Annotated in this window: 54 protein-coding genes, 1 pseudogene and 1 riboswitch (1 of these 56 only partly in view); of the genes and pseudogenes, 31 read left to right on the forward strand and 24 right to left on the reverse strand. The window is 72.3% G+C overall.

The annotated features are described in order from the left end of the window. Positions 1-92: 92 nt before the first annotated feature. The 5 genes from ACZ4Z2_RS30540 to ACZ4Z2_RS30560 all read right to left on the reverse strand — a co-directional run bounded on the left by ACZ4Z2_RS30540 (position 93) and on the right by ACZ4Z2_RS30560 (position 5,089). A complete protein-coding gene (locus ACZ4Z2_RS30540; protein WP_468080396.1) occupies positions 93-962 on the reverse strand; it encodes a phosphatidylinositol-specific phospholipase C/glycerophosphodiester phosphodiesterase family protein in 870 nt (289 codons plus the stop codon). A 182-nt stretch (positions 963-1,144) separates the two neighbouring features. Continuing rightward, complete coding sequence (locus tag ACZ4Z2_RS30545) at positions 1,145-2,230, reverse strand: acyl-CoA dehydrogenase family protein (protein ID WP_468080397.1); 1,086 nt, start codon at positions 2,228-2,230, stop codon at positions 1,145-1,147. Beyond that, the gene (locus ACZ4Z2_RS30550; RefSeq protein WP_468080399.1) at positions 2,227-3,411 is read right to left on the reverse strand and encodes an acyl-CoA dehydrogenase family protein; all 1,185 of its coding nucleotides are present in this window, start codon (positions 3,409-3,411) and stop codon (positions 2,227-2,229) included. Before ACZ4Z2_RS30550 ends, ACZ4Z2_RS30545 begins: the two co-directional genes overlap by 4 nt. Next, complete coding sequence (locus tag ACZ4Z2_RS30555) at positions 3,408-4,385, reverse strand: NADPH:quinone oxidoreductase family protein (RefSeq protein ID WP_468080401.1); 978 nt, start codon at positions 4,383-4,385, stop codon at positions 3,408-3,410. The genes ACZ4Z2_RS30550 and ACZ4Z2_RS30555 overlap by 4 nt, the downstream gene beginning before the upstream one ends. 104 nt (positions 4,386-4,489) lie before the next feature. Further along, positions 4,490-5,089: a helix-turn-helix domain-containing protein gene (locus ACZ4Z2_RS30560; protein ID WP_468080402.1), complete on the reverse strand. Its 600-nt coding sequence runs from the start codon at positions 5,087-5,089 to the stop codon at positions 4,490-4,492. Positions 5,090-5,166: 77 nt separating this feature from the next. Between ACZ4Z2_RS30560 and ACZ4Z2_RS30565 the strand changes: the two genes are divergently transcribed. From ACZ4Z2_RS30565 to ACZ4Z2_RS30585, 5 genes are all read left to right on the forward strand, one after another. Then, the gene (locus ACZ4Z2_RS30565) at positions 5,167-6,111 is read left to right on the forward strand and encodes an NAD(P)/FAD-dependent oxidoreductase (RefSeq protein WP_468080403.1); all 945 of its coding nucleotides are present in this window, start codon (positions 5,167-5,169) and stop codon (positions 6,109-6,111) included. A 157-nt stretch (positions 6,112-6,268) separates the two neighbouring features. Then, positions 6,269-7,810 (forward strand): ATP-dependent DNA ligase, encoded by a 1,542-nt coding sequence (locus tag ACZ4Z2_RS30570; protein WP_468080404.1) that lies wholly within the window; start codon positions 6,269-6,271, stop codon positions 7,808-7,810. Next, on the forward strand, positions 7,807-8,274 hold the full coding sequence (locus ACZ4Z2_RS30575) for an NUDIX hydrolase (protein ID WP_468080405.1): 468 nt from the start codon (positions 7,807-7,809) through the stop codon (positions 8,272-8,274). Before ACZ4Z2_RS30570 ends, ACZ4Z2_RS30575 begins: the two co-directional genes overlap by 4 nt. 65 nt (positions 8,275-8,339) lie before the next feature. Beyond that, positions 8,340-9,725: an NADP-dependent succinic semialdehyde dehydrogenase gene (locus tag ACZ4Z2_RS30580; protein WP_468080407.1), complete on the forward strand. Its 1,386-nt coding sequence runs from the start codon at positions 8,340-8,342 to the stop codon at positions 9,723-9,725. Positions 9,726-9,750: 25 nt separating this feature from the next. After that, complete coding sequence (locus tag ACZ4Z2_RS30585) at positions 9,751-9,990, forward strand: DUF6213 family protein (RefSeq protein ID WP_468080409.1); 240 nt, start codon at positions 9,751-9,753, stop codon at positions 9,988-9,990. 22 nt (positions 9,991-10,012) lie between these two features. Here the strand turns inward: ACZ4Z2_RS30585 and ACZ4Z2_RS30590 are convergent, their stop codons facing one another. Then, entirely contained in the window at positions 10,013-10,675 is a 663-nt protein-coding gene (locus tag ACZ4Z2_RS30590) for a thiaminase II/PqqC family protein (protein WP_468080410.1), read from the reverse strand. 232 nt (positions 10,676-10,907) lie between these two features. On the opposite strand from ACZ4Z2_RS30590, the gene ACZ4Z2_RS30595 reads away from it, so the two are divergent. Beyond that, complete coding sequence (locus tag ACZ4Z2_RS30595) at positions 10,908-12,122, forward strand: cytochrome P450 (protein WP_468080412.1); 1,215 nt, start codon at positions 10,908-10,910, stop codon at positions 12,120-12,122. Positions 12,123-12,137: 15 nt separating this feature from the next. On the opposite strand, the gene ACZ4Z2_RS30600 is transcribed toward ACZ4Z2_RS30595, so the two are convergent. Next, positions 12,138-13,364 carry an acyl-CoA dehydrogenase family protein gene (locus ACZ4Z2_RS30600; RefSeq protein ID WP_468080414.1) on the reverse strand — a complete coding sequence of 409 codons (1,227 nt, stop codon included), beginning with the start codon at positions 13,362-13,364 and terminating at the stop codon, positions 12,138-12,140. Between the two features lie 167 nt (positions 13,365-13,531). Here ACZ4Z2_RS30600 and ACZ4Z2_RS30605 point away from each other — a divergent pair, with 167 nt between their 5' ends. Then, positions 13,532-14,179: a TetR/AcrR family transcriptional regulator gene (locus ACZ4Z2_RS30605; protein WP_055715411.1), complete on the forward strand. Its 648-nt coding sequence runs from the start codon at positions 13,532-13,534 to the stop codon at positions 14,177-14,179. 171 nt (positions 14,180-14,350) lie between these two features. Here the strand turns inward: ACZ4Z2_RS30605 and def are convergent, their stop codons facing one another. Beyond that, positions 14,351-14,890, reverse strand: a complete 540-nt coding sequence (gene def / locus ACZ4Z2_RS30610) for a peptide deformylase (RefSeq protein WP_468080416.1) — start codon at positions 14,888-14,890, stop codon at positions 14,351-14,353. 152 nt (positions 14,891-15,042) lie between these two features. On the opposite strand from def, the gene ACZ4Z2_RS30615 reads away from it, so the two are divergent. From ACZ4Z2_RS30615 to ACZ4Z2_RS30645, 7 genes are all read left to right on the forward strand, one after another. Continuing rightward, complete coding sequence (locus ACZ4Z2_RS30615) at positions 15,043-16,281, forward strand: Mur ligase family protein (protein ID WP_055715413.1); 1,239 nt, start codon at positions 15,043-15,045, stop codon at positions 16,279-16,281. A 23-nt stretch (positions 16,282-16,304) separates the two neighbouring features. Then, positions 16,305-17,033: a type 1 glutamine amidotransferase gene (locus ACZ4Z2_RS30620; RefSeq protein ID WP_468080418.1), complete on the forward strand. Its 729-nt coding sequence runs from the start codon at positions 16,305-16,307 to the stop codon at positions 17,031-17,033. 290 nt (positions 17,034-17,323) lie between these two features. Continuing rightward, complete coding sequence (locus ACZ4Z2_RS30625) at positions 17,324-18,349, forward strand: 6-phosphofructokinase (protein WP_468080419.1); 1,026 nt, start codon at positions 17,324-17,326, stop codon at positions 18,347-18,349. A 107-nt stretch (positions 18,350-18,456) separates the two neighbouring features. Next, positions 18,457-19,401 (forward strand): cytochrome c oxidase assembly protein, encoded by a 945-nt coding sequence (locus tag ACZ4Z2_RS30630; protein WP_468080420.1) that lies wholly within the window; start codon positions 18,457-18,459, stop codon positions 19,399-19,401. Positions 19,402-19,658: 257 nt separating this feature from the next. Beyond that, complete coding sequence (locus ACZ4Z2_RS30635) at positions 19,659-21,146, forward strand: DUF6777 domain-containing protein (protein ID WP_468080421.1); 1,488 nt, start codon at positions 19,659-19,661, stop codon at positions 21,144-21,146. 17 nt (positions 21,147-21,163) lie between these two features. Beyond that, positions 21,164-23,107, forward strand: coding sequence for a serine/threonine-protein kinase (locus ACZ4Z2_RS30640; RefSeq protein WP_468080423.1), 1,944 nt, complete (start codon positions 21,164-21,166; stop codon positions 23,105-23,107). Positions 23,108-23,120: 13 nt separating this feature from the next. Next, positions 23,121-23,276 (forward strand): hypothetical protein, encoded by a 156-nt coding sequence (locus ACZ4Z2_RS30645; RefSeq protein ID WP_468080424.1) that lies wholly within the window; start codon positions 23,121-23,123, stop codon positions 23,274-23,276. 19 nt (positions 23,277-23,295) lie between these two features. Here ACZ4Z2_RS30645 and ACZ4Z2_RS30650 read toward each other — a convergent pair whose 3' ends face one another. The 4 genes from ACZ4Z2_RS30650 to ACZ4Z2_RS30665 are packed head-to-tail and all read right to left on the reverse strand — an operon-like array spanning position 23,296 to position 27,528. Next, entirely contained in the window at positions 23,296-24,516 is a 1,221-nt protein-coding gene (locus tag ACZ4Z2_RS30650; RefSeq protein WP_468080425.1) for a sensor histidine kinase, read from the reverse strand. Positions 24,517-24,564: 48 nt separating this feature from the next. Then, a complete protein-coding gene (locus tag ACZ4Z2_RS30655; RefSeq protein WP_468080426.1) occupies positions 24,565-26,310 on the reverse strand; it encodes a sodium/solute symporter in 1,746 nt (581 codons plus the stop codon). A gap of 51 nt (positions 26,311-26,361) precedes the next feature. Continuing rightward, complete coding sequence (locus tag ACZ4Z2_RS30660; RefSeq protein WP_468080427.1) at positions 26,362-26,757, reverse strand: hypothetical protein; 396 nt, start codon at positions 26,755-26,757, stop codon at positions 26,362-26,364. A 9-nt stretch (positions 26,758-26,766) separates the two neighbouring features. Beyond that, the gene (locus tag ACZ4Z2_RS30665; RefSeq protein ID WP_468080429.1) at positions 26,767-27,528 is read right to left on the reverse strand and encodes a LytR/AlgR family response regulator transcription factor; all 762 of its coding nucleotides are present in this window, start codon (positions 27,526-27,528) and stop codon (positions 26,767-26,769) included. A 102-nt stretch (positions 27,529-27,630) separates the two neighbouring features. Here ACZ4Z2_RS30665 and ACZ4Z2_RS30670 point away from each other — a divergent pair, with 102 nt between their 5' ends. The 4 genes from ACZ4Z2_RS30670 to ACZ4Z2_RS30685 all read left to right on the forward strand — a co-directional run bounded on the left by ACZ4Z2_RS30670 (position 27,631) and on the right by ACZ4Z2_RS30685 (position 31,458). Continuing rightward, positions 27,631-28,122, forward strand: a complete 492-nt coding sequence (locus ACZ4Z2_RS30670; protein ID WP_468080430.1) for an Lrp/AsnC family transcriptional regulator — start codon at positions 27,631-27,633, stop codon at positions 28,120-28,122. Between the two features lie 122 nt (positions 28,123-28,244). Continuing rightward, complete coding sequence (gene ddaH / locus ACZ4Z2_RS30675) at positions 28,245-29,066, forward strand: dimethylargininase (protein ID WP_468080431.1); 822 nt, start codon at positions 28,245-28,247, stop codon at positions 29,064-29,066. A 70-nt stretch (positions 29,067-29,136) separates the two neighbouring features. After that, the gene (gene rocD, locus ACZ4Z2_RS30680) at positions 29,137-30,363 is read left to right on the forward strand and encodes an ornithine--oxo-acid transaminase (RefSeq protein ID WP_468080432.1); all 1,227 of its coding nucleotides are present in this window, start codon (positions 29,137-29,139) and stop codon (positions 30,361-30,363) included. Positions 30,364-30,663: 300 nt separating this feature from the next. Continuing rightward, entirely contained in the window at positions 30,664-31,458 is a 795-nt protein-coding gene (locus ACZ4Z2_RS30685; RefSeq protein ID WP_468080433.1) for a lysophospholipid acyltransferase family protein, read from the forward strand. Positions 31,459-31,511: 53 nt separating this feature from the next. Here the strand turns inward: ACZ4Z2_RS30685 and ACZ4Z2_RS30690 are convergent, their stop codons facing one another. Next, positions 31,512-33,215, reverse strand: coding sequence for an outer membrane protein assembly factor BamB family protein (locus ACZ4Z2_RS30690; protein ID WP_468080435.1), 1,704 nt, complete (start codon positions 33,213-33,215; stop codon positions 31,512-31,514). A 5-nt stretch (positions 33,216-33,220) separates the two neighbouring features. Here ACZ4Z2_RS30690 and ACZ4Z2_RS30695 point away from each other — a divergent pair. Continuing rightward, positions 33,221-33,631 (forward strand): annotated as a pseudogene (locus tag ACZ4Z2_RS30695) (NAD(P)-dependent oxidoreductase); the annotation flags it as partial. 43 nt (positions 33,632-33,674) lie between these two features. Here the strand turns inward: ACZ4Z2_RS30695 and ACZ4Z2_RS30700 are convergent. From ACZ4Z2_RS30700 to ACZ4Z2_RS30730, 7 genes are all read right to left on the reverse strand, one after another. After that, positions 33,675-35,264 (reverse strand): alpha/beta hydrolase, encoded by a 1,590-nt coding sequence (locus ACZ4Z2_RS30700; RefSeq protein WP_468080436.1) that lies wholly within the window; start codon positions 35,262-35,264, stop codon positions 33,675-33,677. A 152-nt stretch (positions 35,265-35,416) separates the two neighbouring features. After that, entirely contained in the window at positions 35,417-36,178 is a 762-nt protein-coding gene (locus ACZ4Z2_RS30705; protein WP_468080438.1) for an urease accessory protein UreD, read from the reverse strand. Between the two features lie 17 nt (positions 36,179-36,195). Continuing rightward, entirely contained in the window at positions 36,196-36,879 is a 684-nt protein-coding gene (gene ureG / locus ACZ4Z2_RS30710) for an urease accessory protein UreG (protein ID WP_468080439.1), read from the reverse strand. 189 nt (positions 36,880-37,068) lie between these two features. Then, positions 37,069-37,743, reverse strand: coding sequence for an urease accessory protein UreF (locus ACZ4Z2_RS30715; protein WP_468080440.1), 675 nt, complete (start codon positions 37,741-37,743; stop codon positions 37,069-37,071). Continuing rightward, a complete protein-coding gene (locus ACZ4Z2_RS30720; protein ID WP_468080441.1) occupies positions 37,743-39,464 on the reverse strand; it encodes an urease subunit alpha in 1,722 nt (573 codons plus the stop codon). Before ACZ4Z2_RS30720 ends, ACZ4Z2_RS30715 begins: the two co-directional genes overlap by 1 nt. After that, positions 39,457-39,768: an urease subunit beta gene (locus tag ACZ4Z2_RS30725; RefSeq protein WP_055523895.1), complete on the reverse strand. Its 312-nt coding sequence runs from the start codon at positions 39,766-39,768 to the stop codon at positions 39,457-39,459. The genes ACZ4Z2_RS30720 and ACZ4Z2_RS30725 overlap by 8 nt, the downstream gene beginning before the upstream one ends. Before the next feature lie 9 nt (positions 39,769-39,777). Next, positions 39,778-40,080 carry an urease subunit gamma gene (locus tag ACZ4Z2_RS30730; RefSeq protein ID WP_388705038.1) on the reverse strand — a complete coding sequence of 101 codons (303 nt, stop codon included), beginning with the start codon at positions 40,078-40,080 and terminating at the stop codon, positions 39,778-39,780. A gap of 123 nt (positions 40,081-40,203) precedes the next feature. Between ACZ4Z2_RS30730 and ACZ4Z2_RS30735 the strand changes: the two genes are divergently transcribed. Next, entirely contained in the window at positions 40,204-40,356 is a 153-nt protein-coding gene (locus ACZ4Z2_RS30735) for a hypothetical protein (protein WP_468080442.1), read from the forward strand. Between the two features lie 366 nt (positions 40,357-40,722). Here ACZ4Z2_RS30735 and ACZ4Z2_RS30740 read toward each other — a convergent pair whose 3' ends face one another. Continuing rightward, on the reverse strand, positions 40,723-41,001 hold the full coding sequence (locus ACZ4Z2_RS30740) for a type II toxin-antitoxin system Phd/YefM family antitoxin (protein WP_468080444.1): 279 nt from the start codon (positions 40,999-41,001) through the stop codon (positions 40,723-40,725). Between the two features lie 163 nt (positions 41,002-41,164). Here ACZ4Z2_RS30740 and ACZ4Z2_RS30745 point away from each other — a divergent pair, with 163 nt between their 5' ends. From ACZ4Z2_RS30745 to ACZ4Z2_RS30760, 4 genes are all read left to right on the forward strand, one after another. Then, entirely contained in the window at positions 41,165-41,806 is a 642-nt protein-coding gene (locus tag ACZ4Z2_RS30745) for an ATP-dependent Clp protease proteolytic subunit (protein WP_468080445.1), read from the forward strand. 7 nt (positions 41,807-41,813) lie between these two features. Continuing rightward, complete coding sequence (locus tag ACZ4Z2_RS30750) at positions 41,814-42,131, forward strand: hypothetical protein (RefSeq protein ID WP_468080447.1); 318 nt, start codon at positions 41,814-41,816, stop codon at positions 42,129-42,131. Between the two features lie 343 nt (positions 42,132-42,474). Continuing rightward, a riboswitch (cyclic di-AMP (ydaO/yuaA leader) is annotated at positions 42,475-42,673 on the forward strand. A gap of 3 nt (positions 42,674-42,676) precedes the next feature. After that, positions 42,677-43,150 carry a C40 family peptidase gene (locus tag ACZ4Z2_RS30755; RefSeq protein WP_468080448.1) on the forward strand — a complete coding sequence of 158 codons (474 nt, stop codon included), beginning with the start codon at positions 42,677-42,679 and terminating at the stop codon, positions 43,148-43,150. 188 nt (positions 43,151-43,338) lie between these two features. After that, positions 43,339-43,914: a DUF6328 family protein gene (locus ACZ4Z2_RS30760; protein WP_468080449.1), complete on the forward strand. Its 576-nt coding sequence runs from the start codon at positions 43,339-43,341 to the stop codon at positions 43,912-43,914. On the opposite strand, the gene ACZ4Z2_RS30765 is transcribed toward ACZ4Z2_RS30760, so the two are convergent. Further along, entirely contained in the window at positions 43,886-44,344 is a 459-nt protein-coding gene (locus tag ACZ4Z2_RS30765; protein WP_468080451.1) for an ATP-binding protein, read from the reverse strand. The two genes, ACZ4Z2_RS30760 and ACZ4Z2_RS30765, sit on opposite strands and share 29 nt — an antisense overlap. Positions 44,345-44,590: 246 nt before the next feature. On the opposite strand from ACZ4Z2_RS30765, the gene ACZ4Z2_RS30770 reads away from it, so the two are divergent. Both ACZ4Z2_RS30770 and ACZ4Z2_RS30775 read left to right on the forward strand, forming a co-directional pair. After that, positions 44,591-45,448 carry a helix-turn-helix domain-containing protein gene (locus ACZ4Z2_RS30770; protein ID WP_468080453.1) on the forward strand — a complete coding sequence of 286 codons (858 nt, stop codon included), beginning with the start codon at positions 44,591-44,593 and terminating at the stop codon, positions 45,446-45,448. Positions 45,449-45,471: 23 nt separating this feature from the next. Next, a complete protein-coding gene (locus ACZ4Z2_RS30775; protein WP_468080454.1) occupies positions 45,472-45,696 on the forward strand; it encodes a DUF397 domain-containing protein in 225 nt (74 codons plus the stop codon). A gap of 57 nt (positions 45,697-45,753) precedes the next feature. Here the strand turns inward: ACZ4Z2_RS30775 and ACZ4Z2_RS30780 are convergent, their stop codons facing one another. Further along, positions 45,754-46,881: an 8-amino-7-oxononanoate synthase gene (locus ACZ4Z2_RS30780; protein ID WP_468080456.1), complete on the reverse strand. Its 1,128-nt coding sequence runs from the start codon at positions 46,879-46,881 to the stop codon at positions 45,754-45,756. Positions 46,882-47,081: 200 nt separating this feature from the next. Here ACZ4Z2_RS30780 and bioB point away from each other — a divergent pair, with 200 nt between their 5' ends. Genes bioB through bioD form a run of 3 tightly spaced genes read left to right on the forward strand, consistent with a single transcriptional unit; the run spans position 47,082 to position 50,353 of the window. After that, the gene (gene bioB / locus ACZ4Z2_RS30785) at positions 47,082-48,335 is read left to right on the forward strand and encodes a biotin synthase BioB (protein WP_468080457.1); all 1,254 of its coding nucleotides are present in this window, start codon (positions 47,082-47,084) and stop codon (positions 48,333-48,335) included. Next, positions 48,328-49,632 (forward strand): adenosylmethionine--8-amino-7-oxononanoate transaminase, encoded by a 1,305-nt coding sequence (locus ACZ4Z2_RS30790; RefSeq protein WP_468080458.1) that lies wholly within the window; start codon positions 48,328-48,330, stop codon positions 49,630-49,632. The genes bioB and ACZ4Z2_RS30790 overlap by 8 nt, the downstream gene beginning before the upstream one ends. 1 nt (position 49,633) lies before the next feature. Beyond that, positions 49,634-50,353 (forward strand): dethiobiotin synthase, encoded by a 720-nt coding sequence (gene bioD / locus ACZ4Z2_RS30795; RefSeq protein ID WP_468080459.1) that lies wholly within the window; start codon positions 49,634-49,636, stop codon positions 50,351-50,353. Positions 50,354-50,507: 154 nt separating this feature from the next. Here bioD and ACZ4Z2_RS30800 read toward each other — a convergent pair whose 3' ends face one another. Continuing rightward, positions 50,508-52,751 carry a helix-turn-helix transcriptional regulator gene (locus ACZ4Z2_RS30800; RefSeq protein WP_468080460.1) on the reverse strand — a complete coding sequence of 748 codons (2,244 nt, stop codon included), beginning with the start codon at positions 52,749-52,751 and terminating at the stop codon, positions 50,508-50,510. A 109-nt stretch (positions 52,752-52,860) separates the two neighbouring features. Here ACZ4Z2_RS30800 and ACZ4Z2_RS30805 point away from each other — a divergent pair, with 109 nt between their 5' ends. After that, on the forward strand, positions 52,861-53,547 hold the full coding sequence (locus tag ACZ4Z2_RS30805) for an esterase/lipase family protein (RefSeq protein ID WP_468080462.1): 687 nt from the start codon (positions 52,861-52,863) through the stop codon (positions 53,545-53,547). A 172-nt stretch (positions 53,548-53,719) separates the two neighbouring features. Beyond that, a protein-coding gene (locus tag ACZ4Z2_RS30810; protein WP_468080464.1) for a class I SAM-dependent methyltransferase crosses the window boundary here: on the forward strand, positions 53,720-54,363 show its 5' portion. Its footprint extends 43 nt past the window's final position; 644 of the gene's 687 nt are visible here — the first part of the coding sequence; it begins with the start codon at positions 53,720-53,722; the stop codon falls past the right edge of the window.

A 54,363-nucleotide genomic window follows, 5' to 3' on the forward strand; every position in this document is an offset into this window, starting at 1 on the left:
GACCCGTGTACTGGACGTACTCGGGTCAGGGCCCGGTGCGTCGAGAGCGCGTGCATGGCGTCGCGGGGTAGGTGGGAATGTGACGACAGGGCCTACGCCCGATGGGCGTCCAGGAAGGCCGCGAGGCCCGCGAGGTCGTCGGTGTTGAGGTGGTCCACGCCCGCGGCGAGCAGTTCGCCCCACAGCGCGTCCCGGTCCGGGCCCGGAACGTCCGGGGTCGCCCAGAACCGCACGCGCTGACCGCGCCCGTGCGCGGTGGACACGAGGGCGCGCAGTTTGGCCCGCTCGGCGTCCGGGAACGGGCCGACGCCCCGCCAGGTGAAGTTCAGCGACCAGTTGTCGGAGATCAGCGGGATGAAGGAGGCGGGCGCCGGAGTGGGGCTCGCCAGGTCCGCGAGCCGGCCGTCGTAGAAGGCGCGCCGCACGGTCTGCGCCTCCATGGGGACGCGGGCGGCCCGGTCCCCGGAGACGACGGCCGTCACCGGCCCGAGGTGCACCCGGCCGTGCGCGTACGTCGTGAACAGGTGCCGGTGGCGCCGCAGACGGCGGTCGAGTTCCCGGTAGGTCGAGGAGCCCTCGGTCTTGAGGTCGACGAGGAGTTGCAGGGGCCTGCGGTCGCCCCGGTGGACGGAGCCGTGGTGGGCGCGGACGCGGGCGGCGAGCGGCTCGAGGTAGAGGGATTCGAGGGTGCGGGCCGGGTCGAGGTCCTCGGGGTCGTGGGCGACGAGGAGTTGGCCGTCCACGAGGAAGATGTCGGCCTCGACGCTGCCGAAGCGGTGGTCCAGGGCGTCGAGGAGGGGGCGCGGGTGCTCGTAGTCGTTGTGGGCGTGGGCCCGCCACAGCGGTCGCGGGCGGTGCCCGTGCCCCTCCGCCGCGTACGCCTGCGCGGCGGGCGTGGTGAGGGTGCCGGCGAGGGCGGCGCCGAGGGTGGTGAGGGCTCCGCGGCGGGTGGTGAGGGCCATGCTCTGCCTCCCTGGAGTGGCGTTCGGGAACCCAGCGAGTATGGGGTCCCGTGCCGCGCGATGAGCCTGCAGGGGGCAGGAGTTGGCCGGACCGCCGTCGTGCGTTCACCGCCTCCGCGCTGGGCGCACGGAAAAGCCCGCCCCCGGTGGGACGGGCTTTCCGGACGCTGCGCGGCGGTGACTCAGGGCGCGCGCAGGTCGACCAGTTCGGCCAGTGCCTCCCGGTGGGCGCCCGCGGTGCCGTACGCGATCGCGTCGGCCTTGGCCCGCTTGAGGTACAGGTGGACCGGGTGCTCCCAGGTCATCCCGATGCCGCCGTGCAGTTGCAGCGCCTCCTCGGCGGCGTGGACGGCCACGGGCGCGGCGAACGCCTGGGCGACGGCGACCGCCACGTCGGTGTCGTCGCTGCCGGTGGCGAGCGCGTCGGCCGCGTTGCGGGCGGCAGCCCGCAGGTTGACGACCTCCAGCCACAGCTGCGCCAGCCGGTGCTTGAGCGCCTGGAAGCCGCCGACGGGCCGGTTGAACTGCTTGCGTTCCTTGAGGTAGCGGACCGTCTCGGTCAGCGTCCATTCGGCGAGCCCGAGCTGCTCGGAGGCGAGGAGTCCGGCCCCGGCGCGCAGGGCCCGGCGTACGGCGGGTTCGGCGTCGCCGAGGAGACGGCCGGGCGCCGCGTCGAGCGCGACCGTCGCCAGCGGCCGGGTCAGATCCAGGGACGGCTGCGGGGTGATGGTCGCGGCGGAGGCGTCGACCGCGTACAGGCCGCCGTCGTCCGCGGGCACGAGCAGTACGTCGGCGGCGGCCGCGTCCGCGATGCCGGTCAGCTCGCCGTGCAGGGCGCCGTCCTCGAACCGTACGACCTTGTAGGCGCTGCCGGCGGAGACGTTCAGCGCGACCGCGAGGGCGCCGATCCCGCGGCCCGAGGCCAGCTCGGCGAGCAGGTCGTCGGCGGAACAGGCCAGCAGGGCCTCGGTGGCGACGACCGCGCTCGTGAGGTACGGCACGGGGGCGACGGCGCGACCCAGCTCCTCCAGGACGACGGCGGCCTCGCGGTGGGTGGCGCCCTGGCCGCCCCGGTCCTCGGGGACGAGGAGACCGGCGAGGCCCATGCCCTCGGCGAGCGCCTTCCACGCCGCGAGGTCGTGCGGGGCGTCCGTCTCGACGCGGGCGATCACCCCGGGCGCGTCGCAGTGGTCGGCGAGCAGGTCGCGCACGGCCGCGCGGAGGGCCTCTTCCTCCTCCGAGTACAGCAGGTCGGGCTGGGTGCTCATCGGGCGAGGTCCTTCCAGGCGACGTCCTTGTCGGTGCGCGGCTCGGGGGGCAGGCCGAGGACGCGTTCGGCGACGATGTTCAGCAGGACCTCGGTGGTCCCGCCCTCGATGCTGTTGCCCTTGGAGCGGAGGTAGCGGTAGCCGGCGTCGCGGCCGACGAAGTCGACCAGCTCGGGGCGGCGCATGGTCCAGTCGTCGTACAGCAGGCCCTCCTCGCCGCGGAGTTCGACCTCCAGGCCGCTGATCTCCTGGTTGAGGCGGGCGAAGGCGAGCTTCATGCCGGCGCCCTCGGGGCCGGGCTGTCCGGCGACGAGCTGCTGGCGCAGCCGCTCGGCGGTGAGGCGGGCGGCCTCGGCCTCGACCCACAGCTTGAGCAGCCGCTGGTGGAGGTCGTGGGTGCGCAGCTCGGGCCGTTCGCGCCAGGTCCGGGAGACGGGGCCGATCATGCCGCCCTCGCGGGGCAGCCGCATACCGCCGATGGCGACGCGCTCGTTGTTGAGGGTGGTCTGGGCGACCTTCCAGCCGTCGCCGACGTCGCCGAGGCGGCGGGAGTCGGGGATGCGGACGTCGGTGATGAAGACCTCGTTGAACTCGGCCTCGCCGGTGATCTGCCGCAGCGGCCGGACCTCGATGCCGGGGTCGGTCATGTCGCAGAGGAAGTAGGTGATGCCCCGGTGCTTGGGCACGTCCGGGTCGGTGCGGGCGATGAGGATGGCCCAGCGGGCGACATGGGCGCTGGACGTCCACACCTTCTGCCCGTTGACCACCCAGTCTCCCCCGTCCTCGCGGACGGCGCGGGTGCCGAGCGCGGCGAGGTCGGATCCGGCGCCGGGCTCGCTGAACAGCTGGCACCAGACCTCCTCCCCGGTCCACAGTGGCCGCAGAAAGCGCCGCTTCTGCTCCTCGGTGCCGTAGGCGAGGATCGTCGGCGCGGCCATGCCGAGGCCGATGCCGATCCGCCGCGGGTCGTTGTCGGGGGCGCCCTCCGCCGCCAGGTCCGCGTCCACGACGGCCTGGAGGGAGCGGGGGGCGCCGAGGCCGCCGAGGCCCACCGGGTAGTGCACCCAGGCGAGCCCGGCGTCGAAGCGGGCGCGCAGGAAGTCCAGCCGGTCGGTGGTGGCGGGCGGGTGCGCGGCCAGCAACTCGGCGGCGCGGCGCCTCAGTTCGGCTGCGTCGGTCATGCGGCGGCTCCGTTCTCCCGTGCGGGCACCACGACGACCCGGCCGGTGGTGACACCGTCCGCGACGCGCTGGACGGCGGCCGCGGCCCCGTCGAGCGGCACCCGCTCGCTCACCAGGGGCTTGACGACGCCCCGGGCCGCGAGTTCGGTGAGCTGTTCGTGGCAGTGCTGGACCAGCTTCGGGTTCTTGGTGTTGTACAGGCCCCAGTGCAGGCCGAGGATCGCGTAGTTCTTGACGAGGGCGTGGTTGAGGCCGGGGCTGGGGATGGTCCCGCTGGCGAAGCCGACGACCACGATCCGCCCCTCGAAGGCGACGACCTTGGTCGACTGCGTGTAGGCGTCGCCGCCCACGGGGTCGTAGATCACGTCGGCGCCCCGGCCCCCGGTGGCGTCCTTCACGGCGGAGACGACGTCCTCGCTCCGCCGGTCCACCACCACGTCGCAGCCCAGCTCCCGGGCGACGGCGGCCTTGTCGGCGCCGCCGACGACCCCGATGACCGTGGCGCCGGCCGCCTTTCCGAGCTGCACGGCCGCGCTGCCGACCCCTCCTGCGGCAGCGTGGACGAGCAGTGTCTCCCCGGCTTCGAGGCGGGCCCGGCGGTGGAGGCCGAACCAGCCCGTCTGGTAGCCGATGTGCAGGGCGGCGGCCTCCGCGTCGTCCAGCGCGTCGGGCGCCGGCAGCAGGGCCGCGGCGTCCGCCACGGCGTACTCGGCGAAACCGCCGTACGGCAGCGCCGGGGTGGCGATGACCCGGCGGCCGTCCTCGGTCTCGCCGCAGATCTCCACGCCGGGCGTGAACGGCAGCGGCGGGCGGACCTGGTAGTGGCCCCGGGCCATCAGGACGTCCGGGAAGTTGATGTTCGCGGCGCGCACCTTCAGCAGGACCTGGCCGTCGCCGGGCGTGGGCCGCTCCACGTCCAGGAGCCGCATCACCTCGCTCGGCTCGCCGTTCTCGTGCACTTGCCATGCCTGCATGCGGTGCCTCCACGGGACAGCTTCGTCGGACCGGGGTCGACTGACATCCGCATACTAAGCGGTCGCTTGCCCTCCGGGGAACAGTCGGCGGGCAGTAGCGTGCGTCACGACCGGGCGGGCTTCGCCCTGACGTGCATCCGCTCCCCCTGCGGCCCGAACAGGCTGAGGAACTCCGCCGGCGCCTCGCCCGCCGCCCCGAACCAGTGCGGCACCCGGGTGTCGAACTCGGCGGCCTCCCCGGCGGTCAGCACCACGTCGTGCTCACCGAGCACCACCCGCAGCCTCCCCGAGAGCACGTACAGCCACTCGTACCCCTCGTGGGTGCGCGGCTCGGGGACCTGCTGCCCCTCCGGCTCGATCCGCACCTTGAACGCCTGGAGGCCGCCCGGCTGGCGGGTGAGCGGCCAGTACGTCCGCCCGTGCCGCACGATCGGCTTGGACCGGACCCGTGGATCACCGACGGGCGGCTCCCCGATCAGTTCGTCCAGCGGCACCTGATGGGCCCGCGCGATCGGCAGCAGCAGCTCCAGGCTGGGCCTGCGCAGCCCCGACTCCAGCCGGGACAGGGTGCTCACGGAGATCCCGGTCGCCTCCGACAGGCCCGCGAGAGTCACCTCACGGTCCTTCCTCAGGGCCCGCAACCGGGGCCCGACCCCGGCGAGCACCTCGTCCGTCCCGCTCGCCCCGCCGCTGTTCTCACTCATGCGGTCATTGCAGTTTCGGCAAAGAGGTTTGTCAATACGGCAGCTCTCGGGTGACCTTTTCCGTGGAGGTGGTCACCATGACCCAGCAGTACGAAGTGATCGTGATCGGCGGCGGGGCGGCCGGACTGTCCGCGGCCCTGGTCCTCGGCCGTGCCCGCCGCCGGACCCTGGTCGTCGACGCCGGGGAGCCCCGCAACGCGCCCGCCGCGCACATGCAGGGCTATCTGTCGCGGGACGGCATGCCGCCGGGCGAGTTCCTGGCCGTGGGCCGCGAGGAGATCGCCCGGTACGGTGTCGACCTCGTCCGGGGCCGGGCGGTCGACGTCACCAGGGACGAGGAGGCGGAGGATCCCGGCTTCTCCGTGACCCTGGCCGACGGCCGGACCTTCCACGCCCGGCGCCTGGTCGTCGCCACCGGCCTCCAGGACGAACTCCCGGCGATCCCCGGCCTCGCCGAGCGCTTCGGACGGGACGTGCTGCACTGCCCGTACTGCCACGGCTGGGAGGTGCGGGACCAGGCGTTCGGCGTGCTCGCCACCACCCCCATGAGCGTGCACCAGGCCCTGATGGTGTCCCAGTGGTCCAAGGACGTCACCCTGTTCCTGCACACCGTCCCCGAGACCGAACTCTCCGACGACGACCTTCGCCGGCTCGCCGCGGCCGGTGTCCAGGTCGTCCCCGGCGAGGTGGCGGCCCTGCTGACCGAGGCGGACCGCCTCACCGGCGTCCGCCTCGCCGACGGCACCACCCACCCCCGCCAAGTCCTCTTCGCCGCACCCCGCCCTCTCCCCCAGACCGCCCTCCTCGAACACCTGGGCGCCGACCTCCACGAGACCCCTTTCGGCGCCTACCCCGTGGTGGACGCGACCGGCCAGACCTCGATCCCCGGCATCTGGGCGGCGGGCAACGCCATGGCCTTCTCCGAACAGGTCGTCAACGCGGCCTCCTCCGGCTACCGAGCAGGAGCCACGATCAACGGAGACCTCCTGATGACAGACCTGGACAGGCACCGACCGGCGTGAAGGAGGGGCGCGGGGAACCGCGCGAACGATCGGCCCGAAGGGCCATCGAGGCGCGCGGGGAACCGCGCGACCAGCCCCCACCCACCCGCACCCGCCGACGCATCCCCGCACGCCCACCCAATAGGCGCCCGGCAGAACTCCGTAGGACCATGGCTGCATGCTGCTGTTCGCCCAGTTGGCCCACCTCTCCCACCAGGTAGCCGCCACCTCGGCCCGCTCCCGCAAGACCGCCCTGCTCGCCGAACTCTTCCGGGAGGCCGACGCCGAGGACGTACCGATCGTCATCCCCTACCTCGCCGGCCACCTCCCCCAGGGCCGCCTCGGCATCGGCTGGAAGCTCCTGAACCAGGACATCGCCCCCGCCGCCGACCCCACTCTCACCGTCCGTGACGTCGACGCCCGCCTCACGGAGATCGGCGGCGTCACCGGCACCGGCTCGCAGGCGGAACGCCGACGTCTGGTGGGCGAGTTGCTCGCGGCCGCCACCGACGTCGAGCAGCGCTTCCTGTTCGGGCTGCTCACCGGCGAGGTCCGCCAGGGTGCCCTGGACGCGGTGGCCGTCGAGGGCCTGGCCGCGGCCACGGGCGCGTCCGCCCCCGCCGTACGCAGGGCGGTGATGCTCGCCGGCTCGCTCCAGACGGTGGCGCAGGCGCTGCTCGCGGACGGGCCGCCCGCCCTGGAGGGGTTCCGGCTCACCGTGGGGCGGCCGGTCCTGCCGATGCTCGCGCACAGCGCCTCCTCGGTCGCGGAGGCGGTGCAGAAGCTCGGGGCCTGCGCGGTCGAGGAGAAGCTGGACGGCATCCGCGTCCAGGTCCACCGCGACGGCCCCGACGTACGCCTCTACACCCGGACCCTCGACGACATCACCGACCGCCTCCCGGAACTGACGGCGGCGGCCCTGGCGTTGCGGGGCGAGCGGTTCGTCCTCGACGGGGAGGTGATCGCGTTCGACGAGGACGGACGGCCGCGTTCCTTCCAGGAGACCGCCGGGCGGGTCGGCTCGCGGCTGGACGTGGCGACCGCCGCCGCACAGGTGCCCGTCGCGCCCGTGTTCTTCGACGCGCTCTCCGTCGACGGCCAGGACCTCCTGGACCTGCCCTTCAGCGACCGCCACGCCGAACTGGCCCGGCTCGTCCCCGAGCCGATGCGGGTCCGGCGCACCCTCGTGCACGGCCCTGACGATCTCGCCGAGGCGGAGCGGTTCCTCGCCGACACGCTCTCCCGGGGCCACGAAGGGGTCGTGCTGAAGGCTCTGGACGCCGCCTACAGCGCCGGCCGGCGCGGTGCCTCCTGGCTGAAGGTCAAGCCCGTGCACACCCTCGACCTGGTGGTGCTGGCCGCCGAGTGGGGCCACGGCCGCCGCACCGGCAAGCTCTCCAACCTCCACCTCGGCGCCCGCACCGCCGACGGCGGCTTCGCGATGCTCGGCAAGACGTTCAAGGGCATGACCGACGCGATGCTGACCTGGCAGACCGAGCGGCTGATGGACCTGGCGGTCGAGAAGAAGGGCTGGGGTGTGACCGTCCGCCCCGAACTAGTCGTCGAGATCGCCTACGACGGCCTCCAGCGCTCGACCCGCTACCCGGCCGGTGTCACCCTCCGTTTCGCGCGCGTGATCCGCTATCGCGAGGACAAGACCCCCGCCGAAGCCGATACGGTCGAGACCCTGCTCGCCGCACACCCGGAGGTCACCCGGTGACGACACCCAGGCGCAGTGCCGGACTGCTGCTGTACCGCCGCACCGCGCACGGCGTCGAGGTGTTGCTGGGCCATATGGGCGGCCCGTACTTCGAGCGGAAGGACGCGGGCGCGTGGACCGTGCCCAAGGGCGAGTACGAGCCGGACGAGCCCGCCTGGGAGGCGGCGCGCCGCGAGTTCCGGGAGGAGCTGGGGCTGGAGCCGCCCGACGGGGAGGCCGTGGCGCTGGGTGAGGTGCGGCAGACCAACGGCAAGATCGTCACGGCCTGGGCGATCGAGGCCGACCTCGACCCGGCGACCGTGGTGCCGGGGACCTTCCGGATGGAGTGGCCGCCGAGATCGGGGCGGATCCAGGAGTTCCCGGAGCTGGACCGGGTCGAGTGGTGCGGCCTGGAGCGGGCGCGCGCGGTGCTCGTGAAGGCGCAGACCGCGTTTCTCGACCGGCTGGCTGAGCACTCGGGCTGAGCCCGCGTTGCGGCGCGCGTCGCCGCGCGGGAAGGTCGAGGAACAGCCCGAGCAGGAGGTCAGGCATGCCCATCGCGACGGTGAATCCGGCGAACGGCGAGACGCTCAAGACGTACGAGGCCCTGGGCGAGGAGGAGATCGAGCGCCGGCTCGCGACCGCCGACCGCACGTTCCGCTCGTACCGGACCACGTCCTTCGCGGAACGCGCCCGGCTCCTGCGCCGGGCCGCCGATCTGCTGGAGGAGGACGCGCAGGACGTCGCCCGCGTCATGACGACGGAGATGGGCAAGCCGATCAAGCAGGCCCGTGCCGAGGCCGCCAAGTGCGCGAAGGCGATGCGCTGGTACGCCGAGCACGCGGAGGTACTGCTCACCGACGTGGAGCCCTCCGACGCGGATGTGAAGGACTCCGGCGCCTCCCGCGTCCTGGTCCGTTACCGTCCGCTCGGCCCGGTCCTCGCCGTGATGCCGTGGAACTTCCCGCTGTGGCAGGTGATCCGCTTCGCCGCGCCCGCCCTGATGGCCGGCAACGTGGGCCTGCTCAAGCACGCCTCGAACGTCCCGCAGACAGCGCTCTACCTGGAGGACCTCTTCCGCCGGGCGGGCTTCCCCGAGGGCTGCTTCCAGACCCTGCTCATCGGGTCCGGCGCGGTCGAGGACATCCTGCGCGACCCGCGGGTGCGTGCCGCCACCCTCACCGGCAGCGAGCCCGCCGGCCGGTCCGTGGCCTCCGTCGGCGGCGACGAGATCAAGAAGACGGTGCTGGAGCTGGGCGGCAGCGACCCGTACATCGTGATGCCGTCCGCGGACGTCGACCGCGCGGCGAGCACCGCGGTGACGGCGCGCGCGCAGAACACGGGCCAGTCCTGCATCGCCGCCAAGCGGTTCATCGTGCACGCCGACGTGTACGACGCCTTCGCGGAGCGCTTCGTCGAGGGCATGAAGGCGCTGAAGGTCGGCGACCCGCTGGACGAGGACACCGACGTCGGTCCGCTCTCCAGCGAGCAGGGCCGCGAGGACCTGGAGGGCCTGGTCGACGAGGCGGTGGAGAGCGGTGCCACGGTGCTGTGCGGCGCCGAGCGGCCGGACGGGCCCGGCTGGTACTACCCGCCGACCGTCCTCGCCGACATCACCCCCGAGATGCGTGTCCACCGCGAGGAGACCTTCGGTCCGGTCGCCACCCTGTACCGGGTCGCCGACCTCGACGAAGCGATCGCAATCGCCAACGACACGCCCTTCGGGCTCAGCTCCAACGTGTGGACGCAGGACGCCGCCGAGGTCGACCGCTTCGTCCGGGACCTCGACGCGGGAGGCGTCTTCGTCAACGGTATGACCGCCTCCCACCCGGCGTTCCCGTTCGGCGGGGTCAAGCGGTCGGGGTACGGACGTGAGCTGTCCGGACACGGAATCCGGGAGTTCTGCAACATCACCACCGTGTGGCACGGGGCGTGAGCCTTCCACGGTTACCATCCCCGTTGTGAACCGCGAAGTGACTCTTCCTCTGATCGTCGACGACCGCGGGACCCTTCAGGTGGCCGCCGCCGATGTCAGCAAGCTGCTGCGAACGGTGGGCGGTCGGTGGCTGCACCTGGTGGAGGCGGGCGTGGACGACCTGGACGAGGACACGGTGGCCGCGCTGACGATCGAGCTGGCGAAGCTGGCCGACCGGATCGACGTGGCGTGCATCGCGCACAGCAGTGGTGCCGTGTCCGGCTGAGCCGGCTGTCCCGCGCCCCCTGTCACAGGCGGGCGAGTGTGCTCCAGAACAGGGATTCGTAGCTCTGCAGCAGTCGGCCGTGGCGATGGGCGAGGCGCTCGTCGATCCGTCCCGCCTCCCACCTCTCCTCCACGGCCGTGCGCGCGCTCTTCTCCAGGTCGGGGGCCGGCTCGGCGAAGAAGTCGAAGAACGCGCAGGCATCGTCGGGGACGTCGTAGTGGCGGCGCAGGGCTCGCGCCATCGTGGCGCAGTAGCCGCCCCAGGAGGCGAAGTTGGCGGTCAGGGCGAGGACCGCGTCGGCCGGCGCGGCCTCCAGGGCGAGCCGCGCGACATACGACGGATATGCCTGGCAGCCCGGCAGCGGTTCATGGGCCGCGACTCGTTCCCCGTCCACGCCGCAGACCCGGGCGAACACGGTCAGGTGGCGGGCCGCCACCTGCTCGCCGTCCGCGAGGAGCCGGAAGAAGGCGGCGCTCGCGGGGGCCTCGGCGGACGCGCGCTGGGCGAGGTGGGCGAAGGAGCGGTGGTCGGAGGCGATCACCAGGTGTTGCTCCAGGGCGAGTACGGCGAGGGTGGCGCGGTCGGCCGTACCGGAGGCGATGAGCGGCAGCAGGAGGTTGTCGTCGGGGTAGGGGGTCAGTTTCGCCGTGAGGGTGTCCAGCAGCTGTCCGGCCGTGCGCGTCATGGCGTACTCCCGTCGGTTCCTGCGGCGGCGCTGTGCCTCCTCGACCATGGCACGGCCGCCCGGTTCGCAGTAGTGGGCGCCGACCGGTCCGGCTTCGCCGGTCTGGAGTAGTCCGGCGCGAGATCGCCGGGTCGCCGGGTGAGGGTGGGTAACCCGACCGAACACCGCGTGCCCGGGCCGAAGGCCCCCCTTCCGGACAGCGAAAGCAGGCGTTCCCCATGCGTGGCGACACATGACGACGAGCGAAGAGACCCTGGGCGCCCCGCCGGTGCGGCACTGGCCCGTTCTCAATCTGACCGGGTGGGACTTCGACCCCGTGCTGGCCGAGCTGATGCGGGAGGGTCCGATCAACCGGATCCAGCTGCCCGACGGCGAGGGCTGGGCGTGGCTGCTGACCCGCTACGACGACGTGCGGCTGGTGACGGACGACCCTCGGTTCAGCCGGGCGGAGGTGATCGGCCGTCAGGTCACCCGGCTGGCGCCGCACTTCTCCCCGCGGCCCGCGGCGCTGCCCTTCGCCGACATGCCGGACCACGCCCGGCTGCGCGGCGCGATCGCCCCCGCCTTCACCGCCGACGGGATCGAACGCCTGCGGGCGAAGGCGCGGCGGACGCTGGAGGCGACGGTGGAGGCGATGCTGCGGGACGGGCCGCCCGCCGACCTCGTCGCACGGGTGCTGGAGCCCTTCCCGGTCACCTTGATCTGCGACCTGATGGGCGTCCCCGAGGGCGACCGCGAGGCCCTGCGCGGGTGGATCCGACTGATCCCGGCCTCCGCGGACGATGTCGAGGCCGGTGAACGGGCCCGGCGGGACATGGGGGCGTACTTCGCTCGGGCCGTCGCCGAGCACCGGGCCTCCGACGGCGAGGACGTCGTCTCCCTGCTCGGCGCGGCCGTGGGCCGGGGCGACCTCACCGAGGAGGAGGCGTCGGCTCTGGCCTGCTCCCTCCAGCTGGGCGGTGAGGCCCTCACCCACAACACGGGCCAGATGTGCCACATCCTGCTGAGCCGGCCCGACCTGCTCGCCCGGCTGCGGGAGGAACCCGGGCTGCGGCCGCGGGCCGTCGACGAACTGCTGCGGTACATCCCGCACCGCAACACCGTCGGCCTGTCCCGGATCGCCCTGGAGGACGTCGTCCTGCACGGCGTACGGATCCGGGCCGGCGACCCGGTCTATGTGTCGTACCTGGCCGCCAACCGCGACCCGGACGTGTTCCCCGACCCGGAGCGCGTCGACTTCGACCGTGCCCCGAACCCGCACCTGGCCTTCGGACACGGCGTCCACCACTGCGTGGGCGCCCACCTGGCCAGGCTGGAGGCCGAACTGGTCGTGGACACGCTCCTGGACCGGGTGCCGGGCCTGAGACCGGCGGTGCCGCCCGCCGAGATCCGCTGGCGGCGCGGCGCCCCGGTCCGCGGCCCCGAGGCCCTCCCCGTCACCTGGTGACCGTCGCCTCGGGGGCTACCGGATGGACATCCCCGAGACGGTGCGGGCGATCACCAGCCGCTGGATCTCGCTGGTCCCCTCGAAGATGGTGTAGATGGCCGCGTCCCGGTGCATCCGCTCCACCGGGTACTCCCGGGTGTATCCGTTGCCCCCGAGGATCTGCAGCGCCTGCGCGGTCACCTTCTTCGCCGTCTCGCTCGCGAACAGCTTCGACTGCGAGCCCTCGGCGGCGGTGAACGGCCGACCGTTGATCGCCATCCACGACGCCCGCCACACCAGCAGCCGGGCCGCGTCCACGGATGTGCGCATGTCCGCCAGCTGGAACGCGACGCCCTGGTTGTCGATGATCGGCCGCCCGAACTGCTCACGGGTCTTGGCGTACTCCAGCGCCACCTCGTACGCGGCGCGGGCGGTGCCCACGGCCATCGCCCCGACGGCGGGCCGGCTCGCCTCGAACGTGGCCATCGCCGCGTTCTTCACCCGCTCGCCGCCCGCCTTGGCCCGCTCGCGGGCCCGCGCCAGGCGCTCGTCGAGCTTCTCCTTGCCGCCGAGGAGGCAGGAGCCGGGCACCCGCACGTCCTCCAGGACGACCTCGGCGGTGTGCGAGGCGCGGATGCCGTGCTTCTTGAACTTCTGGCCCTGGGACAGGCCGGGCGTGTTCGGCGGGACGATGAAGGACGCGTGGCCCTTGGAGCCGAGTTCCGGGTCGACCACGGCCACCACGACGTGGACGTTGGCGATGCCGCCGTTGGTGGCCCAGGTCTTGGTGCCGTTGAGCACCCACTCGTCCTTGGCCTCGTCGTAGACGGCGCGGGTGCGCATGGAGGCGACGTCGGAGCCGGCGTCGGGCTCGGAGGAGCAGAACGCGGCCACCTTGACGTCGTTGGCGTCGCCGTACATCTGGGGGATCCAGGTGCCGATCTGCTCCTCGGTGCCGTTGGCGAGGACGCCGACGGCGGCGAGGCCGGTGCCGACGATGGACAGCGCGATGCCGGCGTCACCCCAGAACAGTTCCTCCATGGCCATGGGGATGCCGAGGCCGGTGGGGTCGAAGTACTGCTGGGCGTAGAAGTCGAGGGAGTAGATGCCTACCTTGGCGGCCTCCTGGATGACCGGCCAGGGCGTCTCCTCGCGCTCGTCCCACTCGGCGGCCGCGGGCCGGATCACATCGGCGGCGAATCCGTGCAGCCAGTCGCGGACCTCTCGCTGTTCCTCGTTGAGTTCCATCGTGAACTCGGCCATGACGCCTCCAGCACTGCACTAAGATGTTACCTGCGGTAACGCGAGTGTGTTACCGGTCGGTAGGAAAAGTCAACTCCCGGGTCACCCTCGGTAGCCCGTTCGATCGTGACGTGTCCGTCAGTGCTACTTTGCGCAGGCGTCACCGAAATCTGTACTGGGGGAGAGACATGGACACCACGCAGTCGACCGACCAGGAACGGTCCGCCGACCGCCGTCGGCGCGAGCTGCTGGAGGCCGCGGACCGCGTGGTGCTCCGCGACGGCCCCGGGGCGTCGATGAACGCCATCGCCGCCGAGGCGGGCATCACCAAGCCCATCCTGTACCGCCACTTCGGCGACAAGGGCGGACTCTACGCCGCGCTCGCCCAGCGTCATACCGATGCCCTCCTGGACTCCCTGCGGGCCGCCCTGGACGCCCCGGCGGAGCGCCGGGAACGCGTCGAGGCGACCCTCGACACCTATCTCGCGGCCATCGAGGCCCGCCCTCAGGTGTACCGCTTCCTGATGCATCCCGCCGAGGGCGGCCAGCCCGGCGGCGATCAGGGCTTCGACGTCGGCAAGCACTCCGCGCCCCTGCTGCGCCGCATGGGCGAGGAACTGGGCAAGGTCATAGAGGACCGCCTCGACCTCGGCCCCGACAGCCGCCGGCTCGCACGGATCTGGGGGCACGGCATCGTGGGCATGATGCATGCCGCGGGCGACTGGTGGCTCGGCGAACGCCCCTGCACCCGGGCCGAGTTGGTCCGCAGCATGGCGGACCTCCTGTGGGGCCGCCTGGCGGCGGCGGGCGACAAGGTGGGCGGCCCGGGCTTCTGACCCCGGCCGCACCCCGAGCGGCGCGCGGGGACTTGCGCGACAGCCACCGCGCACCCGCGCCCGCACCCGCGCCCGCCACGGAACAAGCCGCCGCCCCCGCGTCCGCCACGGGACAAGCCACCCCCCACGCTCCCGCCAAGGGACAGGCCACCCCCGCGCCCGCCGCAGGGCTCAGCCGCCCCACGGCGCCTTGGCGATCTTCCGCCGCAGCCGGGAACGACGCCACCCCGAGAGCCGGTCCACGTACACCCGGCCCTCCAGGTGATCGCACTCGTGCTGGAGGCACCGCGCGAAGAACCCGGTCCCCGGCACCCGTACGCGGTCGCCGTCGACCGTGAACCCCTCCACCACGGCCTCGTCGTACCGCTCCACCCCCGCCTCCAGCCCGGGCAGCGACAGGCAGCCCTCCGGCCCGCGCAGCGCGATCCCGTCCGCCGACACCAGCCGCGGGTTCACCACATGGCCGAGATGGCGCTCGTCCTCGTCGTCCGGGCAGTCGTACACGAAGACCCGCAGCGCCCGGCCCACCTGGTTCGCGGCCAGACCCACGCCCCGCGCCGCGTACATCGTCGCGAACATGTCCTCCACGAGCCGCGCGAGTTCGGGACCGAACTCCGTGACGTCCTCGCAGGGCGTGTGCAGAACGGGGTCCCCGAGCAGTGCCATGGGGAGAACGCGCCCTCGGGCGCCGGGAATCGAGCCGCTTCGCATGGGCGCAAGAGTACGTTCGGACCCGATATCGCCGGTCCTGAGGGGGCCACGCCCCCGGCGAGATTCGGGCGCGTGAGTGGATCTCGATAGGCTTTGGTCCACACGTAGCCGGGACTGGGCGCGGCGCTGTACGCAAGGAGGATCGAGAACTGATGGCAGGCAACTCGGACCCGCTGACGCCGCGGGCCAAGCTGGCCGTGACGGCGGGCAAGGCGGTCGCGGCGGCATCGCGTGCCGCGGGACGCGGTAGCGGATCGGTGATCGGCGGCCGGGTGGCCCTCAAACTCGACCCCGATCTGCTCGCACGGCTGGCGCAGAACCTGGACGTCGTCCTGGTCTCCGCCACCAACGGCAAGACGACCACGACCCGGCTGATCGCGGAGGCGCTGCGCGCCGCGGGCCCCGTCGTGTCGAACGCGCTGGGCGCCAACATGCCCGCGGGCATCACCTCGGCGCTCGCCGGCAACTCCGACGCCAAGTTCGGTGTCATCGAGGTCGACGAGAAGTACCTGGCCGGAGTGGCACGGGACACGGACCCCAAGTGCATCGCGCTGCTCAACCTCTCGCGCGACCAGCTCGACCGGGCCGCCGAGACCCGCATGATGGCCGAGGCATGGCGCGAGGGCCTGGCCGGCACCAAGTCCGTGGTCGTCGCCAACTGCGACGACCCGCTGGTGGTGTGGGCCGCGTCGTCCTCCCCCAATGTGGTCTGGGTCGCCGTCGGCCAGATGTGGAAGGACGACGCCTGGTCGTGCCCGTCCTGCGGCGGTGTGATGCAGCGCCCGGGCGACGACTGGTTCTGCGGCGAGTGCGGTTTCCGCCGCCCCACCCCGAGCTGGGCGCTCTCCGGCGACCACGTCCTCGACCCGCACGGTTCGGCCTGGCCGATCCACCTCCAGCTGCCGGGCCGCGCCAACAAGGCGAACGCCGCCTCGTCGGCCGCCGTCGCCGCCGTCTTCGGGGTACCGCCGCAGGTCGCCCTGGAACGGATGTACCAGGTTCAGGCCGTGGCCGGCCGCTATGACGTGGTGCAGTTCATGCAGCGCGACCTGCGGCTGCTGCTCGCCAAGAACCCGGCGGGCTGGCTGGAGACGTTCTCCCTGATCGACCCGCCGCCGTCGCCGGTGATCCTGTCGGTGAACGCGCGCGGCGCCGACGGCACCGACACCTCCTGGCTGTGGGACGTCGACTACACGCGGCTGACCGGCCACCCGATCTTCGTCCTGGGCGACCGCAAGCTCGACCTCGCGGTGCGTCTGGAAGTGGCGAACCAGCACTTCCAGGTCTGCGACAGCCTCGACCAGGCGGTGCAGATGTGCCCGCCGGGCCGGATCGAGGTCATCGCGAACTACACCGCCTTCCAGGACCTGCGCCGCCGCGTCGGCAACTGACCACGACGACTCGAGGGGAACTCATGAGTGACAACAGCCTGCGGGTCGTCTGGGTCTACCCGGACCTGCTCAGCACCTACGGCGACCAGGGCAACGTGCTGGTCGTGGAGCGCCGGGCGCGTCAGCGCGGCCTGGACGTGGCCCGTCTGGACGTGCGCAGCGACCAGCCGATCCCGACCTCCGGCGACATCTACCTGATCGGCGGCGGCGAGGACCGTCCGCAGCGGCTCGCCGCCGAGCGGCTGCGCCGCGACGGGCACCTGTACCAGGCGGTGAACAACGGCGCGATCGTGTTCGCGGTGTGCGCCGGCTACCAGATCCTCGGCCACGAGTTCGTCAACGACCTCGGGCAGCGCGAGCCCGGCCTCGGCCTGCTCGACGTGACCACGGTCCGCGGCGAGGGCGAGCGGTGCGTCGGCGACGTCCTCGCGGACATCGACCCGCGCCTCGGGCTGCCCCAGCTGACCGGGTTCGAGAACCACCAGGGCGTCACCCACCTCGGCCCCACCGCCCGCCCGTTCGCGAACGTGCGGCTCGGCAAGGGCAACGGCACGGGCGACGGCACGGAGGGCGCCTACAACGACACCGTGTTCGGCACCTACATGCACGGTCCGGTGCTCGCGCGGAACCCCCAGATCGCCGATCTGCTGCTGAAGCTGGCGCTCGACGTCAACGCGCTGCCGCCGACCGACGACCGCTGGTTCGAGGCACTCCGCAACGAGCGGATCGCGGCGGCCACCCAGCCGGCGTAGCGGGTGCGCGCGGAGCGGCCGGGACGGCGTCGGCCACGGTCCGCGCACCCTGCTGAGGGCGGGCCGGGGAGCATGAGAAACGGTTCCTCAGTGCCCGTACCAAAGCCCGTCTGGCACCGCCCCCGCTCAGGTGTGACAGCCCGTCTGACCAGGGCCGCGCTCACCTGTGCGGGGGCGTCCAGCAGGCGGACGCCCGCTACGGTCCGGCCCCCCGGCGCCGGTAGGGTGGCGGGGATTCCGCCGGACAGCGTGGTCCGGACCCTGCCCACGTTGAGAAGGTATTTCGGGCTATGCGCATTGGTGTCCTCACGTCCGGCGGCGACTGCCCCGGGCTGAACGCCGTCATCCGGTCCGTCGTGCACCGTGCCGTCGTCGACCACGGCGACGAGGTCATCGGCTTCCGGGACGGCTGGAAAGGTCTCCTGGAGTGCGACTACGTCAAGCTCGACCTCGACTCGGTGAGCGGCATCCTGGCTCGCGGCGGCACGATCCTCGGTTCCTCCCGCGTTCAGCCCTCGCATCTGCGGGACGGTGTGGAGCGGGCGAAGGGCCATCTCGCGGAGCTGGGCCTCGACGCGATCATCCCCATCGGCGGTGAGGGCACGCTCAAGGCGGCCCGGCTGATGTCCGACAACGGCCTGCCCGTCGTCGGCGTGCCGAAGACCATCGACAACGACATCGCGGTCACGGACGTGACGTTCGGGTTCGACACGGCCGTCGGTGTCGCCACCGAGGCGCTGGACCGCCTGAAGACCACCGCCGAGTCCCACCAGCGGGTCCTCGTCGTGGAGGTCATGGGCCGCCACACCGGCTGGATCGCCCTCCACTCCGGCATGGCGGCCGGCGCGCACGCCATCGTCGTACCGGAACGGCCCTTCGACATCGATGAGCTGGCCGCGCGGGTCGGCGAGCGCTTCGCGGCGGGCAAGCGCTTCGCGATCGTCGTCGCGGCCGAGGGCGCAAAGCCGAAGGCCGGGTCCATGGACTTCGACGAGGGCGGCAAGGACATCTACGGCCACGAGCGGTTCGCGGGCATCGCCCGGCAGCTCTCGGTCGAGCTGGAGGCACGGCTCGGCAAGGAGGCCCGGCCGGTCATCCTCGGGCATGTGCAGCGGGGCGGTACGCCGACCGCGTACGACCGCGTGCTGGCCACGCGCTTCGGGTGGCACGCGGTGGAGGCCGTGCACCGCGGGGAGTTCGGGCGGATGACCGCGCTGCGCGGGACGGACATCGTGATGGTGCCGCTGGCCGAGGCGGTGCAGACGCTGAAGACCGTTCCGCAGGAGCGGTACGAAGAGGCCGAGTGCGTGCTCTGAGCCCAGGGTGCGCCGTACCCGCCCCCGGTCGCGGTCGCGGCCGGGGGCGGTTCTAGTCTGGTGCGGGACAGACGGCGCTCAACCCCCACGAATCAGGAGCCGGCGGAATGGATCACAGCGGGCACGGCACGGATCTCCTGCCCTTCACCCTGGGGCGGGGGCTCGGGTGGTCGGCGGACCCGTTCTTCCTGGTCGGCTGTCTGGTGGCGCTCGCGCTGTACGCGTGGGGCGTCGTCCGGCTCGTGCGGCGCGGGGACAAGTGGCCGGTGGGGCGGACCGTCGCGTTCGCCGCGGGCGTGCTGCTGATCCTGCTGGTGATGTGCACCCGGCTGAACGACTACGGCATGGTCATGTTCAGCGTGCACATGGTGCAGCACATGGTGATCAGCATGCTGGCGCCGATCCTGCTGCTGCTGGGCGCGCCGATCACGCTGGCTCTGCGGGCGCTGCCCACGGCGGGCAAGGGCCGCAAGGGGCCCCGCGAGCTGCTGCTGATGCTGCTGCACAGCTGGTACATGAAGATCGTCACGCACCCGGCGTTCACGATCCCGATGTTCATCGCGAGCCTGTACGCGCTGTACTTCACCCCGATGTTCGACTTCCTGATGGGGTCCGGGCCGGGGCACATCGCGATGATGGTGCACTTCCTCGCCGTGGGCCTGTTCTTCTTCTGGCCGATCATGGGCGTGGACCCCGGACCGCACCGGCCCGGCTATCTGATGCGGATGCTGGAGCTGTTCGCGGGCATGCCGTTCCACGCGTTCTTCGGCATCGCCCTGATGATGGCGTCCACGCCGATGGTGAAGTCGTACGAGAACCCGCCCGCGTCGCTGGGCATCGACGCGCTCGCCGACCAGAACGCGGCCGGCGGCATCGCCTGGGCGTTCAGTGAGATCCCCTCCGTACTGGTGCTGCTCGCGCTGCTCTTCCAGTGGTACGGCTCCGAACAGCGCCAGGCGCGCCGCGAGGACCGGGCGGCCGACCGGGACGGTGACAAGGAACTCGAGGCGTACAACGCCTATCTCGCCTCACTCAACGCACGCGGCCGCTGAGCCCTGCGCGGTGTCGCGGGGCCACTCCCCCTTTCCGCGACCCCAATTCTTTTGTTCGACCCCAGACCGCACATTCATATTTTTCTTGACTGAAAGGCTTTGCCTTTCAGTAGCATGATGCGCGAGGCGCCCGCTTCCGTTCTGCGGGGCGACGGGGGAAACCGCCGGGGGGAGCGGTCATGACAATTCAGGTATGCCTGCGAACGTGTTTGCGAAATGCCGGGAAATCGGCCCTCCGCAGGATCGCGCTTCTCCTCATGGGAGTGGTGGTCCTCAGCGGATGCGGTGATTCCGGGTCGGCACTGCTCCCGGTGAGGGCCGTCGCCGCGGGGGTGGCCTCCCTCGCCCCCTTCTTCGACGAGGACGCCGGACTGGGCAGGGACCAGAAGAACCTCACGTCCCGTGAGCCGCACAGCGGGCTCCAGCAAGGGAACGCGCCCGGCCTGTACGGCGGAACTCAAAAGCGCACGAAGATCTGCGACATCGACAAACTCGAGCGTTTTCTGACCGATCCCAAAAATCGGAAGAAGGCTCAGGTCTGGTCCGGCATCACGGGCGTGAAGGTCGACGGAATCAGCGCTTATCTCGACGGCCTCACTCCTGTTCTCCTGCGCCACGACACCCTCGTGAAGAACCACGACTACAAGAAGGGCGAAGGCGTCCCCTTCGACGCGCTGCTGGAAGCGGGTATCGCCGTATTGGTGGACGAGCGGGGGCTGCCCGCGGTGAAGTGCAGCTGCGGAAACCCGCTGCGGGCGTTCGACGACGACCCCGAGCACATCGACGTGAGGTTCGAGCACGGCAACGACGAGTGGGACGGCTACGACAAGTCCGCCACGGTCGTGGTGAAGCCCGCGCCCGAGCAGCTGAAGGAGATCAAGCTCGTCGACGTCGAGGACCCGGGCCGGGGCATCAGCCGCGATGTCGGCACCACCGGCGAGTCGGACGAGACGTTCGACGCGCGGTCACGGCGGACCGTGCCGCAACTGGGGGGGACGTCGTTCGGCGAGGCGAGCGCGGCCCTGGCGGACGAGGGCCTCGCGGCGGTGGTCGACGGGGACGAGATGCCGCCGGGTGACGCGCCCGTGACCGGGTCGAGCCCGGGGGCGGGCGCCAGGCTGGAGTTCGGTGACGCGGTGACGCTGCGGGTGGACTGGAAGCCGTCGGAGATCCCCCGGTCGGACGGCGGCACCGGTACCGACGAGGGCGAGGACTCCGGGGGTTCCGGTGCCGACTCCGGGTCACCGGGAGCGGACGGCAGCTCCGGATCCGGCTCGACGAACACGGACGGCGGCACGCCCACGGACTCGGGCCCCGGGTCGGGACCGGGGTCAGGACCAGGGTCGGGATCGGGGTCGGGATCCGGTTCGACGGGGCCTTCGGGCGACGGATCCCCCTCGCCGACCGAGTCGACCCCCGGGAACACACCACCGGGGTCCCCCTCGAAGTCCCCGCCGGTCCCGACGCCCACGCCGACACCCACCCCGACACGGGTGCCGAGCACTCCGCCCCCGACACCCACCACGTCGAGTGCGCCCCCTCCCCCGCCGGAGCCCACCTCGACGGGGAAGAGCGAGCCGCCCGTCGGCCCACCCCCGGAGCCGCCCGTCGATCCGCCTGCCGAACCGCCGGTCGATCCACCCGTCGAGCCGCCTGCCGAGCCGCCAGCCGATCCGACGACGAGTGACCCCGAGCCGTCCGGCGACACCCCGTCCGAGGACCCGGCCCAGCCCGTATGGATCTGAACCCTGGGGAGTGACCGATGCAGTCAGAAGCACCGGAGTCGGGAGTCGGCCGGGTCATCGCCGACCGCTACCTCTTGCTGAACCGCCTGGGCAGGGGCGGTATGGGCCATGTCTGGCTCGCCCACGACCAGCAGCTGGACTGCGAGGTGGCGCTCAAGGAGATCGTGTTCCGCGACCCGGGCGAGGAGGAGCGGGACCGCACCGCCAGGGTCGCCCGGGCCCGCGCGGAGGCCCGGCACGCCGCCGGACTGCGCGGCCACCCGAACGTGGTCACCGTGCACGACGTCCTCGAACACGACGAGCTGCCCTGGATCGTCATGGAGTACGTGCCGGGCGCCCTCGACCTGAAGGCGCTCGTCACCCGGCGTGGCCCCCTCGCACCCGCCGAGTGCGCCCGTATAGGGCTCGCCGTTCTGGACGCGCTGACCGCCGGGCATGAGCGCGGCATCATGCACCGCGACGTCAAACCGGCCAACATCCTGCTCGCCCCCGACCGCACCGGATCGCCGTACGCGCGCGTGCTGCTCACCGACTACGGCATCTCCGTCCAGCCGGACACCCAGGAGACCCGCTACACGCTCACCCACATGCTGGTCGGCACCGCCGGGTACCTGGCGCCCGAGCGGGCCCAGGGCGGGCCGCCCACCGCCGCGTCCGACCTGTTCTCGCTGGGCTGCACGCTGTACTACGCCGTGGAGGGGTACGGCCCGTTCGACCGGGACTCGGAGATCGCCTCCCTGACCGCCGTCGTCCTGGAGGAACCGCGTCCGGTGCTGCGCGCGGGCGCCCTGGAGCCGCTGCTGGCCGCGATGCTGGCCAAGGACCCCGTGCACCGGATCACCGCCGCCGACACCGAGGCGGCCCTCGCCGCGATCGTGACACCGCAGGCCCATCCCCGCACGGAGCCGGACCTGGGCTCCCAGCCGCAGTGGGCGAGCGCCGCCGCGCCCACCGTGGAGCCGGAGGTCCTCGCCTCCCGGCACCCGCACGAGACGCCCTGGCCCGCGCCCACCCCGGCGCCCGCGGACTCCTCCGACCGGGCCTGGTCCTCGGACCGCGGCTCCGACCACGGTCCCCGCGCCCCTGGCGCCGGGGCCTCTGGTGCCCCCGCCGACCGCCGGCGCCGCCATCACCGCGCGAAGGCCCTGCTGGCGGGCATGGCGACCACCTTCGCTCTGGCCCTTCTGGTGAGCGGGGTGATGTACGGCCTGGAGAACCTGCCGGGTCTCACCGGCCTCGGCGGAGGCACCGGGAGCGGCGCGAGGCCCTACGGAGACACCATCGGGCTCACCCGGGCGCTGCGGGACGGCGACTGTGTCGACGCCGAGTGGCCCGGCGTCCCCTTCACCGGCCGGCCCCGGCTCACGGTCGTGGGCTGCGGCGAGGGGACGGACGGGCAGGTCATGGCCGTGTACGAGGCCGACTCCGCCGAGGATGCGAGCAGCAGCGGTCCCGCCCAGTGCGACCGGCTCACCAAGGAGGCCGACGGCAAGCTGCCCGACACCCGGGGCTACGCAGTGGTGCCGACGGCCGACGGCTTCGACACCGCCGGACAGCGCGTCGCCTGCCTGCTGCTCGGCACCCACGGCCCGGTGCACGGCCCGATCGGGGAGCACCGCCCGATGGGCATGGTGTTCACGGACACGGCCACCATGCAGAAGCGGGACTGCCTCGACAGGCTCTCCGACAACAGCGCCAAGCTGGTCCCCTGCGACGGGCCGCACGACCAGCAGGTCCTCGCGTTCGTCCAGGTGCCCTCGGACATGAAGCTCAAGACCGCGAGGCGCGAGGGCTCCGACCTCTGCCAGAAGGAGGCACCGCCCAAGGAGTACGGCTACCCCCACGACACCTATGAAGCCGATGTCTGGGTGGGCGAGAGTGGGTGGCATTCGGACACACATTTCGTCGTCTGCACCGCGATGCGCCTGGACAGGCGCACCATGGAGAAGGACGAACCATGAGGAGGGTGTCGCGATGCCCAGTTCGACTAAGGCCATGGGGGTGCTCACCGTGGGTGGGCTGGTCGTGGTGACGGCCTACACCGTGGCCCTCGGGAGCAATGGCTGGCTGTGGTTCGGATGGGTCGTCCTCGGCCTGCTGACGCTCGGGATGGTGGCATCGCGCACCTGAGACGCACGCTGCGTGATCCTCAGGCTCGGGGCATTCCCCCGTCCGGGTGTACGCCCGGCTGGTATTTGGGCAGCCGGGCGGTGATCTTCATGCCCGCGCCGACCGCGGTCTCGATGACGAGGCCGTGGTTGTCGCCGTACACCTGGCGGAGTCGTTCGTCGACGTTGCTGAGGCCGATGCCGCCCGAGGGGCTCGTCTCGCCGGAGAGGATGCGGCGCAGCACCTCGGGGTCCATGCCGACGCCGTCGTCCTCGATGACGACGAGTGCCTCGGCGCCCGCGTCCTGGGCGGTGATGCTGATGTGGCTCTTGTCGAGCCGGCCTTCGAGGCCGTGCTTCACCGCGTTCTCCACCAGGGGCTGGAGGCAGAGGAAGGGCAGGGTCACCGGCAGGACCTCCGGGGCTATCTGCAGGGTGACGGAGAGACGGTCGCCGAAGCGGGCCCGCACCAGCGCCAGGTAGTGGTCGATGGCGTGGAGCTCGTCGGCGAGGGTGGTGAAGTCGCCGTGCCTGCGGAACGAGTAGCGGGTGAAGTCGGCGAACTCCAGGAGCAGTTCTCGGGCGCGCTCTGGGTCGGTGCGGACGAACGAGGCGATCACGGCGAGCGAGTTGAAGATGAAGTGGGGGGAGATCTGGGCGCGCAGGGCCTTGATCTCGGCCTCGATGAGCCGGGTGCGGGACTGGTCGAGGTCGGCGAGTTCGAGCTGGACGGAGACCCAGCGGGCGACCTCCCCGGCCGCGCGGACGAGGACGGCGGACTCCAGGGGCGCGCAGGCGACGAGTGCGCCGTGGACGCGGTCGTCGACCGTGAGCGGGGCGACGACCGCCCAGCGGACCGGGCAGTCGATGATGTCGCAGGTCAGCCGGAACGCCTCGCCCCGGCCGGTCTCCAGGGGGCCGGCCAGACGCTCCATGATCTCGGCGCGGTGGTGCTCCCCCACGCCCTCCCAGACGAGGACGGACTCGTGGTCGGTGAGGCACAGGGCGTCCGTGCCGAGCAGGGTGCGCAGCCGCTTGGCCGACTTGCGGGCGGTCTCCGCGGTGAGGCCGGCGCGCAGCGGGGGCGCGGCGAGCGTCGCGGTGTGCAGGGTCTGGAAGGTGGCGTGCTCCACGGGCGTGCCGAGGCCGCCCAGGCTTCTGCCGGGCCGGGCCGTCCGGCGACCGAGCCAGAAGCCGGCCGCGAGGAACGGCAGCACCGCGACCAGGAAACCGGCCAGGAAACCGCTGACTTCACCGCTCATCGTTCACCTCCTGCAATGGGTACACCGCCCACGGCTCGCGGGTTCCGCTCATCGCCGCCACAGTTCGGTCTCCTTCGCGGCCGCTCCGGGCTGGCCGCCGACCAGTTCCTCGGGCAGATGGAAGCGGGCCAGGATCGACGGGGTCCCGGTCGGGACCCTGCCCGGGGTGGCCAGGGAGACCAGCACCATCGTCAGGAACCCGAGCGGGACCGACCAGAGGGCGGGCCAGGCCAGGAGGGCGTGGAGGGTGCCGGTGCCGGGGTAGCCGGCCATGGTCGCCCCGACCGCCAGCAGCGCGGCTCCGCCGCCGGCGATCATGCCGGCGGCGGCGCCCGGCGGGGTCAGGCGCCGCCACCAGATGCCGAGGACGAGCAGCGGGCAGAAGGACGAGGCGGACACGGCGAAGGCGAGGCCGACGGCGTCGGCGACGGGCAGTCCGCCGACCAGGACGCTCGCCCCGAGGGGCACGGCCATGGCGAGGACCGTGCCGAGCCGGAAGTGCCGTACCCCGCGTGCGGGCAGGACGTCCTGGGTGAGGACTCCCGCGACAGCCATGGTGAGGCCGGACGCGGTGGACAGGAACGCCGCGAACGCGCCGCCCGCCACCAGCGCGCCGAGCAGATCGCCGCCCAGGCCGCCGATCATGCGGTCCGGCAGGAGCAGCACGGCCGCGTCGGCGTCCGAGGTGAGGGTCAGCTCGGGGGCGTAGAGCCGGCCGAGGGCGCCGTAGACCGGCGGGAGGAGGTAGAAGGCGCCGATGAGGCCGAGGACGACGACCGTGGTGCGGCGGGCGGCGACGCCGTGCGGGCTGGTGTAGAAGCGGACGACGACATGGGGCAGTCCCATGGTGCCGAGGAAGGTGGCGAGGATCAGGCCGTAGGTGGCGTAGAGGGGGCGTTCCTCGCGGCCCTCGGCGAGGGAGGTGGACATGCCGCCGTTGCTGCCGCGGTCGGCCACGGGCACCGTGTCGCCCTCGGTGAAGGTCAGCCGGGTGCCCCGCTCGACGCGATGGGTGCCCGTGGGCAGGTGGACCCGCTCGTCGTCGTGGCGGCGGCCGTCGATCGTGCCGGACGCGGTGACCGTGAGCGGTGTCGTGAGCTTGAGGTCGAGGGTCTCGTCGATGCGGACGACCCGGTGTTCTCGGAACTCGGCGGGCTCGTCGAAGGCGTGGCGGGGGCCGCCGTCGCCCTGCCAGGCGAGGACGAGGAAGAGCGCGGGGACCAGCAGGGCGGTGAGTTTGAGCCAGTACTGGAATGCCTGGACGAAGGTGATGCTGCGCATGCCGCCCGCGGCGACGGTGGCGGAGACGACGATGGCGACGATGACCCCGCCGAGCCACTGGGGCGCGTCGGTGAGCACGTTCAGGGTGAGCCCGGCGCCCTGGAGCTGGGGCAGCAGGTACAGCCAGCCGACGCCGACGACGAAGGCGCCGGCGAGCCGCCGTACGGTCTTGGAGGCGAGCCGGGCCTCCGCGAAGTCGGGCAGGGTGTAGGCGCCCGAGCGGCGCAGCGGGGCGGCGACGAACAGCAGCAGCACCAGGTATCCGGCGGTGTAGCCGACCGGGTACCAGAGCATGTCGGGGCCCTGGACCAGGACGAGCCCGGCGATGCCGAGGAAGGAGGCGGCGGACAGGTACTCGCCGCTGATGGCCGCCGCGTTCAGGCGGGGGCCCACCGTGCGGGAGGCGACGTAGAAGTCGGAGGTCGTGCGGGATATCCGCAGGCCGAACGCGCCGACGAGGACGGTCGCCACGACGACGAGGGCGACCGCGGGGACGGCGTAGTTCTCGTTCATGCTGTGCTTCCGGTCATGCTGCGCTTCCGGTCGGGTGGGGCACGGTGGGTCTCAGCGGTCCTCGACGAGGCGGACGAGGTCCTGTTCGTTGCGTTCGGCGCGCCGTACGTGCCAGCGGGCGAGCAGGACCAGCGGGGGGTAGACGCCGAAGCCGAGGACGGCCCACTCCAGGCCGGCGCCGTCGGGCACGGCGGCGAAGACCAGGGGCAGCGGGGCGACCAGCAGGACCAGGACCGCGAAGACCGCGAGGGCGGCGCGGAGTTGGCTGCGCATGAGCGAGCGGACGTAGGTGTGGCCGAGGGTGGTCTGTTCGTCGATCTCGGTGCGCGGGCGGTGGTGGCGGGAGCGGTGCGGGTGCCGTCCGGCCGGGCGGAGCCGGGAGGTGGGGAGGGTGCGGCGGGGTACGCCGGTGACGACGACGCGCCGTTCGGTGGGGTCCTGGGGCATGCCGTCTCCTCAGCCCGTGGTCCGGCGCATCAGCAGATCGCGCAGTTCGCGGGCGTGGCGACGGCTGACCTGGAGTTCCACGGAGCCGACCAGGACGCTGACCGTGCCCGCGTCGAGGCGGAGTTCGCCGATGTGGCGCAGGGCGACGAGGTGGCGGCGGTGGATGCGGACGAAGCCGCGGGCGCGCCAGCGTTCCTCGAGGGTGGAGAGCGGGATGCGGACGAGGTGGCTGCCCTGGGAGGTGTGCAGTCGGGCGTAGTCGCCCTGGGCCTCGACATGGGTGATGTCGTCGACGGCGACGAAGCGGGTCACACCGCCGAGCTCGACGGGTATCTGGTCGGGGTCGGGTTCGTGGACGGGTATCGGCGTCGGCGGAGCGGTGCCGCGCAGTTGGGCGGCCCGGCGTATCGCCTCGGCGAGCCGTTCCCGGCGGACGGGCTTGAGGACGTAGTCGACGGCCTTGAGGTCGAACGCCTGCACGGCGAAGCCCTCGTGCGCGGTGACGAAGACGACGAGCGGGGGCCGGGCGAAGCCGGTGAGGAGCCGGGCGAGGTCGAGGCCGTCGAGTCCGGCCATGTGGATGTCGAGGAAGACGACGTCGATCGCCTCGGGTCCGGCGGGACCGGACTCCAGGGCGCGGTTGATCCGGCGCAGGGCCTCCGTGGCGTCGCCGGCGCCCTCGGCGCTGCTGATCCGCGGATCCGCGTTCAGCAGGTACAGCAGTTCCTCGAGGGAGGGTTTCTCGTCATCGACGGCGAGCGCGCGCAGCATGAACCCGGAGTGTAGGAGTAATTCGTACGCCTGCACATGTCCGCGCGCCGGACGCCCTCCGGGTGGGCGCCGCGGGCGCCGGTCGCTGGATACAGTGCCCGCATGAACAGCAAGTCCGCGGCGTTCGACGAGCTCGATCGCAAGATCATCACGGCGTTGATGGCGAACGCGAGGACCAGCTTCGCCGAGATCGGCTCGGCCATCGGCCTTTCGGCCACCGCGGTCAAGCGGCGGGTGGACCGGCTGCGGGAGACCGGGGTGATCACGGGGTTCACGGCCACGGTGAAGCCCGCGGCGCTCGGGTGGCGCACGGAGGCGTACGTGGAGGTGTACTGCGAGGGCGCGGCGCCGCCCCGGCGGCTGGCGGAGGTGGTGCGCAACCATCCGGAGATCACGGCGGCGATGACGGTGACCGGCGGAGCGGACGCGCTGCTGCATGTGCGGGCCGTCGACGTGGAGCACTTCGAGGAGGTGCTGGAGCGGATCCGCACGGAGCCGTTCATCCGGAAGACGATCAGTTACATGGTGCTGTCGCACCTGCTGCCCGAGGCTCCGGAGGCCGCCGCCACCCAGGACGCACCGAACATGCGCTGACCGGACCGTATACGCAGTATCACTGCGTGAACACGCAGCGCTCATCGCTTGTCGGGCGTCTGTCCCGATTCCTACCGTGGTGTCATCCCCAGCCGACACCGCAGGAAGCGGAGAGACCCTCTGTGCCCGACAGCCGTGTGCCGCGCCTTCGGCGCTTTCTCGTCTGCGAACCCAGACATTTCGCCGTGCAGTACTCGATCAATCCCTGGATGCATCCGGACACCCCCGTGGACGTCGACCTCGCCCGGGAGCAGTGGCGGGCGCTGATCCGCGCCTACCGGGACCACGGCCACACCGTGGAGACCGTGGAGCCGGTGGCGGCGCTGCCCGACATGGTCTTCGCGGCCAACTGCGCCCTCGTCCTCGGCGGCCGTGTCCTCGGTTCGCTGTTCCAGGCGCCCGAGCGGCGCCCGGAGTCCACCGCGTACGACGCCTGGTTCGAGGCCGCCGGCTACGAGGTGCACCGGGCCGAGTCGGTGTGCGAGGGGGAGGGCGATCTGGTGCCGGCCGGCCGCTTCCTCCTCGCCGGGACCGGGTTCCGGACCACCCGTGAGGCCCACCGCCAGGCGCAGGAGTTCTTCGGCGTCCCGGTGATCAGCCTCCAGCTGGTGGACCCGCGGTTCTACCACATGGACACCGCCCTGTTCGTCCTCGACGACGGGGAGGACGGCAACATCGCCTACTACCCGGAGGCGTTCTCCCCCGGCAGCCGCGCGGCCCTCGCCCGGCTGTACCCCGACGCCGTGATCGCGACCCGTGAGGACGCGCTGGCCTTCGGTCTGAACTCGGTGTCCGACGGCCGCCATGTGTTCATCTCGTCCCGTGCCAAGGAACTCGCCGACCAGCTCGACCGGCAGGGCTATGTGCCCGTGCCCCTCGATCTGTCGGAGTTCCAGAAGGCGGGCGGCGGCATCAAGTGCTGCACTCAGGAGCTGCGGCCGTGAACCTGGAGTCACGACCCACGTCCCGCCGCCCCCGCCCGGTGTTCCGCCCCATGACCCAGGAGGCCCGCTCATGACCGCTCCCGTCCGTACGCGTTCGTCGGCCGACCTCATCCGTGCCGAGGAGCCCGTCCTCGCGCACAACTACCATCCGCTGCCGGTCGTCGTCGCCCGTGCCGAGGGCACCTGGGTCGAGGACGTGGAGGGCCGCCGCTATCTGGACATGCTGGCCGGCTACTCCGCCCTCAACTTCGGTCACCGCCATCCGGCGCTGATCGAGGCGGCGCACCGTCAGCTGGACACACTGACGCTCACCTCGCGGGCCTTCCACAACGACCGGCTCGCGGAGTTCGCCGCATCCCTGGCCGAGCTGACGGGCCTGGACATGGTGCTGCCGATGAACACGGGCGCGGAGGCCGTGGAGAGCGGGATCAAGGTGGCCCGCAAATGGGCGTACGAGGTGAAGGGCGTCCCCGCCGACCGGGCGACGATCGTGGTGGCCGCGGGCAACTTCCACGGCCGTACGACGACGATCGTCAGCTTCTCCACCGACCCGGAGGCGCGTGACGGCTTCGGCCCGTTCACCCCGGGGTTCCGGGTCGTGCCGTACAACGACCTGGCCGCGCTGGAGGCTGCCGTCGACGAGACGACGGCGGCCGTGCTGATCGAGCCCATCCAGGGCGAGGCGGGCGTGCTCATCCCGGACGAGGGCTATCTGCGCGGGGTCCGCGAGGTGACCCGCCGCGCCGGGTGCCTGTTCATCGCGGACGAGATCCAGTCGGGTCTGGGCCGCACCGGCCGTACGCTCGCGGTCGAGCACGAGGACGTGGTGCCCGACGCCGTGCTGCTCGGCAAGGCGCTCGGCGGTGGCATCGTGCCGGTGTCGGCGGTGGTCGCGCGACGGGAGGTGCTGTCCGTGCTGAAGCCGGGCGAGCACGGGTCGACGTTCGGCGGGAACCCGCTGGCGGCGGCGGTGGGCTCGGCGGTGGTCGAGCTGCTGCGGACCGGGGAGTTCCAGCGGCGGGCGGCGGAGCTGGGCGTCGTCCTGCGGGACGGGCTGGCGGCGCTGGTCGGCCGTGGCGTGGTGGGCTTCCGGGCGCGCGGACTGTGGGCGGGCGTCGACATCGATCCGGCGATCGGCACCGGCCGTGAGATCAGCCGACGGCTCATGGACCGGGGGATCCTGGTCAAGGACACCCACGGCTCCACGATCCGTCTGGCACCACCGCTGACCATCACGGCCACGGAGCTGCGCTCGGCGCTGGAGACGGTGGGGGAGGTCCTGCGGGCGGACGCCTGACCGGAGAAGGCCCGCCGGCGCAAGGGGGACGGCACCCGGGAGAAGGCCGGTGGCGGCCGGCCCCGGGGTGCGGTCCCCTGCGCCCGGCGTGCCGCGCCGACGCCCGGCGACGTTCTCGAACACCTACCGTGCCCGGCTGATCGTCCTTGCCGTGGTCGGGGCCCTCCTTACTGCCGGTACATCGGGCTACGATCAATTCCCGGCACCGCAGGACGAGGCCCACCAGCGCGCGAGCGCCTGACGTGACGTCAGTACGTCAGCGGCGAGTGGGTACGTGTCCGGTAGAGCGAAGGGGACGCCGTGTTCTATTACCTGCTCAAGTACGTGCTTCTGGGCCCGCTGCTGCGACTGGTCTTCCGGCCTCGCATCGAGGGACTGGAACACGTGCCGTCGTCGGGCGCGGCGATCGTCGCGGGGAACCATCTGTCCTTCTCGGACCACTTCCTGATGCCCGCGATCCTCAAGCGGCGCATCACCTTCCTGGCGAAGGCCGAGTACTTCACCGGGCCCGGCGTGAAGGGCCGGCTGACGGCGTTCTTCTTCCGCAGCGCGGGCCAGATCCCCGTCGACCGCTCCGGCAAGGAGGCCGGCCAGGCCGCGATCCGCGAGGGGCTCGGGGTGCTGAGCAAGGACGAGCTCCTCGGGATCTACCCCGAGGGCACCCGCTCGCACGACGGCCGCCTGTACAAGGGCAAGGTCGGGGTCGCGGTCATGGCGCTCAAGGCCAAGGTGCCCGTGATCCCGTGCGCGATGATCGGCACGTTCGAGGCCCAGCCGCCGGGCAAGGTCATCCCGAACATCCACCCCGTCGTCATCCGCTTCGGCGAGCCGCTCGACTTCTCCCGCTACGAGGGCATGGAGAACGAGAAGGCCGTTCTGCGCGCCATCACCGACGAGATCATGTACGCGATCCTGTCGCTCTCCGAGCAGGAGTACGTCGACCAGTACGCGGCGGTCGTGAAGGCCCAGGAGGCCGAGGCCGCGGCGCAGGAGCGCCAGGAGCGGAAGGGTCGGAAGGGGCGGGAGGGGCGGGAAGGCCTACAGGGGCGGAAGGACCGGAGGGAACGTAGGTTCCCCCGTATGCCGCTGAGTTGACGCGGGACGGCGCGCCGTGGACGCCAGGTGGGGGCCGGGCGTCCGTCTCGTCGCTACGTCACCGCGGACACGGTGCCGTTGACGCTGCTGATGTAGAGCACTCCGCCGGCGTAAGCGGGTGTGGAGCCCACGAGGCTGCCGGTGCGGAACGTCCATCGCCGCTCGCCGGTGTCGGCGTCCACGGCGCACAGATACCCGTCGCCGCTGCCGGTGTAGGCCACGCCGTCGACGATCGTCGGCGCGCCCACGAACGGTTCCTTGCCGATACGGGTCTTCCACCGCCGATCGCCCGTGCGGGCGTCCAGGGCGTACAGGTTGCCGTCCCCTCCGCCGACGTAGACCGTTCCGCCGGCCACGGTCGGGCCGCCCACGGATCTCCCGAGCGTGCGTTTCCACCGCTGTTCGCCGGTCGCGGCGTCGAGCGCGTGGACGTGGTTGTCCTCGCTGCTGAGGTACACCACACCGTCGGCGACGAACGGGGCCGAGCCCAGCAGACCCCTGGTGGTGAACTCCCATCGCCGCTCTCCGGTGGCCGCGTCCACCGCGTACGCGGTGCCCCGCAGGGCGCAGGCGTAGACCACCCCGTCCACGACGGTCGGCGACTGCTCCACCCTGCTGCCGGTGGTGCATCTCCAGCGCTGCTCGCCGGTGGCGACGTCGACGGCGTACACATGGCCGTCCTGGTCGTCGCGGTACGCCGCGCCGATTCCCTTCGGAGGCTTGCCCCCGCCGCCGACGTACACCACACCGTCGGCGACGGCCGGCGGCGAGCAACCGCCCTGGCCGGCGCGGAACTTCCACCGTTGCCCGCCGGTGCTCACGTCCACCGCGTACAGGTTGCTGTCCTCACTGCCCACATAGACCGTCCCGTCGGCGACGGCCGCCTCCGCGTTCACGTTGCCCCCGGTCCTGAACGCCCACCGCGTCTCGCCGGTGTCGGCGTCCAGCGCGTAAAGGAGGTCCGTCTCGCTGCCGATGTAGACGACCCCGTCGGCGACGACAGGCGACACGTACACGAGTCCGCCCGTGAGGAACCTCCACTTCTCGACGCCGGTCGGGGCGGCGGGCGAGGGCGAAGGGGTGGGGCTGGGGGAGGCGCTCCGTCCGCGGCGGGAACCGGGCAGGCCCTCGGAGCCCGTGCCGGAGCCCCGGTCGCCGAGCTTCCAGCCCGCGAAGCCGAGCCCCGCGGCGGCCCCGCCGAGGCCCACGAGGGCCCGCCGACGGGTCAGACGGGCGGCGGGCGGCGCCGGAGATGCGCCGGCCACCACTGCTGCCGGTGCCGGTGCCGGTGCCGGTGCTGGTGCTGGTGCTGGTGGGACCGTGGGGCCCTGCGCGGTCGTGCGTGCGTGCAGGGTCGCGGCGACCGGGGCGGGGAGCCAGCCGGGTCGGGTGGTCGGGTGCGTGACCGCCTCCTTGGAGGTGTCCTCCCCCGCGGCCGCCGCCAACCGCTCCAGCAGCGTCGCGACCGTGGGTCGGCGGTCGGGTCGCTTGGCCAGGCAGCCTGCCACCAAGGGCCGCAGCAGGGGCGGCACCCGGCTCAGGTCCGGTTCCTCGTAGACGACGCGGAAGCCCAGGGCGTGCCCGGAGCCCGTACCGAACGGTCCCGACCCCGTCGCGGCGAAGGTCAGCACCGCTCCGAGGGAGAACACATCGGTGGCGGGCCCGACCGGCTGTCCGGTCAACTGCTCGGGGGACATGAACCCCGGTGTGCCCACCACCATGCCGGTGCGGGTGAGGGCGCTGGCCTCCTGGGCCACCGATCGAACTGATCCGCCTGTCCGCCGCCCGGCCCGGTTCCCGGACCCTCAACGCGGTCGACCCGGACGCGCCCACGGTCGCCGAGATCGCCGCCGCGATCGACGCCGTCATGGGCGTCCGGGCGGAGGACGTCCTCGTCGACGGCCCGGCCCCGTCCCCCACGGTGGGCGACACCCCGTGGTCCGTGCCGGCGGACGTGGTGTGCGACATGGCGAAGGCCGAGCGGGAGGTGGGCTACCGCCCGGTGGTCCGGTACGCGGAGACCCTGCCGGAGACGGTCGCGTGGATCGAGAGCCGACTGGCGGACGGCCGGGACTGGCGTGAGGCGTACCCGAAGATGGCCGCGGTGTACGGCGATCTCTTCGACTACGCGGCGGAGGACGCCTGGCTGGCGGAACACCGAACACATGCGTGAGGGGCGACCGGTCGGCCCGGTCGCCCCTCACGCACTCAGTGCCCTACGGTGCCGGCGTGGCGTGCGGGGCGCACTTCACGTCGGACCTGCCCACCTTGCCGGTGAGCAGGTAGGTGTCCACGCGCTCGTTGACGCACGGGTTGACCAGACCGGTGACCCCGTGGGAGCCGGCCTTCGTCTCCGTGATCAGACGCGAGCCCTTGAACCGCTTGTGCAGTTCGACGGCACCCTCGTACGGGGTGGCCGCGTCACGCTCGGACTGGACGATCAGGACGGGCGGCAGGCCCTTCTTGGTCTTGACCTCCACCGGCGTGTACTGCTTCGACGGCCAGGTGGCGCACGGCAGGTTCATCCAGGCGTTGGCCCAGGTCATGAACGGGTAGTTCTTGTGCAGCCGGGTGTTGTCGCGGTCCCATGTCTTCCAGCTGGTGGGCCACTTGGCGTCGGTGCACTCGACCGCGGTGTAGACGGCGTTGCTGTTCTCCGACGCGGCGTTGCCGACGGTGTCGGAGAGGTCCGGGGCGGCCGCGTCGACCAGCGCCTGGGTGTCACCGGCGGCGTACTTGCTCCACACCTGCGCGGTGGGCGCCCACGCGGAGTCGTAGTACGGGGCGCTCTGGAAGAAGGAGATCAGCTCGGCCGGGCCGACGAGCCCGCCGATCGGGTTCTTCTTCGCGGTGGCACGCAGTTCCAGCCACTTCGCCTGCACCTTGGCGCGGGTGTCACCGAGGTGGTACGTCGCGTCGTTCTGGGCGACCCACTTCGTCCAGTCCTTCCAGCGGCCCTCGAAGGCGACGTCCTGGTCCAGGTTGGCCTGGTACCAGATCTTCGCGCGCGAGGGGTTCACCACGCTGTCGACGACCAGGCGGCGTACGTGGGTCGGGAAGAGGGTGCCGTAGACCGCGCCGAGGTAGGTGCCGTACGAGACGCCGAGGAAGTTGAGCTTCTTCTCCCCGAGGGCGGCCCGGATGACGTCCAGGTCACGCGCGGTGTTCGCCGTGGTCATGTGCGGCAGCATCGCGCCGCTGCGCTTCTTGCACCCGGCCGCGTAGGCGGCGGCGAGCTTCCGCTGCTTGCGCTTGTCGGCCTCGGTGTCGGGCACCGGGTCCATCTTGGGCGCCTTCACGAACTCCTGCGGGTCGACGCAGGAGATGGGCGCCGACTTGCCGACGCCGCGCGGGTCGAAGCCCACGAAGTCGTACGCCTTGGAGACGTTGGCCCACAGCGGGTTCTTGGTCGTGACCCGGCGCGGGAAGCGCAGACCCGAACCGCCGGGGCCGCCCGGGTTGTAGACGAGGGCGCCCTGGCGCTCCTCCTTCGTGCCCGTGCTGCCGATGCGGTCGACGGCGAGCTCGATCTGCTTGCCGTTCGGCTTGGCGTAGTCCAGCGGCACGGTGACCCAGCCGCACTGGATGGGCTTCTCAAGACCCCACGCCTCGGGGCAGTCCTGCCACGTGACGCCCTTCTTCGCCGCCTTGGCGGCGGCGATGGCGACACCCCTGGCCTCCGGGCTCTTGCCCCTGCCGGTGTCCGCGGCGTTGGCCACGGGGGCGGTGACGGCGCCGGCTATCAGGGTCGCCGTGACGAGCAGTCCGGCGGAGCCGAACGCTGCCGCCCTTCTCGTCGGCCTCATACCTCTCAAGAGGGAACTCCCCGTACATCGTTTCGAAGTTTCGAATGGTCACGGGGATCCTCGTGCCTGCGAGGTGTCCGGGGACAGAGGGGCGGTTCGTTCTTTACTAATCCGATAACCGGTGAGGCACGTTCCGTTGAGCGGGATGGAGGTCAGCCGTCGAGCCCGGCCAACGCCTCGTCCAGCACCCGCCGCAGCCGCAGCGCGTCGGGCGCCAGGGCGCTGACGAGTACGGCCGGCCCGGCCAGCGGAGTGAGCGCGGCCGACTCCCCCAGCACCCGGGGTTCGGGCGCCTTCTCGGCGAACTCCGGTCGCACGACAAGGAGTTGCCCGAGCGTCCGATATCCGCCCAGCACGGCGGGACCGTCCCATCCGCCCGGCGCGCCCGGCCCGCACGACACCGCCTGGTCGAGCAGCGCACGCCCGTCCAGCCGTACGGTGAGCCGGCTGCTCAACCGCCCCGGCTCCTCCCCGGCCCGCCCGAGCACCTGTTCCTCCCGGAACACCAGCCGGGCACCGGACGCGAGGTCAAGGGAGGTCGACACCCGCAGATCGCTGCCTCGGGCCGAGATCAACTGTTCGGGCAGCCACCGCAGTTCGCCGCCGGCTGCGACCCGGACCCGTACGTCGTAGCGGGCCTCGTCCTTGCCCTGGCCCGGCAGCGCGATGGTCGCCGCGGCGGATCCCAGGTGCAGCCGGGCGCCCTCCCCGACCTCGGCCTCCACGGCGAGCCGGTCACCCCCGAGCGGGCCGCTCATGGCGCCCACCAACATGACCCGGGCCTCGTCACCGCTCCCCCGGGTGCGCCGCAGCGCGAGCGGGCCATGGCTCTCCAGCACGGGCAGTGCGGTACCGCCGCGCCCGTCGGCACGGGCGGCGATCCGCGCGGTGGCGAAGACACCGGTCGTACTCATGGAGGGCCCCGCCGTCGTCATGCCGTCCACGCCGCGAGCCGTTCCCGTACCCAGGCGGCGACGTCGGTGACGCCGGCCTCGCTCCTGAGCGACTGGAAGACCACCGGGAGTTCGGCGCGCTGTGCCTTGGCGTCGGCGGCCATCCGGCCGAGGTCGGAGCCGACGTGGGGCGCGAGGTCCGTCTTGTTGACCACGAGCAGATCGGCGGTGGTGACGCCGGGGCCGCCCTTGCGGGGGATGTCGTCGCCGCCGGCGACGTCGATCACGAAGATCTGCGCGTCCACGAGGCCCTTGGAGAACGTGGCAGTGAGGTTGTCGCCGCCGGACTCGACGAGGACCAGGTCGAGCGGACCGACCTCGTCCTCCAGGTCCTCGACGGCCTCCAGGTTCGCCGAGATGTCGTCCCGGATCGCCGTGTGCGGGCAGGCGCCGGTCTCGACGGCCGTGATCCGCTCGGGCGGCAGCACGGCCTCGCGCAGCAGGAAGTCGGCGTCCTCCCGCGTGTAGATGTCGTTCGTCACGACGGCCAGGGACAGCTCGTCCCGCAGCACGCGGCACAGCGCGGCGACGGTGGCCGTCTTCCCGGACCCCACGGGTCCGCCGAGACCGATGCGCAGCGCGCGCCGACGCCCGTCGGGCCGACGCGCGTCGGCGCTCACGGCAGCGGGACCGTCGTGCAGGTGGTCATGGTCGAGATGCATGGGGGCTCCTTTTCTGGTGGGGGTATGTGATCGGTCACCGATGGAGGGGGGGAGTTGCGGGCGGTCGACCGGAGAGGGGGCAGTTGCGGCGGTCGACCGGAGAGGAGGCAGTTGCGGGCGGGCGGCCGGCTGCGGGTGGTGCGAGCAGCCCACGACAACCCGCAGCCGACCGGTGACACCACGCCCCTCCTACGACGCGAACAACCGCACGGCCCAAGCCGCATGCGCCTCCGCCCCGATCTCCAGCAACGGCCCGGACGCCACCGGCAGCACATCCACCCCACCACCGACCACCCCCTGCCCCGCTTCGACGGCCTCCCCCACGACCCGGTCCATCTCGGGAGCCAGCCGCGCCACCACTCCCGTCGCGTCGAACGGGTCCAGACTCAGCAACCGCACGGTCGCACTGGCCGGCCCGCTCACGCTCTCGTACACGGAGCAGTACGCGGCGTCCTCGGGCCCGAGCCCGGCGGCCCGCGCCGCGACCCCCAACACCACGGGCTGGTGCGCCCCCTTGGGGAACTCCCCTGCGAGCGCGCCCAGTTCGTCGGACGGCCAGGTCGCCCGGGCCGCCCGCATCAGCTGCCGCCCCAGCTTGCGGGAGGCGACCCGCAGGGCCAGGGACGGTGTCCGGGCGTCGGCCGCCGCGTCCAGCGCGACCGGATCGGCGCCGTGTGCCGCCGCCGCAGCCAGCGCCGCGGACACCAGCCCCACCGTGTGCAGCCGCCCCCGGCAGAACGCCTCCAGCCCCTCCGCCCCGCTGATCAGCCCGGCCTTGACGGCCGCCTCGGCCCCGCCGGAGTGCGCGTGCCCCCCGGCGGGAAAGCGCCCGTCGGCCAGTACGAGAAGAGCCGCCCTGGACATCAGAAGAGGAAGTAACGCTGGGCCATGGGCAGTTCGGCGGCCGGTGTCGCCTCCACCAGCTCGCCGTCGATGTGCACGGCGAAGCTGTCGGGGTCGATCCGCACGTCGGGCCGCGCGTCGTTCTCCCGCATGTCGGCCTTGGTGACCGACCGCGTGGACTCGATGGCGACGAACCGCTTCCCGAGCGAGAGCCGTTCCGGCAGGCCGTCCTCGATGGCGAGCGGCGCCACGAAGTTGAACGAGTTGGCGGCCGGCGCCCGTCCGACGGCCCCGTACATCGGGCGCGGGAGGATCGGCTGCGGCGTCGGGATGGACGCGTTGGCGTCGCCCATCTGCGCGTACGCGATCTGCCCGCCCTTGATCACGAGCTGCGGCTTCACCCCGAAGAACGCGGGGTCCCACACCACGAGGTCGGCGAGCTTGCCGCTCTCCACGGACCCGATCTCACGGGCGAGGCCCTGCGCGAGCGCGGGGTTGATCGTGTACTTGGCGACATAGCGGCGTACGCGGTGGTTGTCGGCGCGGTCGTCACCCGGCAGGGCGCCCCGTCGCCGCTTCATCACGTGCGCGGTCTGCCAGGTGCGCAGGACGACCTCGCCGACCCGGCCCATGGCCTGGGAGTCGGACGAGATGATCGAGATGGCGCCCAGGTCGTGCAGGATGTCCTCGGCGCCGATGGTCGACGGCCGGATGCGGGACTCGGCGAAGGCCAGGTCCTCGGGCACGGCGGCGTTGAGGTGGTGGCAGACCATCAGCATGTCGAGGTGTTCCTCGGCGGTGTTGACGGTGTAGGGCCGGGTCGGGTTGGTGGAGCTGGGCAGCACGTGCGGCTGCGAGACCACGGTCATGATGTCGGGCGCGTGCCCGCCGCCCGCGCCCTCGGTGTGGTACGCGTGGATGCCCCGTCCGGCGATGGCGGCCAGGGTGTCGCCGACGAAGCCGGCCTCGTTGAGGGTGTCCGTGTGGATGGCGACCTGGATGCCCGTCCGGTCGGCGACGGTCAGGGACGCGTCGATGACGGCGGGCGTCGACCCCCAGTCCTCGTGCAGCTTGAGGCCGAGCGCCCCGCCCCGGATCTGGGACAGCATCGCCTCGTGGGAGACGGTGTTGCCCTTGCCGAGGAAGCCGATGTTGAGCGGGTACTGCTCCATCGCCTCCAGCATCCGGGCCAGGTGCCAAGGGCCGGGGGTGACCGTGGTGGCCTTGGAGCCCTCCGCCGGTCCGGTGCCGCCGCCGACCAGGGTGGTCACCCCGGACGCCAGCGCCTCGTCGGCGATCTGCGGGCAGATGAAGTGGACATGCGCGTCGATGGCGCCGGCGGTCACGATCCGCCCGTTGCCCGCGATGATCTCGGTCTCGGGCCCGATGACGAGGTCGGGGTGGACCCCGTCCATGGTGTCGGGGTTGCCCGCCTTGCCGATGCCGGTGATCCGGCCGTCGCGGATGCCGATGTCGGCCTTGACGATGCCCCAGTGGTCGATGATCACCGCGCCGGTGATCACGGTGTCCGGGGTGCCGTCTGCGCGCGTAGCGCGCGCCTGGCCCATGGATTCGCGGATGACCTTGCCACCGCCGAACACGGCCTCGTCACCGGCGAGTCCGGGGCCGCCGGAACGGTCCTCCTCGATCTCGACGAGCAGATCGGTGTCGGCGAGCCGGATACGGTCACCGGTGGTCGGGCCGAACAGGTCGGCGTAAGCGGCACGCGAGATCTCAGGCATCGAGGGCACCTCCGGTCTCCCCGCGCAGTCCGGGCACGACACGGGCGCCGGTGAGCGGAACGAGTTCGACGTCGACGGGGATCCCGGGCTCGAACCGCACGGCGGTGCCGGCGGCGACGTTCAGCCGCTTGCCGCGTGCGGCGGCACGATCGAACTCCAAGCCGGGGTTGGCCTCGGCGAAGTGGTAGTGGGAGCCGACCTGGACGGGTCGGTCGGCGGCGTTGAGGACGGTCAGCCGGGTGACCTCACGGCCCTCGTTGTACACGATCGGGTCCTCGGCGAAGAGGATCTCTCCGGGAATCACGGCGGCCCCTCAGACGATCGGGTCGTGGACGGTGACGAGCTTGGTGCCGTCCGGGAACGTCGCCTCGACCTGGACGTCGTGGATCATCTCGGGGATGCCCTCCATCACGTCGTCACGGGTGAGGAGTGTCCGCCCGGACGCCATGAGTTCGGCCACCGTACGGCCGTCCCGCGCGCCTTCCAGGATGTGCGCGGTGATCAGGGCGACGGCCTCGGGGTGGTTCAGCTTCAGGCCCCGGGCCCTGCGCTTCTCGGCCACGTCCGCCGCCACATGGATCAGCAGCCTCTCCTGCTCGTGCGGGGTCAGTTGCACGGCGTCCCACCTCACATCCTCGCTCCGGACCGTGCGGGGTCCGGTTGCCTCGCCACCGCGCAACATCGCTGGTGGCGTGGGCGCAGGCTAATTGGGCGGCGTTTCGACGACGTTAACCGACACATGATCACCACCGGCCGGGTCCTCCATGGCCTCCCCGCCCAGCACGCGCTCTTCGGGGACGTACCGGTCCAGGTGGTCGAGCTGGGGCTGAAGGCGTTGATGAGCTCCGGCAGGCGGTGGGCGAACAGGCCGCGCCGGAGGGTGCCCGGGTGACCGTCACCGCTGTGGTGGCGGCCCGGGCGGGGATCCCCGCGGCTCGGCCTCCGGTTAGACCGCCGTCCTGATCGGCCTCGCCGCCACCGCCCTGGCGCACACCAGGCTCGGCGTGCTCACCGGCGGGCTGCGCCCTGGCCGTGGGGCGCCTCCGTGGCCGGACTGTCCCCACTGCTGGGCCGGGACGCTCGGCCAGTGGCTGCTGCCGGGCGCGGGCGCGGCACTGCCGCGCTCCGTCTCGTTCTTCGCCGGAGCCCGCCGCACCGCTCCGGCGCCCGCGCCCGCGCCCTGGGCGGGTACCAGCCGGCGGACCAGCCACCGAAAGGCGGGCCCAGATGGTGCCTGTGCCCCCCGCTGTGGCTTGGCCTAGGACGCCCCCGACCCCCGGTGCTCCGCCGTGATGCCGAACCGCTGCTGGTCGCGGGAGGGGGACGCCACCTCGCGGACACCGGAGACCGCGCTGATCACCGGCTCCGACGAGGGGTCCTGGAGCGCTTCGAGCTGCTCCAGATCGGCGGCGGAGACCAGGGCGACGAGGGGCTTCCCGTGCCGCGTCACGACGACGCGCTCGCCGCCGTAGACCACTCGGTTGATCAGATCGGCGAGCTCAGCCCTGGCTTGCGTCACCGGAATCTCGTAGGCCATGAGGTCCAGCTTAGACCGGCTCGCACCGGCCCTCCGGAGCGGAAGATCGCAGCGATCCGCGCGAAGCCGCGCCGCGCGGGGATTTTCGCCGTCAGCCGAGCACCCCGCACAGCTGGCGTACATCCTGTACATTTTTTACAGAAGTCGTTCAGAGGAGGCATCCATGCCCGCGAACCGGCCGTCGGCCCGTCACGCGCTCCCCGAATTCACCGAGCGCACAAGTGCGGGTCACCGAACGATGGATCCGTATGCCAAGTTGCTGGACGAGCGGATCGTGTTCCTCGGGACGCGGATCGACGACACGTCGGCCAACGACGTGATTGCGCAGTTCATGCATCTGGAGTACCAGTCCCCGGAACGGGACATCTCCCTCTACATCAACTCCCCCGGCGGCTCGTTCAGCGCGATGACGGCCATCTACGACACGATCCGGTTCGTCGGCTGCGACGTGGAGACGGTCTGCCTGGGCCGGGCGGGTGCCTCCGCCGCGGTGCTGCTGGCGGCGGGCACCCCCGGCAGGCGATCGGTGCTACCGGGCGCGCAGGTGGTGATCCGTCAGCCGGCGCTCACCGAGCCGGTCACCGGGCAGGCGAGCGACCTTGCGATCCAGGCCGAGGAGCTGACACGCAACCGCCGCAGGCTGGAGGAGATGCTCGTACGGCACACCGGGCAGAGCCACGAACGGATCAGCGGGGACATCGAACGGGACACCGTCTTCGACGCGCCCGGAGCCGTGGACTACGGCCTGGCCGACCGGGTCGTGCCGAGCCCCAGGGGTTCGCGGGCGCTCCCCGGCGCGAGGTGAGCCGCCGATGCTGCCACCCGAGCTGCCGCCGCTGCCCGCGCTGACGCGGGCCGAGGCCGAGGTGATCGACCGCTATCTGGACGTGGTCGACCTGCTGGGCCGGATCAACCCGGCGCGCCCCGGCGACACATACCGCGGGCTGCGGGCCGCGCAGGCCCTCGTCGGCAAGGCGACGGCACTGCGCGACGCGCTCGAACTGATGCACACACGCGGCGAGAACGAGCTGCACGCCCCCACCCTCGCCCGGGCCCTGCGGGTGCTGGACGGGGAACGGCGGGCGGCCCGGATCACTCTTCCGCCGGAACCCGAGGACTCACCCGCCTGAACCGATCGCGCGTCCTCGTCCGTACCGCTGACGGGACCTCCGGTCCGGGCCACGGCCCACCGGTCGGCCTACGCCCAACAACCCATCGGCCCATCCGCCCCAGGAATCGCCGGAGTTGCACGTCATAGCCACACGAGTGCCGGAACCCGTCATTCCGATGCTGGTGGGGACACCCCCGACTCCATGGACAGAACAGCTGAAAACGGCCTGTCCACCCGAACGGGCGAGTGGTGAGTAACACCACAAATCCCTGATTCCGTTGGGATTTTCGGACTTCCGTGCGTCAAGATCCCTTCCTGACGACAAGCCCCCGCCACAGCGGCGGGGCGATCCGGGCGGACGCCGAGTCCTGCCGCCGTCCGGATGACCGGTCGACAGGAGTGGATCGGCAGGAGTGGAGGACCCAAGCACGACGGGTCGCCGGGACGGTCACGCCATGACCGGGCCGAGCAGCCCTTGGGGTGAAGCCGCGTCAGCGGCCGGGCAACTTCGCCAGCCCGAATCCGACAGGTCATCCTTCACAGGCGGCTGACGAAGGGTTGCGCATGTCTGCGCTCAATCGTGTCCCGTCGCTGTTGACCCGGGCCGGCACGGCCTCGGCTCTCACCATCGCCGCCGTCGGCGGCAGCATCGTGGTCCCGGGCGTCGCCTCCGACGCCGAGGCCGCCACAGTAGCGTCCAAGGCACTTCAGGTCGCGGCTTCCAAGAAGGGCTCCCCTTACAAGTACGGCGCGACCGGCCCCGGCAGGTTCGACTGCTCAGGGCTGACGCTCTACTCGTTCAAGAAGGCGGGCAAGAAGCTGCCCCGTACTGCCCAGCAGCAGTACAACAAGACGAAGCACATCTCATCGAGCAACCGCAAGCTCGGAGACCTCGTCTTCTTCCACTCGGGATCGAGCGTGTACCACGTAGGTATCTACGCGGGGAAGGGAAAGATCTGGCACTCGCCGAAGACGGGTGACGTCGTGCGGCTGCAGAAGATCTGGACGAAGAGCGTCTGGTACGGCCGGGTCCGCTGACCCGCCGGGGGGCGGCCGGAACGAGGGCCGCCCCCTCCGCCGTTCCCCGCCGCCCTACGCCGCGCTCCTCAGGCGCTTACCGCTCCCCGGCCCCTCTCGCCGCTCCCCGGCCGCCACATGAGCGCCCCGGGCCCTCTTTCGCCCCTTGGCGAGGCGTGGCACGGGCCCGGATGGTTACTCGTACGGCCATGGCCGACGATCGCATCAGCCCCGCTCGCAACGAGACACCTCTCGAGCGGGCCGACCGCAACTTCTCCGAGTTGCTCCAGGAGCTGCGGGTCACCCAGACGGGCGTGCAGATCCTCTTCGCGTTCCTGCTGACGCTGGCCTTCACCCCGCGGTTCCCGGACCTGGACTCGTTCCAGCGCGCCACCTACGTGACCACGCTGCTGCTGGCGGTCCTCGCGGCGGCGCTCTTCACCGCCCCGGCGGCCCTGCACCGCTCGCTGTTCCAGCAGAACGCCAAGCCCGCCATCGTGCGGGTCTCGTCCAGGCTGGCCAGCGTCGGCCTGTGGGTGCTGATGCCGGCCTTCGCCGGGTCGGTCCTGCTCGTCGTGGACGTGACACTGGGCCGGGCCGCGGGCCTCACCGCGGGCGGTGGCACCGTCGTCGGCTGTCTGCTGCTGTGGGGCCTGCTCCCGAAGCTCGTGGGACGCTCGGTCCGCGAGAACCGCGCCCCGATGCCGACACCGCGCCGCAGCGGCACGGCCCCCGCGCCCCAGGAGGCGGACCCCGTCAGGACTCCTGCGGACCGCCTGCCCTGACCGGCTGGACGGGAACGGTCCACGGAAGCTCGATCGCCACCGTCTTGCCGCCCTCCCGCGTGGGTCTGACGCTCAGCCTGCCGCCGCACTCGGCGGTGAGCCAGCGGATGATGACCATGCCCCGCCCGTTGTCCTGCTGGACGGCGGCGGGCAAACGTTTCGGGAAGCGCGGATGGCTGTCGGTGACGCCGATGCGCAGGTGTTCGTCGCGGTCGAGGGCGAGGTCCACGGTGAACGTGGGTGACTGACCGAAGGTGTGCTGAACGGCGTTGGTGGCGAGTTCGGACACGATCAGGCGCACGGTGTCCGCGATGCCCGTGTCGCTCGGCAGGCCCCATTCGGCCAGCACGGTGGCGACATACCTCCGGGCCGCGGACACCGAGGCGGGATCGCTCGGCAGAGTGACGGATGCTTCCTGGTGATCTGCCATGGCGAGGCGTCCCTTTCCCACGGGACCGGTGTCCGACTGGGAGCGGATGGTTCGATGACGGTCCCGGACTGGTGCTTCGCGCCAGACTGCCACTACCTGGGCCGTCACGGGTGGCGATCCACCAAGATATGCATATATCTGTCGCTCGAAGCGGTGAACTCTCCGACGGCCGACCGTATTCGAGGGGCCCCTCGGGCCATCCTCTACCGTCACCCGACTTCGCGCGCCGGGCGGAAGGAGACACCCATGCAATACGGTCCGGCGGTCCGCCGCCGCAAGCTCGGCGCCGAGTTGCGCCTCCTGCGCACCCGCGTCGGCATCACCAGCATCGAGGCCGCCCGTCTCGTGGGCTGGCACCAGTCGAAGGTGAGCCGCATCGAGACGGGCGCCAGTGGGGTGAAACCCGCGGACGTCCACCGACTGCTGGACGCCTACGCGATCGACGACACCGAGTTACGCGAACTGCTGATGGCGCTGGCGGGCTCCGAGGACGGCGGCGGGCGGCACAACTGGTGGCACGCCTACCGCGGGGTGCTGCCACCGACGTACCGGGACTTCATCAGCCTGGAGTCGCAGGCGAACGGGATGCGCACCCTGGAGACCTCGGTCGTGCCGGGTCTGCTGCAGATCCCCGAGTACGCGCGGGCGGTGACGCGGGCCGCGGTGGAGGGGCTGGAGGACGACAAACTCGACGCGCTCGTGGAAGTGCGGCTCGCGCGGCAGGACGTCCTGCGCGGGCATCCCCCGATGGAGCTGAGCGCCGTGCTCGACGAGGGCGTTCTGCGGCGGGAGGTCGGTGGACCCGAGGTGATGGCCCGCCAACTGGAGCGGTTGGTCGAGGCGGCGCGCCTGCCTCAAGTGAGACTGCAGGTGCTGCCGTTCACTGCGGGGGCGCACATCGGCATCACCGGTCCTTTCGTAATTTTCTCATTTCGGAGCACATCCGATCTGGACGTGGTTGTTCTCGACCACTTGACGAGTAGCCTCTACCTCGAGCGGAAAGAAGACCTCAGGGCTTATGTCGAGGCCTTCAACGCCCTTCAGATCCACGCCCTTTCGCCCGAGGACTCGTTGGATTACATCGCCGGACTGGCTCAGGGCTAGCTTCCGGCGCGTAAGGAGGCACCATGTCAGCTCTGCCTCGGAACGTACCCACCAGTACCGCACTGCGCGGTGTGCGATGGCTGCGCAGCAGCCGCAGCACGGGGATGAACAACTGTGTGGAAACGGCCCGCCCCGGGTCCGGCCGCCTGGCCGGACTGGTGGCCGTGCGCGACTCGAAGAACACGGCGGGGCCCGCCCTGCTGTTCCGGCCGGAGGCATGGGAGGGATTCATCACCACGCTTCGGTGAGCACCACCGACCGCACCACCGGTTCCGCTTCTGGCGACGCACGGCCGCGACGCCGACTCACGGTCGCGTATCGCCGATGATTCCCACGGCTCGGTCGATCTGCCCCTCGGTGAGATCCGCCCGGGCGGTCAACCGCAGCCTCGAGATGCCGTCGGGCACGGACGGTGGGCGGAAGCAGCCGACGGCGAGACCCGCCGCCCGGCAGTCCGCCGCCCACCGCACCGCCTGATCCGGGGACGGCGCCCGTACGGACACCACGGCGGCGTCGGGCCGCACCGCTTCATGGCCCGACGCCGTCAGCCGTGTGTGCAGCGCCCGCGCCACCTCACGGGCCCGGGCCGCCCGCTCGGGCTCACGGCGCAGCAGCCTGAGCGCGGCGAGGGCCGCGCCCGTCGCCGCGGGGGCGAGCCCCGTGTCGAAGATGAACGTCCGGGCCGCGTTGACCAGGTGGTCGATCACCTGCGCCGGTCCGAGGACGGCTCCGCCCTGGCTGCCCAGCGACTTCGACAGGGTGACCGTCACGACGACGTCGAGGGCCCCGGCGAGCCCCGCCGCGTACGCCGCGCCCCGGCCGCCCTCGCCGAGGACCCCGAGCCCGTGGGCGTCGTCCACGACGAGCCCGGCGCCGTACGCGCGGCATGCCTCGGCCAGTCCGGCCAGTGGCGCGGCGTCGCCGTCCACCGAGAACACCGTGTCGGAGACCGCGATCGCGGGCCCCTTGGCCGTGCCGAGCGCCTTGCGGACCGCGTCCGGGTCGGCGTGCTCGACGACCTGCGTGGTCCCGCGGGCCAGTCGGCAGCCGTCGATCAGGGAGGCGTGGTTGCCCGCGTCGGACACGACCAGCGAGCCGTGCGGGGCGAGCGCGGTGACGGCGGCGAGGTTGGCGGCGTAGCCGGAGGAGAAGACGAGGGCGGCCTCGAAGCCGCAGAAGGCGGCCAGTTCGCGCTCCAGTTCGCCGTGGAGTTCGGTGGTGCCGGTGACGAGCCGGGAGCCGGTCGCCCCGCCGCCCCAGGTGCGCGCGGCCTCCGCGGCGCCCTCGATGATCTCGGGGTGGCGGGCCAGCCCCAGGTAGTCGTTGCTCGCGAGGTCGAGCAGGGGCGAGTCGGCGGGGCGGGGGCGCAGGGTCCGTACGAGCCCGGCGTCGCGGCGCGCCGACGCCTGCTCGTCGATCCAGCCGAACGCCATGAGTCCTCCGGGGGTCGCGTGGGCAGCCCTCGGCACCGGTGCTGTCATGTGGCAGCGCGGCGGGGGCTTTTGTAGGCAGTGCACAGACACTAACGGGACGGCCGGTCGCCCACGATGTGGCGATACCCACACGTCGAACCGACTCTGTTGTCCGAAGTCTCCTTGGCCGGGAGCGGTCCCGTAGGACAGGATCGGCTCTCATGGACCTGCTGAACACGCTGGTGGACAAGGGGCTCCGGCGCGAGCCGCTGAGCCGTGCCGAGGCGCTCGCCGTCCTCGGCACCTCCGACGACGACCTGCTCGACGTGGTGGCCGCGGCCGGAAAGGTGCGCAGGCACTGGTTCGGGCGACGGGTCAAACTGAACTATCTCGTCAACCTGAAGTCCGGGCTGTGTCCCGAGGACTGTTCCTACTGCTCCCAGCGGCTCGGTTCGACGGCCGGGATCCTCAAGTACACCTGGCTCAAGCCCGACGAGGCGTCCAGGGCCGCGGCGGCCGGGCTCGCCGGCGGTGCCAAGCGGGTGTGCCTGGTGGCGTCGGGACGCGGCCCGACGGACCGGGACGTCGACCGGGTCGCGGGCACCATCAAGGCCATCAAGGAGGAGAACGAGGGCGTCGAGGTGTGCGCCTGCCTGGGGCTCCTCTCCGACGGTCAGGCCGAACGACTGCGCGAGGCGGGCGCGGACGCCTACAACCACAACCTCAACACCTCGGAGTCGACGTACGGGGAGATCACGACCACCCACACGTACGCCGATCGGGTGGACACCGTGCAGAAGGCGCACGCGGCGGGTCTGTCGGCGTGCTCGGGTCTGATCGCGGGCATGGGCGAGACGGACGAGGACCTCGTCGACGTCGTCTTCTCGCTGCGTGAACTCGACCCGGACTCGGTGCCGGTCAACTTCCTGATCCCGTTCGAGGGCACCCCGCTGGCCAAGGAGTGGAACCTCACGCCCCAGCGGTGCCTGCGGATCCTCGCCATGGTCCGGTTCGTCTGCCCGGACGTCGAGGTGCGCATCGCCGGCGGGCGCGAGGTGCATCTGCGCACGATGCAGCCGCTCGCGCTGCACCTGGCCAACTCCATCTTCCTGGGTGACTACCTCACCAGCGAGGGCCAGGCCGGCAAGGCCGACCTGGAGATGATCGCGGACGCCGGGTTCGAGGTCGAGGGCGCCGACCAGGTCACGCTGCCGGAGCACCGCGCGGCCGGGGGCGGCTGCGGATCCCGTGAGAGCGCCGGGTGCGGCTCGCACGAGGACGGCGGCGGATGCGGGTCGCACGAGGGCGGTGGCTGCGGGTCCCATGAGGGGGGCGGTGTCTGCGGGTCCGCGGCCGCCCCGGCCCCGGCCGCCTCGGCCCCGGCCGCGGCCGTTCCGCAGGCGGGCGAGGCCCGTACGGACCTGGTCGCCGTACGCCGTCGGGGTGCTGGAACGGATCTCGCGCCCAATGCCTGAGGCACCCGACCGGAGCGGGGCCGACCGGAGCGTGGCCGAGCTGCTGGACCTCGACCGGCGGCATGTGTGGCATCCGTACGGTCCGATGCCCGGCCGGGTCGAGCCGCTCGTCGTGGAGTCGGCGAGCGGCGTCCGGCTGCGGCTCGCCGACGGCTCGGGCGAACTGGTCGACGGCATGTCGTCCTGGTGGTCGGCCATCCACGGCTACAACCACCCGGTGCTCAACGGGGCCGCGCGCGAGCAGCTCGGCCGGATGAGCCATGTGATGTTCGGCGGGCTCACCCATGAGCCCGCCGTACGGCTGGCGAAGCGCCTTGTCGACATGTCGCCCCAGGGTCTGGAGCATGTGTTCCTGGCCGACTCGGGGTCGGTCTCGGTCGAGGTCGCCGTCAAGATGTGCCTCCAGTACTGGCGCTCGCTCGGCCGCCCCGGCAAGCGGCGTCTGCTCACCTGGCGCGGCGGTTACCACGGCGACACCTGGCAGCCCATGTCGGTGTGCGACCCCGAGGGCGGTATGCACGAGCTGTGGCAGGGCGTGCTGCCGCGTCAGGTGTTCGTCGAGGCGCCGCCGGCGGAGTACGACGAGGCGTACGCCGAGCGGCTGCGCGCGGCGGTCGAGCGGCACGCCGACGAGCTGGCCGCGGTGATCGTGGAGCCGGTGGTGCAGGGCGCGGGCGGGATGCGGTTCCACTCCCCCGCGTATCTGCGGGTGCTGCGCGAGGCGTGCGACGCGCACGGCGTGCTGCTGGTGTTCGACGAGATCGCGACCGGGTTCGGGCGCACGGGCGCGCTGTTCGCGGCGGAGCACGCGGCGGTGACGCCGGATGTGATGTGCGTGGGCAAGGCGTTGACCGGCGGCTATCTGACGATGGCGGCGACGCTGTGCACGGCACGGGTGGCCGACGGGATCTCGCGGGGTGAGGTGCCGGTACTCGCCCATGGGCCGACGTTCATGGGCAACCCGCTGGCCTCGGCGGTGGCGCTCGCCTCGATCGAGCTGCTGCTCGGCCAGGACTGGCTCGCGGAGGTCCGCCGGATCGAGGCGGGGCTGCGGGAAGGGCTGGCGTCGGCGCTCGACGTGCCGGGGGTGAAGGACGTCCGTGTCCTCGGGGCCATCGGTGTCGTCCAGCTCGACCACGAGGTGGACATGAGGGCGGCGACGGAGGCCGCGGTGCGTGAGGGCGTGTGGCTGCGGCCGTTCCGCGACCTCGTCTACACGATGCCGCCGTACGTCACCGGTGACGAGGACGTGGAACGGATCGCGCGCGCGGTGTGCGCGGCGGCGCGGGAGGGATGACATGGCGATCCTGGTGGTGACGGGGACGGGCACGGAGGTCGGCAAGACGGTCGCCACGGCGGCCGTCGCCGCGGTGGCCGCGGCCGCCGGCCGGTCCGTGGCGGTGCTCAAGCCCGCGCAGACCGGGGTACGACCGGACGAGCGCGGCGACGCGGACGAAGTGGCGCGGCTCGCCGGGGGCGCGGTCGCCGCGCACGAACTCGCCCGCTACCCGGAGCCGCTGGCGCCCGCGACGGCCGCCCGCCGGTCCGGGCTGGCCCCGGTCCATCCGGAGGACGTCGCCGAGGCGGCGGCCAAGCTGGAGACCGACCACGACCTGGTGCTGGTCGAGGGCGCGGGCGGGCTCCTCGTCCGCTTCGACGAGGCGGGCGGCACGCTGGCGGACACGGCGCGGCTGCTGGGCGCGCCGGTGCTGCTGGTGGCCTCGGCCGGGCTGGGCACGCTCAACACGACCGAGCTGACGGCCCGCGAACTGGCCGTGCGGGAGGTGCGGCTGACGGGCGTCGTCATCGGCAGCTGGCCGAAGGCCCCGGATCTGGCCTCCCGCTGCAATGTGGCGGACCTGCCGGTGGTGGCGGGCGCGCCGCTGCTGGGCGCGGTGCCCCAGGGCGCGGGCGCGCTGGACCCGGTCGAGTTCCGGGCGCGGGCGGGTGGCTGGCTCGCGCCGACGCTGGGCGGGTCCTGGGACGCGGGGGCGTTCGCGACGCGGGAGACCGCGTAGCGGAGCGCGCGTCGCAGGGGGGCTTGTAGCGGCTGGCCGTGCAGCGGCCGTCGCCGCCGTAGCGTGTCGCCAGTGCCGTGACGTGCCGTCACCTGAGCCCACAGTGCCCGGGGACCTTGTCATGAGGGTCGACTCGGCACGGCGGTGGTGGGCTTCAGTTCGCCGTTTCTCCCAGCAGGCGGACCAGTTCGATGCGGGATCTGATGCCCAGGCGGGCGAAGACGCCCCGGAGGTGGTGGTCGATCGTGCGGGGGCTCAGCAGGAGCCGCGCGGCGATCTCCCGGTTCGTGGCGCCGTCCGCTGCCATGCGGGCGATGGTGAGTTGCTGGGCCGTGAGCCGGCCGGCGAGGTCGTCGGGGCCCGGGGCGGCGGGGGCCCGTTCACCGAGGGCGCGGAGTTCGGCGCGGGCCTGGCCGGCGCAGTGGGGCGAGCCGAAGTGGTCGAACGCCTCCAGCGCGCTGTGGAGCCGGTCACGGGCCTCCGTGCGGTTGCGGAGCCGCCGCAACGCGCTCCCGAACAGGAGTTCCGTCCGGGCCCGTTCGAAGTCACGGGTGCCGGAGGCGTGCAGGTCGAGCGCGGCACGGTAGTGCTCCACGGCCTCCTCCCCCGTCGCGAGCAGTGCCCGGCAGCGGGCGCTGAGCGCGAGGTCGTCGGCGCCGCGGACGGCGCGGGCCCAGCGGTCGTAGTCGGCGTGGGCGGTGCGCGCGACGCGGGTGTCGCCGGTGCGGACGGCCGCCTCGACGTAGTGCGGGGTGGCGAGGTGCCGGACGGCCCGGTGTCCGTGCCCGGGGCCGAAGCCGGCGAGCGCGCGCAGGCGGGCCGCCGAGGCGGCGTAGCGTCCGGCGCCGAGGTCGAGGAAGGCGAGGGCGAACATGGCGAGGGCGGCCGGGAGTCCGAGGCCCCGTTCCAGCGCGTGGGCGCGGGCGGACTCGGCCCGTTCGCGGCACACCCGCTCGTCCCCGGTGACGGCCGCGAACATCGCGAGGGCGGCCTGCAGATGGCAGGCCCCGTTATCCTGCCCGGTGGCGTACGCCTGTCGCAGCGCCTCCACGGCGGCGGCCTCGGCGGCCTTGGGGCGCCCGGTCCAGAACTCGGCGTACGCCCGGAACTCCATGGCCTGCGGCACGGTCGCCGTCTCGCCCCTGGCGCGGGCCGAGGCGGCGGCGCGGGCGGTGGCGGCGCAGGCGCGGGTGTGGTCGCCGAGGAGCAGGGCGGCGATCCCGGAGTGGATCAGCGCGGTGGGGTCGCCGCCGGGACCGCAGCGGCCCGCGGCGGCTTCGAGGACGTCGCGGGCGTCGTCGTAGCGTCCCTCGAACGCGGCGGTCAGCGCGCCGAGGGTGCTGGGCGGCAGGATGCCGAGCCCGTCGGCGACCGCGGCGGCCTCCCGGCAGCGGCGCAGGTCCCCGGTGTAGATGGCGGCCTCGGTGGCTCGTGCCAGCAGGTGGGCGGCGGTGTCCGGGGCGTGGCCGCCGCCGTGCCGGACCGTGGCGGTGAGCAGGGCGTCGAATGCCTCGGAGGCATTGCCGGAGCGGAGGGCGAGGAGCCCGGCGAGGGCGTCGTCGTCGGTGGCGGCGGCGAGCCGGCGGGCCCTGTCGCCGTCGCCCGACTGCCAGGCATCCGCCGCCGCCCGGGCGAGCAGGGGCATGCGTTCGGCGGGGTCGGGGGTGAGCGCGGCGGCGCGTTCGGCGAGGGCCGAGGCCAGCGGGGGCTCCCCGATGGCACGTGCCACCTGCGCGGCGAGCCGGAGTTCGGCGGCGAGCCGGCGGCTGGGACCGAGGGCGGCGGCGGCCCGGTGCCAGGAGCGTCTGGGTCTTTCGCCCTCGCCGTTGAGGACGCCGGCGAGGAGCCGGTGGACGGCGCGGCGGTCGCCCGTGGAGGCGGACTCGTACACGGCGATACAGGTCCAGGCGTCCCGGAAGACGACGCCCTGGGCCGTGGCGTCGGCGATGCCCGCCGCGTCGGCCGCGTCGAGGGGACGGGTGTCGAGTCCGGCCGCGGTGACGGCCCGCTCGTAGGCGTGGGTCGGTATCGGGTACTGGTCGGCCGCGGCGAGGAGCAGCAGGAAGCGGGTGTCGTCGGGCAGGGCGCGTACGTCCCGCCGATGGGCCCGCAGCAGCGCCGGGGCGAGCGCGAACGGTTCGGCGGGCAGCGGGTCGAGTCCGACGGCCTGGCGCGGTGTGAGGGCGGCGGCGAGTTCGGCGGCGGCGCGCGGATCGCCGTGCGCGGCGCGAAGGAGGCGTACACGTACGCCTTCGGACAGCGCGGGCGCGCCCCCCTCGGGCGGCGGGGGCGCGGAACGGCCGGCCGGCGCCGGGTTCGGGCTCGGCCACGCGGTCGTGGGGGGCGGTGGCGAGCGATGCGGAAGTCGTGGGGGATTCACCGGAGTCACCACGCCCATCACGTTACTTGCGAGTTAACCGACCAGTAAAGACCGGCGATTTCACCGATGCGGCGCGCGTAGACCCCCCTGACACTCCAGACGAACTCCACCCGTATCAGGAGGCTCCATGCATCGCCGCATGCGCCGTATCGCCACGGCCCTCGGGACCGTGACCACCACGCTCCTGCTGTCGCTCTCCGTCTCCGCGGTCCCCGCTCGGGCCGCCACCCACGACCCGGTCGTCTTCGTGCACGGTCTGAGCAGCTCGTCCAGCAGTTGGGACGACTGGATCGCGTACTTCAAGGCGGACGGGTACGCCGCCTCGGAGCTGCACTCCTGGTCGTACGACTGGGGCCAGTCGAACGCCACGACGGCGGCGCAGCTCAAGACGAAGATCCAGAGCGTGCTCGCCTCGACGGGCGCCTCCAAGGTCGACGTGGTCGTCCACTCGATGGGCGCGCTCAGCTCCCGCTACTACCTCAAGAACCTCGGCGGGACGGCGTACGTCGACGACTTCGTCTCCACGGCCGGCGTCAACCACGGGACGACCGTCGCGGGTTGGTGCCGCTGGCTCTACACGTCGTGCGCCGAGATGTACACCGGCAGCTCGTTCCTGACCTCGCTCAACTCCGGTGACGAGACGCCGGGCAGCGTGGCGTACGCCAGCTACTGGTCGAACTGCGACGACGCGCTCACCCCGGACACGACCGCGATCCTGAACGGGGCCACGAACGTCGAGGTCGGCTGTGTCTCGCACAACGACATGAACAACGACCACGGCGTCTACGAGCAGGTGCGGAACTTCATCGCCTGACCTCCCGGCCTCCCGGGCGGACCGCCCGCCGTAGGACCCGCGCCCGTCGCGCGGCCTCCTCCCCAGGGCCGCGCGGCGGGCGCCGCGGTGTCCGGAGGTCGGCGCGGAGGGGTGGGCGGGCGCCGCGCGGGGGACAATCGCGGTATCTGTCGTCCTCCTCGGGAGGTCCGTCATGGTCCGTGCCGGCAAGGCCGTGCATCACCCCCTGTTCGCCCGGTTCTACGCCCGGCTGAGCGTGTCGGCGGAGCCGATGGTCGGTCCGCTGCGCGAGGAACTGCTCGCCGGGCTCTCGGGGCGCGTCATCGAGATCGGTGCCGGCAACGGCATGAACTTCGCGCACTACCCGGGCACGGTCGCGGAGGTCGTGGCGATCGAACCGGAGCGCTCCCTGCGGCAGTTGGCCCTGGAGGCGGCCCTGCGCGCCGAGGTGCCGGTGGATGTCGTGCCGGGCGCGGCGGAGGCTCTGCCGGTCAAGAGCGAGGCGTTCGACGCGGCGGTGGTGTCGTTGGTGCTGTGCAGTGTGCGGGATGTGCGGCGGGCGCTGCGGGAGATCCGGCGGGTGCTGCGTCCCGGCGGTGAGCTGCGGTTCTTCGAGCACGGCAGGGGCGGCGGCCGGGGGATGCGCACGGCGCAGCGGGCGCTGGACCACACGGTGTGGCCCCTGTTGTTCGGCGGCTGCCATGTGTCCCGCGATCCGGCCGCGGCGATCCGGGCCGCGGCGTTCGAGGTCGAGTCGGTCAGGGAGCTGTCCCTGCCGCCGCGGGGCCCGCGCCTGCCCAGCTCGTACCACGTACTTGGCCGGGCCCGGCGGTCCGG

Source organism: Streptomyces sp. NPDC030183, from assembly GCF_055573455.1.

Coding starts and splice junctions, on each gene's coding strand:
- ACZ4Z2_RS30540 (WP_468080396.1), bottom strand. CDS start 962: ATGGCCCTCACCACCCGCCGCGGAGCCCTCACCACCCTCGGCGCCGCC.
- ACZ4Z2_RS30545 (WP_468080397.1), bottom strand. CDS start 2,230: ATGAGCACCCAGCCCGACCTGCTGTACTCGGAGGAGGAAGAGGCCCTC.
- ACZ4Z2_RS30550 (WP_468080399.1), bottom strand. CDS start 3,411: ATGACCGACGCAGCCGAACTGAGGCGCCGCGCCGCCGAGTTGCTGGCC.
- ACZ4Z2_RS30555 (WP_468080401.1), bottom strand. CDS start 4,385: ATGCAGGCATGGCAAGTGCACGAGAACGGCGAGCCGAGCGAGGTGATG.
- ACZ4Z2_RS30560 (WP_468080402.1), bottom strand. CDS start 5,089: ATGAGTGAGAACAGCGGCGGGGCGAGCGGGACGGACGAGGTGCTCGCC.
- ACZ4Z2_RS30565 (WP_468080403.1), top strand. CDS start 5,167: ATGACCCAGCAGTACGAAGTGATCGTGATCGGCGGCGGGGCGGCCGGA.
- ACZ4Z2_RS30570 (WP_468080404.1), top strand. CDS start 6,269: ATGCTGCTGTTCGCCCAGTTGGCCCACCTCTCCCACCAGGTAGCCGCC.
- ACZ4Z2_RS30580 (WP_468080407.1), top strand. CDS start 8,340: ATGCCCATCGCGACGGTGAATCCGGCGAACGGCGAGACGCTCAAGACG.
- ACZ4Z2_RS30590 (WP_468080410.1), bottom strand. CDS start 10,675: ATGACGCGCACGGCCGGACAGCTGCTGGACACCCTCACGGCGAAACTG.
- ACZ4Z2_RS30595 (WP_468080412.1), top strand. CDS start 10,908: ATGACGACGAGCGAAGAGACCCTGGGCGCCCCGCCGGTGCGGCACTGG.
- ACZ4Z2_RS30600 (WP_468080414.1), bottom strand. CDS start 13,364: ATGGCCGAGTTCACGATGGAACTCAACGAGGAACAGCGAGAGGTCCGC.
- ACZ4Z2_RS30605 (WP_055715411.1), top strand. CDS start 13,532: ATGGACACCACGCAGTCGACCGACCAGGAACGGTCCGCCGACCGCCGT.
- def (WP_468080416.1), bottom strand. CDS start 14,890: ATGCGAAGCGGCTCGATTCCCGGCGCCCGAGGGCGCGTTCTCCCCATG.
- ACZ4Z2_RS30615 (WP_055715413.1), top strand. CDS start 15,043: ATGGCAGGCAACTCGGACCCGCTGACGCCGCGGGCCAAGCTGGCCGTG.
- ACZ4Z2_RS30620 (WP_468080418.1), top strand. CDS start 16,305: ATGAGTGACAACAGCCTGCGGGTCGTCTGGGTCTACCCGGACCTGCTC.
- ACZ4Z2_RS30625 (WP_468080419.1), top strand. CDS start 17,324: ATGCGCATTGGTGTCCTCACGTCCGGCGGCGACTGCCCCGGGCTGAAC.
- ACZ4Z2_RS30630 (WP_468080420.1), top strand. CDS start 18,457: ATGGATCACAGCGGGCACGGCACGGATCTCCTGCCCTTCACCCTGGGG.
- ACZ4Z2_RS30635 (WP_468080421.1), top strand. CDS start 19,659: ATGGGAGTGGTGGTCCTCAGCGGATGCGGTGATTCCGGGTCGGCACTG.
- ACZ4Z2_RS30640 (WP_468080423.1), top strand. CDS start 21,164: ATGCAGTCAGAAGCACCGGAGTCGGGAGTCGGCCGGGTCATCGCCGAC.
- ACZ4Z2_RS30645 (WP_468080424.1), top strand. CDS start 23,121: ATGCCCAGTTCGACTAAGGCCATGGGGGTGCTCACCGTGGGTGGGCTG.
- ACZ4Z2_RS30650 (WP_468080425.1), bottom strand. CDS start 24,516: ATGAGCGGTGAAGTCAGCGGTTTCCTGGCCGGTTTCCTGGTCGCGGTG.
- ACZ4Z2_RS30655 (WP_468080426.1), bottom strand. CDS start 26,310: ATGAACGAGAACTACGCCGTCCCCGCGGTCGCCCTCGTCGTCGTGGCG.
- ACZ4Z2_RS30660 (WP_468080427.1), bottom strand. CDS start 26,757: ATGCCCCAGGACCCCACCGAACGGCGCGTCGTCGTCACCGGCGTACCC.
- ACZ4Z2_RS30665 (WP_468080429.1), bottom strand. CDS start 27,528: ATGCTGCGCGCGCTCGCCGTCGATGACGAGAAACCCTCCCTCGAGGAA.
- ACZ4Z2_RS30670 (WP_468080430.1), top strand. CDS start 27,631: ATGAACAGCAAGTCCGCGGCGTTCGACGAGCTCGATCGCAAGATCATC.
- rocD (WP_468080432.1), top strand. CDS start 29,137: ATGACCGCTCCCGTCCGTACGCGTTCGTCGGCCGACCTCATCCGTGCC.
- ACZ4Z2_RS30700 (WP_468080436.1), bottom strand. CDS start 35,264: ATGAGGCCGACGAGAAGGGCGGCAGCGTTCGGCTCCGCCGGACTGCTC.
- ACZ4Z2_RS30705 (WP_468080438.1), bottom strand. CDS start 36,178: ATGAGTACGACCGGTGTCTTCGCCACCGCGCGGATCGCCGCCCGTGCC.
- ureG (WP_468080439.1), bottom strand. CDS start 36,879: ATGCATCTCGACCATGACCACCTGCACGACGGTCCCGCTGCCGTGAGC.
- ACZ4Z2_RS30715 (WP_468080440.1), bottom strand. CDS start 37,743: ATGTCCAGGGCGGCTCTTCTCGTACTGGCCGACGGGCGCTTTCCCGCC.
- ACZ4Z2_RS30720 (WP_468080441.1), bottom strand. CDS start 39,464: ATGCCTGAGATCTCGCGTGCCGCTTACGCCGACCTGTTCGGCCCGACC.
- ACZ4Z2_RS30735 (WP_468080442.1), top strand. CDS start 40,204: ATGATCACCACCGGCCGGGTCCTCCATGGCCTCCCCGCCCAGCACGCG.
- ACZ4Z2_RS30740 (WP_468080444.1), bottom strand. CDS start 41,001: ATGGCCTACGAGATTCCGGTGACGCAAGCCAGGGCTGAGCTCGCCGAT.
- ACZ4Z2_RS30745 (WP_468080445.1), top strand. CDS start 41,165: ATGCCCGCGAACCGGCCGTCGGCCCGTCACGCGCTCCCCGAATTCACC.
- ACZ4Z2_RS30750 (WP_468080447.1), top strand. CDS start 41,814: ATGCTGCCACCCGAGCTGCCGCCGCTGCCCGCGCTGACGCGGGCCGAG.
- ACZ4Z2_RS30755 (WP_468080448.1), top strand. CDS start 42,677: ATGTCTGCGCTCAATCGTGTCCCGTCGCTGTTGACCCGGGCCGGCACG.
- ACZ4Z2_RS30760 (WP_468080449.1), top strand. CDS start 43,339: ATGGCCGACGATCGCATCAGCCCCGCTCGCAACGAGACACCTCTCGAG.
- ACZ4Z2_RS30765 (WP_468080451.1), bottom strand. CDS start 44,344: ATGGCAGATCACCAGGAAGCATCCGTCACTCTGCCGAGCGATCCCGCC.
- ACZ4Z2_RS30770 (WP_468080453.1), top strand. CDS start 44,591: ATGCAATACGGTCCGGCGGTCCGCCGCCGCAAGCTCGGCGCCGAGTTG.
- ACZ4Z2_RS30775 (WP_468080454.1), top strand. CDS start 45,472: ATGTCAGCTCTGCCTCGGAACGTACCCACCAGTACCGCACTGCGCGGT.
- ACZ4Z2_RS30780 (WP_468080456.1), bottom strand. CDS start 46,881: ATGGCGTTCGGCTGGATCGACGAGCAGGCGTCGGCGCGCCGCGACGCC.
- bioB (WP_468080457.1), top strand. CDS start 47,082: ATGGACCTGCTGAACACGCTGGTGGACAAGGGGCTCCGGCGCGAGCCG.
- ACZ4Z2_RS30790 (WP_468080458.1), top strand. CDS start 48,328: ATGCCTGAGGCACCCGACCGGAGCGGGGCCGACCGGAGCGTGGCCGAG.
- bioD (WP_468080459.1), top strand. CDS start 49,634: ATGGCGATCCTGGTGGTGACGGGGACGGGCACGGAGGTCGGCAAGACG.
- ACZ4Z2_RS30800 (WP_468080460.1), bottom strand. CDS start 52,751: ATGGGCGTGGTGACTCCGGTGAATCCCCCACGACTTCCGCATCGCTCG.
- ACZ4Z2_RS30805 (WP_468080462.1), top strand. CDS start 52,861: ATGCATCGCCGCATGCGCCGTATCGCCACGGCCCTCGGGACCGTGACC.